At 67.1% G+C, this 54774-nt stretch carries 59 protein-coding genes and 1 tRNA gene (2 of these 60 cut by a window edge); 24 read left to right on the top strand and 36 right to left on the bottom strand.

Translation table 11 applies throughout. The features are described 5' to 3' along the window. The 5 genes from nudC to OXM58_09735 all read left to right on the top strand — a co-directional run. On the top strand, positions 1–778 hold the 3' portion of the coding sequence (nudC, locus tag OXM58_09755; GenBank protein MDE0148648.1) for an NAD(+) diphosphatase. 194 nt of this gene lie to the left of the window's left edge; the window shows 778 of its 972 coding nt (coding positions 195–972); its start codon lies beyond the left edge, outside the window; the stop codon is at positions 776–778. A 5-nt stretch (positions 779–783) separates the two neighbouring features. After that, positions 784–1440 carry a carbonic anhydrase gene (locus OXM58_09750; GenBank protein ID MDE0148647.1) on the top strand — a complete coding sequence of 219 codons (657 nt, stop codon included), beginning with the start codon at positions 784–786 and terminating at the stop codon, positions 1438–1440. Then, positions 1437–2864, top strand: a complete 1428-nt coding sequence (thrC, locus tag OXM58_09745; protein ID MDE0148646.1) for a threonine synthase — start codon at positions 1437–1439, stop codon at positions 2862–2864. The genes OXM58_09750 and thrC overlap by 4 nt, the downstream gene beginning before the upstream one ends. A 532-nt stretch (positions 2865–3396) precedes the next feature. Beyond that, positions 3397–4203, top strand: a complete 807-nt coding sequence (locus OXM58_09740; GenBank protein MDE0148645.1) for a hypothetical protein — start codon at positions 3397–3399, stop codon at positions 4201–4203. 92 nt (positions 4204–4295) lie between these two features. After that, positions 4296–5561: a pitrilysin family protein gene (locus OXM58_09735; protein ID MDE0148644.1), complete on the top strand. Its 1266-nt coding sequence runs from the start codon at positions 4296–4298 to the stop codon at positions 5559–5561. 19 nt (positions 5562–5580) lie between these two features. Here the strand turns inward: OXM58_09735 and OXM58_09730 are convergent, their stop codons facing one another. Then, positions 5581–6168, bottom strand: a complete 588-nt coding sequence (locus OXM58_09730; protein MDE0148643.1) for a YqgE/AlgH family protein — start codon at positions 6166–6168, stop codon at positions 5581–5583. A 171-nt stretch (positions 6169–6339) separates the two neighbouring features. On the opposite strand from OXM58_09730, the gene OXM58_09725 reads away from it, so the two are divergent. Next, a complete protein-coding gene (locus OXM58_09725; GenBank protein ID MDE0148642.1) occupies positions 6340–7107 on the top strand; it encodes a protein-disulfide reductase DsbD family protein in 768 nt (255 codons plus the stop codon). Here the strand turns inward: OXM58_09725 and OXM58_09720 are convergent. From OXM58_09720 to OXM58_09690, 7 genes are all read right to left on the bottom strand, one after another. Continuing rightward, positions 7087–8322, bottom strand: coding sequence for a multidrug effflux MFS transporter (locus OXM58_09720; protein ID MDE0148641.1), 1236 nt, complete (start codon positions 8320–8322; stop codon positions 7087–7089). The genes OXM58_09725 and OXM58_09720 overlap by 21 nt on opposite strands. A 153-nt stretch (positions 8323–8475) precedes the next feature. Continuing rightward, the gene (locus tag OXM58_09715) at positions 8476–9144 is read right to left on the bottom strand and encodes an aquaporin family protein (protein MDE0148640.1); all 669 of its coding nucleotides are present in this window, start codon (positions 9142–9144) and stop codon (positions 8476–8478) included. A gap of 71 nt (positions 9145–9215) precedes the next feature. Next, positions 9216–9656, bottom strand: a complete 441-nt coding sequence (locus OXM58_09710; protein ID MDE0148639.1) for a VOC family protein — start codon at positions 9654–9656, stop codon at positions 9216–9218. Between the two features lie 35 nt (positions 9657–9691). Then, complete coding sequence (locus OXM58_09705; GenBank protein ID MDE0148638.1) at positions 9692–10024, bottom strand: metalloregulator ArsR/SmtB family transcription factor; 333 nt, start codon at positions 10022–10024, stop codon at positions 9692–9694. 352 nt (positions 10025–10376) lie between these two features. After that, on the bottom strand, positions 10377–11399 hold the full coding sequence (locus OXM58_09700; GenBank protein MDE0148637.1) for a 4Fe-4S dicluster domain-containing protein: 1023 nt from the start codon (positions 11397–11399) through the stop codon (positions 10377–10379). 95 nt (positions 11400–11494) lie between these two features. Then, on the bottom strand, positions 11495–13114 hold the full coding sequence (locus OXM58_09695; GenBank protein MDE0148636.1) for an indolepyruvate oxidoreductase subunit beta family protein: 1620 nt from the start codon (positions 13112–13114) through the stop codon (positions 11495–11497). Between the two features lie 2 nt (positions 13115–13116). Then, the gene (locus tag OXM58_09690) at positions 13117–15306 is read right to left on the bottom strand and encodes an indolepyruvate ferredoxin oxidoreductase subunit alpha (GenBank protein ID MDE0148635.1); all 2190 of its coding nucleotides are present in this window, start codon (positions 15304–15306) and stop codon (positions 13117–13119) included. Between the two features lie 244 nt (positions 15307–15550). On the opposite strand from OXM58_09690, the gene OXM58_09685 reads away from it, so the two are divergent. Beyond that, on the top strand, positions 15551–15922 hold the full coding sequence (locus tag OXM58_09685) for a hypothetical protein (GenBank protein MDE0148634.1): 372 nt from the start codon (positions 15551–15553) through the stop codon (positions 15920–15922). A 209-nt stretch (positions 15923–16131) separates the two neighbouring features. On the opposite strand, the gene chrA is transcribed toward OXM58_09685, so the two are convergent. The 5 genes from chrA to OXM58_09660 all read right to left on the bottom strand — a co-directional run bounded on the left by chrA (position 16132) and on the right by OXM58_09660 (position 19869). After that, a complete protein-coding gene (gene chrA, locus OXM58_09680) occupies positions 16132–17580 on the bottom strand; it encodes a chromate efflux transporter (protein MDE0148633.1) in 1449 nt (482 codons plus the stop codon). 361 nt (positions 17581–17941) lie between these two features. Then, entirely contained in the window at positions 17942–18412 is a 471-nt protein-coding gene (locus OXM58_09675) for a hypothetical protein (protein ID MDE0148632.1), read from the bottom strand. A gap of 4 nt (positions 18413–18416) precedes the next feature. Next, positions 18417–18785, bottom strand: a complete 369-nt coding sequence (locus OXM58_09670; GenBank protein MDE0148631.1) for a DUF6152 family protein — start codon at positions 18783–18785, stop codon at positions 18417–18419. 155 nt (positions 18786–18940) lie between these two features. After that, positions 18941–19102, bottom strand: coding sequence for a hypothetical protein (locus OXM58_09665; protein ID MDE0148630.1), 162 nt, complete (start codon positions 19100–19102; stop codon positions 18941–18943). A gap of 14 nt (positions 19103–19116) precedes the next feature. Next, entirely contained in the window at positions 19117–19869 is a 753-nt protein-coding gene (locus OXM58_09660; protein ID MDE0148629.1) for a DUF2189 domain-containing protein, read from the bottom strand. A 332-nt stretch (positions 19870–20201) separates the two neighbouring features. On the opposite strand from OXM58_09660, the gene ccoN reads away from it, so the two are divergent. The 11 genes from ccoN to OXM58_09605 all read left to right on the top strand — a co-directional run bounded on the left by ccoN (position 20202) and on the right by OXM58_09605 (position 29969). Next, positions 20202–21638 carry a cytochrome-c oxidase, cbb3-type subunit I gene (gene ccoN, locus OXM58_09655; GenBank protein MDE0148628.1) on the top strand — a complete coding sequence of 479 codons (1437 nt, stop codon included), beginning with the start codon at positions 20202–20204 and terminating at the stop codon, positions 21636–21638. A 12-nt stretch (positions 21639–21650) separates the two neighbouring features. Further along, a complete protein-coding gene (gene ccoO, locus OXM58_09650; protein MDE0148627.1) occupies positions 21651–22385 on the top strand; it encodes a cytochrome-c oxidase, cbb3-type subunit II in 735 nt (244 codons plus the stop codon). Between the two features lie 10 nt (positions 22386–22395). Further along, positions 22396–22602 carry a cbb3-type cytochrome c oxidase subunit 3 gene (locus OXM58_09645; GenBank protein MDE0148626.1) on the top strand — a complete coding sequence of 69 codons (207 nt, stop codon included), beginning with the start codon at positions 22396–22398 and terminating at the stop codon, positions 22600–22602. 3 nt (positions 22603–22605) lie between these two features. Then, on the top strand, positions 22606–23484 hold the full coding sequence (gene ccoP / locus OXM58_09640; protein ID MDE0148625.1) for a cytochrome-c oxidase, cbb3-type subunit III: 879 nt from the start codon (positions 22606–22608) through the stop codon (positions 23482–23484). Positions 23485–23550: 66 nt separating this feature from the next. Further along, complete coding sequence (ccoG, locus tag OXM58_09635; GenBank protein MDE0148624.1) at positions 23551–25074, top strand: cytochrome c oxidase accessory protein CcoG; 1524 nt, start codon at positions 23551–23553, stop codon at positions 25072–25074. Then, positions 25071–25571, top strand: a complete 501-nt coding sequence (locus OXM58_09630; protein MDE0148623.1) for a FixH family protein — start codon at positions 25071–25073, stop codon at positions 25569–25571. The genes ccoG and OXM58_09630 overlap by 4 nt, the downstream gene beginning before the upstream one ends. After that, complete coding sequence (locus OXM58_09625; protein MDE0148622.1) at positions 25571–27841, top strand: heavy metal translocating P-type ATPase; 2271 nt, start codon at positions 25571–25573, stop codon at positions 27839–27841. Before OXM58_09630 ends, OXM58_09625 begins: the two co-directional genes overlap by 1 nt. Further along, positions 27838–27987: a cbb3-type cytochrome oxidase assembly protein CcoS gene (gene ccoS / locus OXM58_09620; GenBank protein MDE0148621.1), complete on the top strand. Its 150-nt coding sequence runs from the start codon at positions 27838–27840 to the stop codon at positions 27985–27987. The genes OXM58_09625 and ccoS overlap by 4 nt, the downstream gene beginning before the upstream one ends. A gap of 119 nt (positions 27988–28106) precedes the next feature. Then, complete coding sequence (gene rutC / locus OXM58_09615; GenBank protein MDE0148620.1) at positions 28107–28493, top strand: pyrimidine utilization protein C; 387 nt, start codon at positions 28107–28109, stop codon at positions 28491–28493. Positions 28494–28655: 162 nt separating this feature from the next. After that, the gene (locus OXM58_09610; protein ID MDE0148619.1) at positions 28656–29585 is read left to right on the top strand and encodes a glyoxylate/hydroxypyruvate reductase A; all 930 of its coding nucleotides are present in this window, start codon (positions 28656–28658) and stop codon (positions 29583–29585) included. Positions 29586–29684: 99 nt separating this feature from the next. Next, positions 29685–29969 carry a DUF4242 domain-containing protein gene (locus tag OXM58_09605; GenBank protein MDE0148618.1) on the top strand — a complete coding sequence of 95 codons (285 nt, stop codon included), beginning with the start codon at positions 29685–29687 and terminating at the stop codon, positions 29967–29969. Between the two features lie 127 nt (positions 29970–30096). On the opposite strand, the gene OXM58_09600 is transcribed toward OXM58_09605, so the two are convergent. Beyond that, complete coding sequence (locus OXM58_09600) at positions 30097–31515, bottom strand: carotenoid oxygenase family protein (protein ID MDE0148617.1); 1419 nt, start codon at positions 31513–31515, stop codon at positions 30097–30099. A gap of 40 nt (positions 31516–31555) precedes the next feature. Further along, on the bottom strand, positions 31556–32650 hold the full coding sequence (rmuC, locus tag OXM58_09595) for a DNA recombination protein RmuC (protein ID MDE0148616.1): 1095 nt from the start codon (positions 32648–32650) through the stop codon (positions 31556–31558). Positions 32651–32845: 195 nt separating this feature from the next. Between rmuC and def the strand changes: the two genes are divergently transcribed. Genes def through truA form a run of 3 tightly spaced genes read left to right on the top strand, consistent with a single transcriptional unit; the run spans position 32846 to position 35092 of the window. Then, on the top strand, positions 32846–33376 hold the full coding sequence (def, locus tag OXM58_09590) for a peptide deformylase (protein ID MDE0148615.1): 531 nt from the start codon (positions 32846–32848) through the stop codon (positions 33374–33376). Between the two features lie 55 nt (positions 33377–33431). Then, a complete protein-coding gene (fmt, locus tag OXM58_09585) occupies positions 33432–34355 on the top strand; it encodes a methionyl-tRNA formyltransferase (protein MDE0148614.1) in 924 nt (307 codons plus the stop codon). Continuing rightward, entirely contained in the window at positions 34352–35092 is a 741-nt protein-coding gene (gene truA / locus OXM58_09580) for a tRNA pseudouridine(38-40) synthase TruA (GenBank protein ID MDE0148613.1), read from the top strand. Before fmt ends, truA begins: the two co-directional genes overlap by 4 nt. 26 nt (positions 35093–35118) lie before the next feature. Here the strand turns inward: truA and pheS are convergent, their stop codons facing one another. Genes pheS through rpmI form a run of 3 tightly spaced genes read right to left on the bottom strand, consistent with a single transcriptional unit; the run spans position 35119 to position 36870 of the window. After that, positions 35119–36207 (bottom strand): phenylalanine--tRNA ligase subunit alpha, encoded by a 1089-nt coding sequence (gene pheS, locus OXM58_09575; protein ID MDE0148612.1) that lies wholly within the window; start codon positions 36205–36207, stop codon positions 35119–35121. Positions 36208–36264: 57 nt separating this feature from the next. Next, positions 36265–36621, bottom strand: a complete 357-nt coding sequence (rplT, locus tag OXM58_09570; GenBank protein ID MDE0148611.1) for a 50S ribosomal protein L20 — start codon at positions 36619–36621, stop codon at positions 36265–36267. 48 nt (positions 36622–36669) lie between these two features. Next, the gene (rpmI, locus tag OXM58_09565; GenBank protein ID MDE0148610.1) at positions 36670–36870 is read right to left on the bottom strand and encodes a 50S ribosomal protein L35; all 201 of its coding nucleotides are present in this window, start codon (positions 36868–36870) and stop codon (positions 36670–36672) included. 351 nt (positions 36871–37221) lie between these two features. Between rpmI and tldD the strand changes: the two genes are divergently transcribed. Then, entirely contained in the window at positions 37222–38658 is a 1437-nt protein-coding gene (gene tldD, locus OXM58_09560) for a metalloprotease TldD (GenBank protein MDE0148609.1), read from the top strand. A gap of 36 nt (positions 38659–38694) precedes the next feature. Next, entirely contained in the window at positions 38695–39459 is a 765-nt protein-coding gene (locus OXM58_09555; protein MDE0148608.1) for a TIGR02281 family clan AA aspartic protease, read from the top strand. Positions 39460–39482: 23 nt separating this feature from the next. Here the strand turns inward: OXM58_09555 and OXM58_09550 are convergent, their stop codons facing one another. The 16 genes from OXM58_09550 to OXM58_09475 form a co-directional block, all read right to left on the bottom strand. Further along, complete coding sequence (locus OXM58_09550; GenBank protein MDE0148607.1) at positions 39483–40052, bottom strand: hypothetical protein; 570 nt, start codon at positions 40050–40052, stop codon at positions 39483–39485. Positions 40053–40103: 51 nt separating this feature from the next. Then, positions 40104–40883 carry a substrate-binding domain-containing protein gene (locus OXM58_09545; GenBank protein ID MDE0148606.1) on the bottom strand — a complete coding sequence of 260 codons (780 nt, stop codon included), beginning with the start codon at positions 40881–40883 and terminating at the stop codon, positions 40104–40106. A 32-nt stretch (positions 40884–40915) separates the two neighbouring features. Then, on the bottom strand, positions 40916–41638 hold the full coding sequence (locus OXM58_09540) for an ATP-binding cassette domain-containing protein (GenBank protein MDE0148605.1): 723 nt from the start codon (positions 41636–41638) through the stop codon (positions 40916–40918). A 9-nt stretch (positions 41639–41647) separates the two neighbouring features. Continuing rightward, positions 41648–42370 (bottom strand): ABC transporter permease, encoded by a 723-nt coding sequence (locus tag OXM58_09535; GenBank protein ID MDE0148604.1) that lies wholly within the window; start codon positions 42368–42370, stop codon positions 41648–41650. Positions 42371–42439: 69 nt separating this feature from the next. After that, complete coding sequence (gene dapE / locus OXM58_09530) at positions 42440–43591, bottom strand: succinyl-diaminopimelate desuccinylase (GenBank protein ID MDE0148603.1); 1152 nt, start codon at positions 43589–43591, stop codon at positions 42440–42442. 14 nt (positions 43592–43605) lie between these two features. Next, positions 43606–44439, bottom strand: a complete 834-nt coding sequence (gene dapD, locus OXM58_09525; GenBank protein ID MDE0148602.1) for a 2,3,4,5-tetrahydropyridine-2,6-dicarboxylate N-succinyltransferase — start codon at positions 44437–44439, stop codon at positions 43606–43608. Between the two features lie 150 nt (positions 44440–44589). Continuing rightward, positions 44590–45054 carry a PTS IIA-like nitrogen regulatory protein PtsN gene (gene ptsN / locus OXM58_09520; GenBank protein MDE0148601.1) on the bottom strand — a complete coding sequence of 155 codons (465 nt, stop codon included), beginning with the start codon at positions 45052–45054 and terminating at the stop codon, positions 44590–44592. A 38-nt stretch (positions 45055–45092) separates the two neighbouring features. Then, positions 45093–45698, bottom strand: a complete 606-nt coding sequence (raiA, locus tag OXM58_09515; protein MDE0148600.1) for a ribosome-associated translation inhibitor RaiA — start codon at positions 45696–45698, stop codon at positions 45093–45095. Positions 45699–45791: 93 nt separating this feature from the next. Beyond that, complete coding sequence (gene rpoN / locus OXM58_09510) at positions 45792–47261, bottom strand: RNA polymerase factor sigma-54 (GenBank protein ID MDE0148599.1); 1470 nt, start codon at positions 47259–47261, stop codon at positions 45792–45794. A gap of 24 nt (positions 47262–47285) precedes the next feature. Further along, a complete protein-coding gene (gene lptB / locus OXM58_09505; GenBank protein MDE0148598.1) occupies positions 47286–48074 on the bottom strand; it encodes an LPS export ABC transporter ATP-binding protein in 789 nt (262 codons plus the stop codon). Positions 48075–48150: 76 nt separating this feature from the next. Beyond that, on the bottom strand, positions 48151–49113 hold the full coding sequence (locus tag OXM58_09500) for a hypothetical protein (GenBank protein MDE0148597.1): 963 nt from the start codon (positions 49111–49113) through the stop codon (positions 48151–48153). Next, positions 49110–49814 (bottom strand): LPS export ABC transporter periplasmic protein LptC, encoded by a 705-nt coding sequence (gene lptC / locus OXM58_09495; GenBank protein ID MDE0148596.1) that lies wholly within the window; start codon positions 49812–49814, stop codon positions 49110–49112. Before lptC ends, OXM58_09500 begins: the two co-directional genes overlap by 4 nt. Beyond that, positions 49811–50860, bottom strand: coding sequence for a KpsF/GutQ family sugar-phosphate isomerase (locus OXM58_09490; GenBank protein ID MDE0148595.1), 1050 nt, complete (start codon positions 50858–50860; stop codon positions 49811–49813). Before OXM58_09490 ends, lptC begins: the two co-directional genes overlap by 4 nt. 152 nt (positions 50861–51012) lie before the next feature. Next, positions 51013–51639, bottom strand: a complete 627-nt coding sequence (locus tag OXM58_09485; protein ID MDE0148594.1) for a ribonuclease D — start codon at positions 51637–51639, stop codon at positions 51013–51015. Positions 51640–51764: 125 nt separating this feature from the next. Further along, positions 51765–51851: transfer RNA gene (locus OXM58_09480), tRNA-Leu, on the bottom strand. Between the two features lie 2 nt (positions 51852–51853). Beyond that, complete coding sequence (locus tag OXM58_09475) at positions 51854–52141, bottom strand: hypothetical protein (GenBank protein ID MDE0148593.1); 288 nt, start codon at positions 52139–52141, stop codon at positions 51854–51856. A gap of 26 nt (positions 52142–52167) precedes the next feature. On the opposite strand from OXM58_09475, the gene OXM58_09470 reads away from it, so the two are divergent. After that, a complete protein-coding gene (locus tag OXM58_09470; GenBank protein MDE0148592.1) occupies positions 52168–53103 on the top strand; it encodes a complex I NDUFA9 subunit family protein in 936 nt (311 codons plus the stop codon). 35 nt (positions 53104–53138) lie between these two features. Here the strand turns inward: OXM58_09470 and OXM58_09465 are convergent, their stop codons facing one another. Together OXM58_09465 and xseA are read right to left on the bottom strand one after the other, a co-directional pair. Continuing rightward, positions 53139–53990, bottom strand: coding sequence for an undecaprenyl-diphosphate phosphatase (locus OXM58_09465; protein ID MDE0148591.1), 852 nt, complete (start codon positions 53988–53990; stop codon positions 53139–53141). Between the two features lie 270 nt (positions 53991–54260). Then, positions 54261–54774 carry the 3' end of an exodeoxyribonuclease VII large subunit gene (gene xseA / locus OXM58_09460; GenBank protein MDE0148590.1) on the bottom strand. Its footprint extends 956 nt past the window's final position, so the window shows 514 of its 1470 coding nt (coding positions 957–1470); its start codon lies off the right edge, out of view; its stop codon occupies positions 54261–54263.

Raw genomic sequence — 54774 nt, 5'->3', positions numbered from 1 at the left:
AGCCACGATGCTGCCGGCCGAGCGGTTCGGCGCGCTGCTCGAACGGGGCGACACGCCGCTGTTCCTCGGCCTGCACGGCGGACTGGCCTATTTCGCCAGCGATCTTTCGAACCTCGAACAGGCGGAGGCCGAGTTGATCTGCGGTGTCCGGGCGGACCGGGCGGAGTTTCTCGACCTGCGCTTCACCGGGCCGATGATGAACCGGGAGCACGGCAACTTGTTGGCCTATGCCCGCGGGATGCTGACCTGGCGGCGGCGCCACAGGTTCTGCGGCGTCTGCGGCGCGGCGACCGAGCCGAAGGACGGCGGCCATCTGCGCGTCTGCTCCGATGAAGACTGCGGGACCAGCCATTTCCCGCGCACCGATCCGGCGGTCATCATGCTGGTGACCTACGGCGACAAGTGCCTGCTCGGGCGCCAGAAGGTCTGGCCGCCGGGCATGCACTCCACGCTTGCCGGCTTCGTCGAGCCGGGCGAGACGCTGGAAATGGCCGTCGCGCGCGAGGTCTTCGAGGAATCCGGGGTCCGGGTGCACGACGTGCGCTATCACTCGTCGCAGCCCTGGCCGTTCCCGACCTCGCTCATGCTGGGGTTTCATGCCCGGGCGCTGTCGGACGACCTCGACGTCAACACCGAAGAACTCGAAATGGCCGCCTGGTTCCGGCGCGACTGGGTGATCGAGCAGATCGGCAAGCGCAGCGAGACGTTCAAGCTGCCGCGCCGGGATTCGATCGCCCGGCAGTTGTGCGAAGACTGGCTGGCCGGCCGGGCCGGGTGAGCGGCATGAGGAATTCCGCGCCCGGATTGCCGGATTTGCTGACGGACGGCTATGCGCGGTTCCGTGAAACCGACTTTCCGCGTCACGAGGCTACCTACCGGGCCCTGGCGGAGGGCCAGGAACCGCCGGTCATGGTGATCAGCTGCTGCGACAGCCGGGTCGATCCCGAAGCGATTTTCGACGCCGGACCGGGCGAACTTTTCGTCGTGCGCAACGTCGCCAATCTGGTGCCGCCCTGCGACCTGGACGGCGGCGACTGCGGCACCGGGGCGGCCATCGAGTTCGCCGTCGGGGGCCTCGGCGTCGGCGATATCGTCGTCATTGGCCACAGCGGGTGCGGCGGCATCCGGGCCTATATCGAGAGCAGGGGCGCCCCGCCCGGTGAGTCCGGCGCGCCTGGCTTCATCGGCAAATGGATTTCGACGGTCCGTGGCGCGGAAGCCCGCCTGCCCGCCGACGCGCCGAAGGAAGGGCAGGGCCTGCAAGAGGCGTTCGAATACGCCTCCATCCGGAATTCGCTCGATAACCTGATGACCTTCCCGATCGTCCGGCAGGCGGTCGATGCCGGCCGGCTGAAGCTGCACGGCGCCCATTTCTCGATCGCCGACGGGCGGCTTACCGTGCTCGACCCGGCGAGCGGGAATGCCGCGGTGCCGGAATGACCGCACCGGCCTTTCCCTATATCAGCACCCGCGGCGCGGCGGCGCCGGCCGCGTTCGACGATATCCTGCTGTCGGGCCTGGCGCGCGACGGCGGCCTGTATGTGCCCGAAGCCTGGCCCGCCTGGACGGCGGAGACCCTCGCCAGCTGGCAGGGCCTGTCCTATGCCGGACTGGCGGCGGAGGTCTGCGCGCCCTTCATGGCGGGCTCCGCCGCCGCGGCGGACCTGCCGGCGCTGACCGAAGCCGCCTATGCGGGCTTCGACGATACCGCCGTGGCACCGCTGGCCGATCTCGGCGACGGCCTCTTTCTCCAGGAACTGTTCCACGGCCCGACCCTCGCCTTCAAGGATTATGCCCTGCAACTGGTCGGCCGGCTGTTCGATGCCGTGCTGGCCGCGCGCGGCGAGCGCATCACGGTGGTCGGCGCGACGTCCGGCGATACCGGCCCGGCCGGCATTGCCGCCTGCGCCGGCCGCGATGCGATCGATATCTTCATGCTGCATCCGAAGGGCAGGACGTCGGAAGTGCAGCGCCGGCAGATGACGACGGTGCCGGACGGCAACGTCTTCAACATCGCCGTCGAGGGCACCTTCGACGATTGCCAGGACATGGTGAAGGCGCTGTTCGCCGACGATGCGCTGCGCGACCGGGTGAACCTCTCGGCGGTGAACTCGATCAACTGGGCCCGGGTGATGGGCCAGATTGTCTACTATGTTCACGCCGCGCTGCACGTTCAGGGGCAAGCGGGTGCGCCGGTGTGGCCCGTCTGCTTCGCGGTGCCGACCGGCAATTTCGGCAACGTGTTCGCCGGCTACGCCGCACGGCAATGCGGCCTGCCGGTCGGCCGGCTGATCGTCGGCAGCAATGCGAACGACATCCTCACCCGCTTCTTCCGCCACAACGCCATGGAGATCCGCGGCGTGACGCCGACCCTGTCGCCGAGCATGGACATCCAGGTCTCAAGCAATTTCGAGCGCCTGCTGTTCGACCTGCTGGACCGCGACGGCGCGGCCGTGGCATCGGCCATCGGCGCATTCCGCACCGGCGGCTGCCTGCCGCTCGACGACGCGCGCTGGCGCCGGGCGGCCGCCCTGTTCGACGGCGCCAGTCTGGACGACGAGGGCACGGTCCGCGAGATGCGGGCGGTCTACGAGCGGACCGGCCGGCAGGTCGACCCGCACACGGCGGTCGGCCTGGCCGCGGCGCGGCAATGCCGGGCCGACGGCGATCAGGTCGTCGTGCTGGCGACGGCCCATCCGGCGAAGTTCCCGGACGCGGTCGAGCGGGCGACCGGCCATCGCCCCGCCCTGCCGCCGCACCTCGCCGACCTACACGATCACGAAGAGCGGTGCGTCACGATGGCGAAGGATGCCGCCCGGCTGACCGACTATGTGCTCGCCAACGCCCAGGCGGCGAGAGGATGATGGTAACTGTTTCGGAACGACGGACCGGCAGACTTCTACGAACTGTACTGACGATTCACTCCATCGCCTGGATAATGAACTCTTCAAACCGACCCTAATCTAAGGTGCGTTTCAGGGGAGATACCTTCGGTATGGGTTGGATGATGGACCGATTCGCTCAATTGTGCTAAGGAAAGCGGGTCAAGGCATACGAACCTTGACCCGCCCGCCGTCAGGCTTTGACCGCAGCCCGTAGGCTACGGTCGCGGCCTCTCCTACCGGGCGGTTGCCAGATCACCACACCCTCCTTTCTTCTGCGTCCGCGGTAGACTGGGTTATGATCGTGATGCCGGGGCCGACACCGCCCCGGCATCGGCAACTTGCCGCGCCACTCTACGTTTGTCAACCGACGGTGCGCGCCGGCTCATTTGAACACCTTTACCGTTGCAGAAATGCCACAATTGTTTGCCGCTAGATGAACAATTGGTTGACAAATGGACAAAAGCGACACATAACCCCTCCAGTCCGGCACCTCAATTGGAGCATCATAGCTATGGAAACAGATGGCGCTGCGGCGACTTCGGGAAGCCAGACCGAACAGACCGCTGAAAAAAAACGCCCGCGCGAGAAGTCGGGCATCTCATTTCCATATATGGACTTGAAATCCGCACTCGAATTCGCTCAAGCGGTCTATGCACGCAATGGGTCGTCCGAATGCCGTTTTGAGGAGGTGGCAGGACAGATGAGCTTGAGCCCGACCAGCTCTGGCTTCCGTGTCCGGGTTGCGACAGCGCGGCTATTTGGTCTGACCCAGAAAGCCCGAGGGTCAAACCTCGTTTGTTTGACGGACTTGGGGTTACGCGCTGTTGATGCTTCGACCGAACGCAAGGCAAAGGCAGAAGCCTTCCTTGTCATCCCGCTGTTCAAAAAGGTCTACGAAGAATATCTTGGGATGACCCTGCCTCCACCGGATGCGCTACGGCGCCAGATGGAATCCTTTGGTGTACCATCCGGGCAAACTGACCGCGCACGTCAAGTACTGCTTCGTTCTGCCGAAACAGCCGGCTTCTTTGAAAATGGCCGCGACAAACTGATGATGCCTGGCCATTTGGGCGGGGAGCCCGACGGATCGGTGTCCACCGATTCGCATGTACAGCAAAGTCGCCAAAATCGAAGCGAGTCTGGAAATGGCGCTAGCGGGCCAAGCGACGATGATGAAATTGATCCGGTCATCACCGCGCTACTTGCACATCTGCCTCCTCGAAAAACGATGTGGCCAAAATCAGAGCAGGATGCATGGATCGAATTGCTCCGAGGAAGCCTTCGCTTCATCTACTACGATGAAGAAACCTCCGAGTAGCCAAATTTGGCGAACGAGGACGGAATGGATCGTCTAGGGAGAACCTCGAAGGCCATCGAGAATGGTCGCAAATACATCGCAATTCTGATCGTATGACAGAAACCGCGCAGGTCACGACGCTTCCCGGCGGTCTGCGGATCGCGACCGACGCCATGCCCCAGGTCGAGTCCGTGTCCTGCGGCGTCTGGATCGACGCCGGCGCGCGCCACGAGCCGGCCGAGGTCAACGGCGTGTCCCATCTGCTCGAACACATGATGTTCAAGGGCACGGCGCGCCGCAGCGCGCAGGATATCGCCGACGAGATCGAGGCGGTCGGCGGCCATATCAACGCCTGGACGTCGCGCGAGGCGACGGCGTTCTTCTGCAAGACGCTGAAGGGCGACCTGTCGCTCGCCGTCGACATCCTCGGCGACATCGTCCAGCACAGCCTGTTCGACGAGGCGGAGCTGGCGCGCGAGCGGGATGTCGTGCTGCAGGAAATCGGCCAGGCAATGGATACGCCGGACGACATCATCTTCGACCATTTCCAGCGAACCGCCTATCCGGACCAGGCGCTCGGCCGGCCCGTGCTGGGCGATCCGGCAATCGTCGGCAGCTTCCCGCGCGACCGGCTCGACGGCTATCACAAGTCCAACTACACCGCGCCCCGGGCGGTCGTGGCCGCCGCCGGCAACCTGGAGCATGAGAGCTTCGCCGCGATGGTCGAAGACCGGTTCGCGGCGTTGGCGGCCGGCAGCCGGCGCGCGCCCGAACCGGCACGCTACGACGGGGGCGACTATCGCGAAGAGCGCGATCTGGAGCAGCTTCACCTGCTGCTCGGTTTCCGCGGCGCGGCTCACGCGGACGACGATTATTTCGCCGCCATGATGCATTCGGCCATCCTCGGCGGCGGCATGTCGTCCCGCCTGTTCCAGGAGGTGCGGGAAAAGCGCGGGCTGGTCTATTCGGTCAACAGCCACAACACCGCCTATGCCGACACCGGCCTCTACGGCATCTATGCCGGCACCGGACCCGACCGGGCGGCGGAGCTGGCGCCGGTCGTGCTCGACCAGCTGGCCGACCTCGCCCGGGGCGCCGGACCGGAGGAGCTGGCCCGGGCCAGGGCGCAGGCCCGCGCCGGCCTGCTGATGTCGCGGGAAAGCACGGGCGCGCGCTGCGAGCAACTTGCGCACCACATGATGGTTTACGGGCGGCCGCTGCCGCCGGCGGAGATCCTGCAGAAAATCGATGCGGTCGACGAAGCGGCGGTCGGCGCGTTCGGCGAAAAGCTGCTCGCCGGCCCGCTGACCTGCGCGGCGCTGGGCCCGGCCGGCGACCTGGAGCCTTACGATGCGATGGCGGCGCGGCTCGTTGCTTGACGTCGGGCCGCCTGAGACGTCAGGCGTGGCCGGCGGTGCTGGACAGCATGCTGGGATCGATGCCGAGCGTGCCGATGGCGGTGCGCCAGCGGTCTTCGTCCAGGTCGGCGCCGAAGACCAGGGATACGTCGGCGTCGGCGGTCAGCCAGCCGTTCTGCTGGATTTCCTGTTCGAGCTGTCCGGCGCCCCAGCCGGAATAGCCGAGGGCGAGCAGGCAGTGATCCGGCCCGCCGCCGGCCGCGACCTCGCGCAGGATATCGACCGACGCTGTGAGGCCGATGCCGTCGCTGACCGCCATCGTGCCCGTGTGGCTGTAACCGCCGCCGTGGAGCACGAATCCGCGCGCCGTCTCGACCGGCCCGCCGATATGGACCGGGATGTCGCGCTGGATCGTGCAGTCGTCGACGCCGACCTGCTCCAGCAGTTCCTTGAAGACGATGCTGTCCGAGCGCTTGTTGACGACGAGGCCCATGGCGCCGTCGCCGGAATGGGCGCACATGTAGATGACGGTGTGGGCGAAGCGCGGGTCCGCCATGCCGGGCATGGCGATCAGCAGCCGTCCGGTAAGCCAGGGATTGGCGCTTGCGGTCGAACCCGGAATCGTCATCCTCCGTCGCGGAACGCCGGCCTTATCCGCAGCCGGTCGCTTCCGAAGATAGGCCGACCGGCGCGCTGCGCAAGCGAAACCGCCCGCAAATCGGGAATTGTGACCGGATATGTAAAGGGGGGATGGCCCCGCGCCCTGCTGCTGGCGGCGGGTCTGGCCGCAGCCGCAGCGATGCCTGCCGCCGCGGCGCCGGCGGCCGAGTCGCCTTGGGCAGACGGGCTGGAGGGTCGGCTACGGCTCGTCGGCGGCGGCGGTGCGGGCGACAGCCGCTGGCTGGGCCTGACCATGGATCTCAAACCGGGCTGGAAGATCTTCTGGCGCTCGCCGGGCGCGCCGGGGCTGCCGCCGGTCCTGGACTGGCAGGGTTCCCGGAACCTGAAATCGGCGCGGATCGTCTGGCCGACGCCGGAGATTTTCACCAGCTTCGGCTTCCGGGCCCGGGGCTTCGGCGGCCGCTTCACCCTGCCGATCCGCGCGACGGTTCGGGATGCGGACGCCGCCCTGGAAGCGCGCGTCGCGGTGCTGTACCAGCTCTGCAAGGATGTCTGCATCCCGGTCGAGGCAATGCTCGCGCTCGCCGTTCCGCCCAAGGCCGCGCCGCACCCGGCCATCGTTGCGGCGCGTGCCCGGGTGCCGAAACAGGCCGGCGACGGCTTTGCGGTCTGGCGGGCCGAGCGGCGCGGGCGCGCCTTGAGCGTGCAAATCCGCCATCGCAGTCGAACTTTCGCCAAGCCGGTCATCCTCGTCGAAGCGCCAAGGGGCGTTCGGCTGGGCAGGACCGGCCCGGTGACGGCGGGCGCCGGTGGCCGGGTCGGCGTCTCGATCCCGATCCTGGGCAAGCGCCCGGTTCCAAAAGACTTCAGCGTCCGGGTGACGTTGATCGACGGCGCCGGCGCCTGGGAAAAAACCGTCCCGGTTTCAGCCGCTGTCGGCCGGTGACACGGCCGCTGGCTCCGCCACAGCCGGCCGGCTGCGAAGCAGCGGCAGCAGCAGCAGGACCAGGCAGGCGCACGCCGCCATGATGGCGACGAGCGGCCAGACGCTGTCTCCGGTGACGGTGCCCGAAAGCTGCGCTGCGGCGGCGCTCACCGTCATCTGGACGAACGCGACCAGGCCGGACGCCGCGCCGAAGGCGCCGGGGCTGGAATTGATCGCGCCGGCGACGCCGTTGGGGATGATAAGCCCCTGGAAGAAAGAGATGGCGTAGGCCGGCACGAACAACAGGGCCGGCGTGAGGGCGAACACGCCGAACAGCAGGGCCGCGACGGCCAGGACCAACGCGCCCAGAATCGCACCCAGCATGACCGAGCGGTCGAGGCCCAGCGTGTTCAGAAGCCGTGTCGCGGTGAAGCTCCCCACGGCAAACATGCCGGGAATGCCCAGGAACCACAAACCGTATTCACTCGGCGGGCGTTTCAGCAGCCCGTTCATCAGGTAGGGCGCGCCGGCGACGAAGGCGAAGAAGATCGCCATGCTGAAGGCCGAGATCAGCGTATAGCCCCAGAACCGCCGCGACCGCGCGACCTGGCGCAGGCCGCCCAGCGCCGACCGGACGATCGATCCGTCGCGGGAACGGGCGCGCGCTGCGGAGGGAAAGGTCTCGTGCAGCAACCCGACGACAAGGGCGCCGACCAGCAGGGCGAGCACGGCGGTTGCGGCAAAATTCGCCCGCCAGCCGAAGCCTTCGGTGAGAAACCCGCCGACCACCGGCGCGATCATCGGCGCGATCACCATCGCCATCGTCAGGTAGTTTATCGCCTTCGGCGCTTCGGCGGCGCCGTAGACATCGCGGACGATGGCGCGGCTCAGGACCATGCCGGCAGCGCCGCCGGCGGCCTGCGCGACCCGCCCCACGATCAGCAGGGTGACCGACGGCGCGAAAGTGGAAAGCAGGCTGCCGGCAAGGAACAGGCCCATGCCGCCGACCAGCACCGGCTTGCGGCCGAAACGGTCGGACAACGGACCGTAGAACAGGGTCGAAACGGCGATCGCCACCATCGACAGGCTGAGCGTGAGCTGGACGAAGGACTGGCTCGACCCGAAGTAGCGCTGGATTTCCGGTAGCGCCGGCAGGAAGACCTGCATCGAAAAGGAGCCCGCTGCCGCCATCAGCATCAGGACCAGGAAAAAGGCCGCTTTGGCTCTGACGGTCATGAATCGTTCATCGGCGGAACAGGCAGCGGCCGGGAGGGGCGGGGGAACGGGCGGCGCAAAAAAGAGCGCCGCGGAGCCGGCGCCGGGCGCAGCTATAGCGCCATCCGGCAATCGGCGATACGGGAAGCGCGCCGCAGCGGCGCTCCCCTTCGTTCAGCCGCTGCGTTCCTTGAGGAGCCAGCCGAAGACGAGCGTTGCCGCGACCGCGCCCGCAAGCTGGGCCAGGATAAAGCCCGGCGCGTGGGCCGGCAGGATGCCGGAGAAACTGTCGGTCAGGCTGCGGGCGATCGTGACCGCCGGATTGGCGAAGGAGGTCGATGAGGTGAACCAGTAGCCGGCCGAGATGAACAGGCCGACGGCGTAGGCCGTCGCCTCCGGGCGGAAGCGGACCGTGCCCAGGATGGTCGCCACGAGCCCGAATGTGGCGACGAACTCGCCGGTCCACTGGCCGATGCCGGTCCGGCTGTTGACCGAGGCGGCGAAGGCCGGCTCGCCGAACATCAGATGGGCGACCAGCACGCCGGCCAGCCCGGCGGCGATCTGGACAACGATGTAGACCGCCGCGTCGCGCGTGCCGATTTCGCGCCGGATCAGGAAGGCGAGCGTGACCGCCGGGTTGAAATGGGCGCCCGAGACCGGGCCGAAGATCAGGATCAGCACCATCAGGATCGCGCCCGTCGCCACCGTATTGCCCAGCAGGGCGAGCGCCACGTTGCCGCCGGCCAGCGTCTCCGCCATGATTCCCGAGCCGACGACCGTTGCGAGCAGAAAGGCGGTGCCGAGGGCTTCGGCGGCGAGTTTCCGGGCGAGGGAGAAGGTCATCGGCCGTGCGTTTGGGGGCGTTTCGGGCGCGGGGCCGCCGGCCGGGGTGCGCCGCGCCGCGGAAAGGCCGCCTACAGCGCCGCCCGGTCGTGCAGGGCGCCGATTTCCGCGTCCCGGGCGTCGTCGCGGCCGATCGTGTCGGAATGGGCGAGCCGGTGGAAGGTTTCCCAGACCACGCCGTCGGGATCAGACGCCCAGGTCTTGTTGCCTTTGGCGTAGCAGCAGAGGTTTTCCTTCTCCTCGAAGACGGACTGCTCGGCGTCGGTCAGCGCGCGGGTGATCGCCTTCAGGCTGTCGTCGTCCTCGACCTGGATGCCGAGATGGGAGACGCCGCCGCCTTCGCCGTCGCAGCATTTCTGCGTCGAGACGGCAAAATTGACCGCCGGCTCGTCGAGCATCCACTGGGCGTAGTCGTTCTTCAGCTTGTCCGGCGCGGCGCCGAACAGGGTCCGGTAGAACTGCACCGTCTTGTCCAGGTCCGCGACGTTCAGATGCACATGCAGGCGTTTCATTGCCGTTTCTCCTCTCGTTTTCCGTTCGGGGCCGGTCAGGCCGCGTCTTCGAGTGCCGCGCGAACCGCGGCCCGGACGATCTTGTGGCCCTTGCAGCAGTCTTCCATCAGGAACCGCATCAGCGCCCCGACGCCGTCGAAATCCGCCCGGTAGACGATCAGCCGCGAGCGCCGCTCCGACGTCACCAGGCCGGCCCGCTGCAAGAGACCCAGATGGGTCGAGAGCGTCGACGGCGCCGCGCCCAGCGCCCGGGCGATCTCGCCCGCCGGCAGCCCCGCCGGCCCGGCGCGCACCAGCAGCCGGAAGGCAGCGAGGCGGGTTTCCTGCGACAGGGCGGCGAAAGCTTCGGTGGCTGAATTGATTTCCATATTTCGATAATTATCGAATTAAAGGAGAAGGTCAAGGAGAATTTGGCAAGTGCGGCTTTGCAGGGCCGTGCTTTCGGTTCCGCCCCCGTCCCCGTCACTCCGGACGGCGCGAAGCGGCGATCCGGGGGCCAGGGCCACAGGACGGGCATCGCAGGAATTGCTCTGGACGCCGGATCAGGTCCGGCGCGGCTCCGGATGCCGGGCGTGGATTTGCCCCAGCGAGACCCTGCCCCGCCAGTATCGCTTGATCGGTTCAGCGTGATCGTCGCGGCACGATCGTCCATGGAGTACAGCGGTTCGCCGGTGCCCGAATCGAGGGCTCGTGCGGGCATGTCCGACAACCCGATGACCGTCACGTCTGCGAGCGGACTTCGGATCTCAAGGTCGGGAGCGGTTCGCTTCGCCCGCCGCCGTTCAGAATGCCGTCCTCGTCTTCGAGGAACCATTGCGGTGTCCGCCAGCCGGCCCTGCGGCGCTTGCCCATGAACTGCTTGTAGAGGCTGCGCTTCTCCGGATCGCCGTTTTCCTTGTGCACATAGGGGCAGACGTCGACGCAAAGGTGGCAGTACTCGTCGCGCAGGCGGCTGGCCTCGTAGCATTTCGGAATGTCGATCAGCCAGCGCTTGTAGCCGTCGGTCACCACATAGTCGTCCGAGCCCGCAATCGCCGCCGGCGGGCAGTTGTTCTCGCACAGCCGGCAATTCATGCAGTAGTCCTGGACGCCGAACAGGTCGGGTTCGTCCGGCACAAGCGGCAGGTCGGTGAGCACGAATCCGGGACGGAAGCTGGCGCCGAACCGGCGGTGGAGCATCGAACCGTTCTTGCCCATTTCGCCGAGGCCGCCGGCCACCATGGCCGGGATCGCCTGCAGCTCCATGGTGCCGTTGTGGTCGGCTAGGGCCGGGTAGCCGAGGCTGCGGATGAATTTGCCGAGTTCGGTCGAAACCTCCGCGCAGCGCACATAGACGTCGATGGTCTCCATCTCGACCGCGAGCGCGCCGCCGAGAACGGCCTGGTATTTCTCCTCAAGCAGCAGCGAGATGACGTATTTGTGCGGAAAGCTGTAGCCCTCGTTGATCATGACAGGCGTCAGTTCGCAGATTCCGACGTCGTCGGCGCCCAGCTCCCGTGCCTTGTCCTTGATCAGCCGGGTCATTTCGGCCGGATCCGCGACGGCGGTCCGCTCCGGATTGACCGGCCCGTCGCGCTCGGGCGCCAGTTCCGCCCATCGCTCGAAGGCCGTGCGCCAGGCTTGCGCCGGCATGTTGCGCCGGCCGTCGGCAAACAGCGGCACCTCCTCCATACCGCGCTCCTGCGCCATTTCGAGGACGATCGGGTCTGCCATCGGGCTGCGGAACTTCGAGATGCCGTCCACGGTTGGCTCCTCCCGGTTTCCGTCGTTACTCAGGAGTCGGGCGTGGCAGGTTCGCGGTGCATGACCCCGCCGATGCTTCTGCCGAACGCGGTGGGCTACTCCGCCGCCACCGCCGGGCCGGCGCGGGCTTCGGTCATCGCGGCGATAGCCTCGCTCAGGCTCTCGCCTTCCGGGTCGGCGAGGGCGGCGGCGCGGGCCTGGGCGATGTCGCCGGCGCGGTCGACACCTTCCGCCAGCGCCGGCTCGACGATCTCCGCGACGATCCGGCGATAGTTGCCGACGCCGCGTTTGTGGGTCTCGGAATAGCCCTTGATCAGCCGGGCGCATTCGATGGTCTCAAGCGCCATCGGCTTGCTGACGGCGGCCGCCTTGCGCACCAGGTCGAGCCAGCCCTCGATCAGGTCCTGTTCCTCGGCATAGCGGTAGCCGCGCCGGCGGAAGCGGCGCATGGCGGCCAGCGTCCGCACCCGGGCGAAGCCCCAGACGGTGTCGGTGCGGATATGCAGGCCGAAATGCCATTTGCGCGCCCTGGCCGGGTTGCGGTCGGCCCAGTCGACGACCCGGCGGCCCAGACCCTTCGGCAGCACGGAGGCGAACTCGTACGGCCCCGGCTTGAAATGCTCGGTCGTGCGGACGAGCTGGTCGTCCTGCGCCTGCACGTCGCGGCGCATCCGCTCGAAGCGCGACCTGCGGGTCTTGAACTGGGCGACCCGCATGATGTCCTCGAAGGTCATGCGCAGGCCGAGATGGCGCGCCGCCTCGTTGGTGATCTTGAAATCGCCGTCGCCGCGGCCCTCGTCGAGCGCTTTGACCGTATCGAGCCGTTCGAGATAGAGCCGGGCGTAGGCCGCGTCCTGATAATCGAGGCAGCGTCCGCAGGCCTCCAGCACGACGGCGTGGGTCTCCGACGGATAATCCCGTTCGATTCGCCCCTTCAGGTCGCCAACGGAATCGCCCGGCCGGGGCGCCGGCGCCTTCGGCGGCGCCGGTTTGGTCTGCAATTCGACGACATCGCCCGTGGCGTAGGCGAAACCGACATCGAAACCGGCCAGGTTGGACTCGACCGCCTTGCCCGAATCGCGGATGCCGTCCTTGAAGGCCTCGGGTTCGATGGGCAAGACGCCGGAGCCGGCCATGGCGCCGAGCAGGACCGAATTGATGATGGTGCCGGCGTCCTGGGCGGCGCGTTCGATATCGAACAGGATATGCCGCTTCGACATCTGCCTGGCGGCGTCGAGAATCTTGTCGCCGTCGTAGCGGCCGTCGCCCATCGCCATCTTCTCGGCCAGCGTGTAGACCCGGTGGGTCGAGCCGATCAGCGTCGTCTTCTCCGGGCTGATGAAGCCCTTCTCCATCGCCCGGCCGACCTCCATCAGCTCGGTCGCGATCATCATGTCGATGTCGCCCGGGCCCGGATACAGGTCGAGCACCGGCTCGATGTCGCCGGTCTCGGCATAGGGCTTGGGCACGATCTCGACATAGTAGGTCGTCGCACCCGTGCGCTGGGCCACGCCGGGGATCGATGTCGCCTGCACCGGCAGGCCGGCCTTGCGCGCCGCATCGACCAGCCAGGCGGTCAGCACGCCGCCGCCTTCGCCGCCCATCGCCGCGATGACGACGGTGACCGGCCGCTCCTCCGCCGGCTTGCGGCGGGACGCCTTCGGCTTGGCGGCCGCCTTGGGCGCCGCCTTGCCGGATTTCTTCGCGCTGGCCACGGTCAGGCCGCCTTTGCTGCGTCTTCCTGCTCCATCGCGCCTTCCTGGCGCGGCGCGAGGCGCAGTTCCTCCGGGCTGTAGACCATGCCGATGACGCGCTGGCGCACGCCGGCGAGCCAGCGCTCGAACGCGCCGGCGTTGTAGACGATCTCGGCCTTGTAGAAGGACGGGCACAGGATCGCCGCGTGGGCGACCTCGCCGCACAGCCCGCAGCCGACGCAGCCCGTGTTGACATGGGCGATCGGGTCGGTGCGCAGCGGGTCCGGGTTCGCCTTGATGGTGAGCGACGGGCAGCCCGACAGGCGGATGCAGCTGTGGTCGCCGGTGCAGACATCGTCGTCGATGCCGAAACGCGGCCGCACGGCGCGCTTGCCCTCGCGGATCAGCTTCGTTCGCTCGGCCTTCACCCGGCGCTGCTTGGCAAGCATGCACTCGCTTTCCGCGATGATGACCTTGAGGCCCTCGTGCGTCGTGGTCATCGCCTCCTTCAGGGTCTTGACCATCTTCGAGACGTTGTAGGTCCGCACCTTGCGCTGCCACTTGACGCCGAGCGCGCGCACCGTCTCCTCGATCGACATGTGCGACTGTTCGAAATTGCCCTCCTTCGGCGTCGACGGCACCCATTGCCAGCCCGTGGCCGAGGTGTAGCCGTTCTTCATCACGATCAGGATCGAATCGTTCCGGTTGAAGACGGAGCTGGCGACGCCGGTGCTCAGGCCGTTATGCCAGAAGCCGCCGTCGCCCATGATCGAGATGACGCGCTTGTCGAAATTCGGCGCGACCCCGGTCGAGCTGGCGAGGCCGAGGCCGTAGCCGAGCACGGTCTGGCCGATGCTGAAGGGCGGCAGGGCCGAGAAGGTGTGGCAGCCGATATCACAGCTGATATGCGTCTTGCCGAGATCCTTCTCCATCAGCTTGATGGCGCTGAACACCGGCCGTTCCGGGCAGCCGGTGCAGAAGGTCGGCGGCCGCGGCGGAACCGGGCTGCCGAGATATTTCGTGGCTTTGGTCTTGAGGCCGACGATGTACTTGATACGCGCGCCGGCGCTCCCCTTGTTGGTGTCCGGCAGGCCGATCTCGTCGATCCATTTGGAAACGCCGTTCTGCACGACGTCCGAGGTGTACTGGCCGGCCATCGGCAGCGGGCCCTTGCCGTGCACCTTCGTCTGGACGTCGGCCTTGCGCAGGATGACGTTGACGTCGTCCTCGATATAGGACGGGTGGCCTTCCTCCACGACCAGGACATGCTTCTTGCCGGCGCAGAAGCCGGAGATCTCTTCCGGCACCAGCGGGTAGGTGACGTTCATGCAATAGATCGGCACCCGGGAATTGCCGTAGATGTCGGCGAGGCCGAGATGGTTCAGGGATCGCTGCACCGTGTTGTACAGGCCGCCCTGGCAGATGATGCCGAGGTCGTCGAGCTCGCCGTCGAACGTCTCGTTCAGCTTTTCCCGGCGGATAAAGTCGATCGCGGCCGGCACGCGCTCTTCCCACTTGTGCTTTTCCTGGGCGTAGGTGCCCGGAGGCAGCGCGATCTTCATCAGGTCGAAATTCGGCTTCTCCAGCTTGCGGTTGCCGGTGAATTGCCCGTGTTGGTTGTCCTTGGCCTCGAAGCGGCCCTGGACGTGGCAGGCCAGGATGCGCAGCTGGACCATGACCGGCTGGTTGGAGGCTTCGGACAACTCGAAGGCCTTCTCGGTCAGGTTGACGATCGAGGTCAGGTTGGGCCGCGGATCGAACAGCCACAGGGTCGATTTCAGCGCATAGGCGTGGCTGCGCTCCTGGATGATCGAGGCGCCCTCGCCGTAATCCTCGCCCAGGATGACCACGGCGCCGCCGGTCACGCCGACCGAGCCGAGGTTGGAGAGCGCGTCCGAGGCGACGTTCGTCCCGACCGTCGATTTCCAGGTCACCAGGCCGCGGATCGGATACTGGATCGACGCGCCGAGCATGGCGGCTGCGCCCGCCTCGTTGGCGCAGATCTCCAGATGGACGCCGTATTCGTCCATGATGTCCTTGGCGTCGTTCAGCACGTCGACCAGATGGGAGACCGGCGAGCCCTGGTAGCCGCCGACATAGGAGACGCCGGATTGCAGCGCCGCCTTGGTGACCGCAAGGATGCCTTCGCCTTCGAAAATCTCGCCGTCGCCCTTCTTCAGCGACTGCACCTCTTTCGCAAATGACCGTTCCATGACCGTATCTTCGAATGATTCGGGGAGTGTTCGGAAAGATGTCCGGGTTGGAATGTCAGCGCTGGCGTCGTTCCGCCGGACATATTAGGGTCTTTCTCCCGCCAAGGCTAGCCGCGCGCATGTACACGCGCGCGGACGCGGCATGCACCCACACCATGCGCTACCGATATCGACGCCTCCTGCGGACGCCGAAATCTCCGTGCCCGGCGCGGGCGCGTCCGAAGCCCAATCCCGGAATTCTGCCATGCTTCGAAACCTCGCTGTCCTTCCGGCCTGTTTCCTGGCGCTGACGGCCTTCTCCGACGGTGCGAAGAAGGAACTCGCCGCCGCCTGCGCCGACAGCCTGGTCAAGCGGCAGGAGCGCGGCCAGGAAACGCCGAAGGTGCTGGTCGCCAACCGCACGCCGCTCTGCACCTGTGTCGCCGACGCTGTCGCCGAAGAGGGCGAAATCCCGGACGGCGACAAGCCGAAGGTCACGAAGATATTCGCGCTGGTCGCCGCCGGCGACAAGGAAAGCGCGCGGAACCTGCGCCTCGCACTCGACAAGACGGTCCACACGGCGATGCGCCGGATCACCCGCGACTGCGCCCGCGAATTCGAAAAGCCGGGGGAGTAGGCCGGCCGACGTTCTTCTGGCTTCATCCCGACCAATCACCCTTCAACCGTCATCCCGACCGAGCAAAGCGAGCGGAGGGATCTCGACTCGGTCTCACCCACAAGGACCCGAGTCCGGCGACGAGATTCCTCCGCTCCGCCCCGGATTGAATCCGGGGCTCCGGTCGGAATGACAGCGAGGGTGTAGGAACAGTTGGCAACCGCCCCTGTCTACACCGCCCCCACAGCTCCCAGCGCCAACCCTACCACCGCCGCAGCCGTCAGCAGCGGTACGGCGCCGATGCGGAAGCCGAAGGCGGCGATCAGCGCCGCGGCCGAAAGGGCAAGCGCCCAGGGGTTCAGCGATTCCGGCTGCGGGACGGCGACCAATAGGCCCCACGCCTCGAACCGGACGACCGTGCCGAAGATCGCGTGGAGCGCGAACCAGAGGGCGAGGTTCAGGATGACGCCGACCACGGCGGCGGTGATCGCGGCGAGAGCGGCGGTCAGAGCCCGGTTCTCGCGCAGCCGCTCGACGAAGGGCGCGCCGAGGAATATCCACAGGAAGCAGGGTGCGAAGGTCACCCAGGTCGTGAGCGCGCCGCCCAGAACGCCGGCGGGCAGGGCGGCCAGCAGACCGGGCTCGCGGAAGGCGGCCATGAAGCCGACGAACTGGGTCACCATGATGAGCGGCCCCGGCGTCGTCTCCGCCATACCCAGCCCGTCCAGCATCTCGCCGGGTTGCAGCCAGCCATAGGTTTCGACGCCGGCCTGGGCGACCCAGGCGAGCACGGCATAGGCGCCGCCGAAGGTGACGACAGCCATCTTGCTGAAGAAGACGGCGATTTCGGCGAAGACATGGCCGCCACCGAGCATCGCCCACAGGACGGCGACCGGGCCGAGCCACAGGACCAGCAGCAGGGCGGCGGTCAGGAACAGCCGCCGCCGGTTCGGCCGGCCGCCGGCCGGCGGCGCGTCGCCCAGGATCGTCGCGGAGTCGGCCTCCGCTTCGGCCTCATCGCCGTGCCCGCCGCCGGCGAACATCTCCGAACCGGACTGCGCGCCGATGAAGCCAAGGACCGCAGCGGCCAGCACGATCAGCGGGAAGGGTGCGGCGAAGAAGAAGATCGCGATGAAGGAGATTGCGGCGATCGCCTGCATTGCCCGGTTGCGCAGGGCCCGGCTGCCGATGCGCACGACGGCCTGGACGACGATGGCGAGCACCGCGGCCTTGAGCCCGAAGAACAGCGCCGCCACGGCGCCGACGTTGCCGTAGAGCGCGTAGACAATGCTGAGCGCCATGATGGCGACAGCGCCGGGCAGGACGAACAGCAGCCCGGCGATGAAGCCGCCGCGGATGCCGTGCATGAGCCAGCCGGTGTAGGTGGCGAGCTGCTGGGCCTCCGGGCCGGGCAGCAGCATGCAGATATTGAGCGCGTGCAGGAAGCGCGCCTCGCCGAGCCAGCGCTTTTCCTGGACCAGGATGCGGTGCATCACGGCGATCTGTCCGGCCGGCCCGCCGAAGCTCAGCAGCGCGACCTTCGCCCAGACGGCGAATGCCTCGCGAAGTGACGGCCAGGGCCGACCGTCGGCGCCCCTTTTCGCTTCGGGCCGCTTATCGGGGCGCTCTCCGGGATGATTTCCCGTTCGACCGGGCGGTTCGGCTGGCGGTGCGGTCATACGGGTATTTCAGGGGCGGGTTCGACTCGGACCGGCGGGCAAATAGCCGCCGTCAATTCGGTCAGGCGATCTCCGACAATCGGGGAAGGGCGGCGCGGCCGCGTTCGCGCATGGCGGCTTCGCGCGGCCGGTCGCGCTGCACCTCGGCGGTCGCCTGATAGGAAGGCCGCGCCGTGACGCGCGCCCACCCCCGGTCGGCCGCGGGGCGCCCGGCGAGCCAGAGGCCGCCAAGCTGGTGCAGGCGCTCGGCGAAGGGCTTTATGGCCGCGTCGGCCAGCGACCAACGGGGGCCGGCGAGTCATTCGCTCTGCTGGACGACGGTATCGATCAATTCGACCATGCCGGCCCGACGGTATCGGCGTCAATCGCCGGCGAAGGCGATCAAGCGCCCACAGACGAGTGCGCCCAGCCAGCATACCGTCGAGAGGATGGCGTGACCGGCCAGGCGCGCGCGAGGAGCGTCCTTGAGCAGAAACCCGTGGGTCCGGCACAGGGCGAGCGTGGAGAGAACCCCGACAGCGATGAAGACCAGCTTGAGCTGCAGGAATTCGATACCGCTGTATTCCCGCGCCCGGACCGCGAACAGCAGCGGTCCCGTGAGCAGGGCAAGGATCAGCCCGCTCGCCGCGACGGGTGCGAGCACCCGCACCACCGCTTCGCGGGAGATGCTCCGCCACACGCCGAGAAGCCGCAGGTTGAGCGGGACGACCGACCCGATCAGCAGGGCGATTGCGAAGATGTGCGCGCCGTTGACGGCGGCATAGAGCCAGCGGGAAGCCCGCAGGGTTTGCGCCAGGGCCGACCCTTCGATCGCTGCGAACAGGGATTCCAAGGTCTCAGTTGCGCCCGGGGTATAGAACGAATTCCCGTCTGCCCAGGAACAGCCGCTCCACCTTGACCCGTTTTTCCGACACATCGGCGGCCGGCTCGCCGATCACCCGGATCTCGACCCCTTCGGCCAGGTCGCCGTCCCTGAGGCCGGCGCGACGGTTGCGCCAAGGTTGGCCGACCTCGACCGTCCACTCCTCGCCCTCAACGTCGACCTTCAGGACGCCGTGGGGATTGCCCAGGCGGACGGTCTTGATAATGCCGGTCAGATCGATGTTGCCGCCGGTCGTCCACGACCAGCCGTGATGGGCCAGAGCCCCGGCGACCGGAGTCGTGAGTCCCAGGGCCAGGACCGCGATGAACAGGAGCCTCGTCATCAGGCACCTCCGAGTCTCGAGCGTTTCCGGGAAAGTTGCGCCGCACGGCCGGACATTCAAGCCGGCACGTCCCGGATTGCCTACAGGTCCGTGGCGATCATTACAGAAGGGAACCGCCGATCTGCACCAGCCATGACGGCGGATCGGGCAGGCCGTCAGCCCGTCATCCGGCGAACCACGCCGAAGGCGAACAGGACGCCGAAGGCAGTGAAGACCGCCCCGGCAAAGCCGAACATGTCATCGGTCGCGCGCGCAAGCATGAACAGCCCGGCGAGCGCGACCAGTATCCCGACGAACATCATGACGACATTGGACATGGGCGGCGTTCCTGTCAGGAGGCCTGCGGGGGCACCAGATCCCGGTAGGCGTGCCAGGTTGCATGGGCGACGAGCGGCAACGTCACGGCGAGGCCGATAAATCCGACAAGGAAGCCCGCTCCGGTGAACAGGACGATCAGGATCGCCCACAGCAGCATGGCGGATTTGTTGCGTTCCACCGTACGCAAGCTGGTCAGGACGGCTTCGAATACCGTCACGTCGCGGTCGATCAGCATGGGCGCGGACACGGCGGAAACGGCAAAAACGATCGTCGCCAGGGCCGCGCCGACAAGGCAGCCGACGACCAGGAAGCCCAGATTCCGGCCGGTCAGGATAACCGTTTCGATGAAGCCGAGGAGGTTCGGCGGTTCCGAGCCGAACGCCAGCGGCGGTTCGCTGCCGAAGAACACGGCGAACAGCAGCGTCGCAATGCGGATCCAGAACAGGAAGAAGAGTCCCAGCACGAAGCCGAGCAGCGCCACCTGGCCGGCATTGCGGCGCCACGCGCCCAGCGCGGTTCCGATACCGACGCGCCGGTCCTGCTCCAGTTCCCGGCTGACGTGATAGAGGCCGACGGCGAGCAGCGGGGCGACCAGCATAAAACCGGCCACCAGCGGCAGCACCAGATTGTACATCCGGTAGCGATGCAGGATCAGCAGAATGACGAGGCCGGCGACGGCGAACAGGGCGCCCCAGACCAGGCTCGTGCCGCGCGACCGGCGGAGATCCTCCCACCCGGCAGCAAGCCAGGTCCACGGCGCGCCCAAAGGGACGGTTCGGGTTTGCGTCGTCCTTTTGTCCGCCGATGCCTCTGCCACCGCCACGTTTCAGCCCCGCCGCACAGGTAACCGGTCAACCGGAAAAATCTACGTCCGCAAAGGGCGGATCAAATTGATATAAGTCAATGCCTATGCGAACATCAACCGAGTCCAATGCATCCGTTGCCGGGGGGCGCCTCGATGCAGTCCGGTGACGCCCGAAGCCATCAGATCGGGGGCGACCGACCGGCATGGTAGCTGCAACTGCCGAAGCGGGACCGGACGGCGTTGACGCCCTCGCCGGCGGAACGGCGCGCACCGCGCAATACCCCGCCTACAACATGACCGTGGTCCGCCAGTTCACGCTGGCGACGGCCTTCTGGGGCATTGTGGCGTTCCTCGTCGGCGTCATCATCGCCCTGCAGCTTGCCTTCCCCGTTCTCAATCTCGACCTGCCGTGGACGAGCTTCGGCCGGCTGCGGCCGCTCCACACTTCGGCGGCGATCTTCGCCTTCGGCGGCAATGCGCTGTTCGCGACCTCGCTCTACGTCGTCCAGCGCACCTGCCGGGCGCCGCTCTGGGGCGGTCCGGCGCTCGCCAGCTTCCTGTTCTGGGGCTACCAGATATTCATCGTGCTGGCCGGCACCGGCTATGTCATGGGCGTGACCCAGAGCAAGGAGTATGCCGAGCCCGAATGGTATGTCGATATCTGGCTGACCATCGTCTGGGTGATCTATCTGCTGGTCTACGGCGGCACGATCATGCGCCGGAAAGAGCCGCACATCTACGTCGCCAACTGGTTCTTCCTCGCCTTCATCATCACCGTGGCGATGCTGCACATCGTCAATAACCTGGCGGTGCCCGTGTCCTGGGTCGGCGCGAAGAGCTACATCCTGTGGTCCGGCGTGCAGGACGCGCTGACCCAGTGGTGGTACGGCCACAACGCGGTCGGCTTCTTCCTGACCGCCGGCTTCCTGGGGATCATGTATTACTTCGTCCCGAAGCGGGCGGAGCGGCCGGTCTACTCCTACCGGCTGTCGGTCATCCACTTCTGGTCGCTGATCTTCCTCTACATCTGGGCCGGCCCGCACCATCTGCACTACACCGCCCTGCCCGACTGGGCGCAGAGCCTCGGCATGATGTTCTCGGTCATGCTGTGGATGCCGAGCTGGGGCGGCATGATCAACGGCCTGATGACGCTCTCCGGCGCTTGGGACAAGCTGCGGACCGATCCGGTCCTGCGCTTCCTGGTCGCCTCGGTCGGCTTCTACGGCATGAGCACCTTCGAAGGGCCGGTCATGTCGATCAAGCCGGTCAACGCGCTCAGCCACTATACCGACTGGACCGTCGGCCACGTCCATTCCGGCGCGCTCGGCTGGGTCGCCTTCATCAGCTTCGGCGCGCTTTATTTCCTGGTGCCGAAACTGTGGGGGCGGCGCGAGCTCTTCAGCCTGAAGCTGGTCAGCTACCATTTCTGGATCGCGACGCTGGGCATCGTGCTCTACATCACCTCGATGTGGATCTCCGGGATCATGCAGGGGCTGATGTGGCGGGCCTATAACGATCTCGGCTTCCTGCAATACCGCTTCGTCGAGACAGTGGAGGCGATGCACCCCTACTATGTGATCCGGGCGTTCGGCGGCATCCTGTTCCTGATCGGCGCGCTGCTGATGATCTACAATCTTTACCGCACGATTCGCGGCAACTACGCCGACGACCAGGTATCCGCCTACGAGGGCTCTCAGCCGTCCGGCGCCGGCGCGGCGGCGACCGCGTAGGGGGCGCAGGAGATGGCGAAATTCTCCCACGCGATCCTGGAAAAGAACGTCATCCTGCTGGCGATCGCGACGCTGATCACCGTGTCGATCGGCGGGCTGGTGGAGATCGTCCCCCTCTACACGATCAAGTCGACGATCGAGCCGGTTCAGGGCGTCCGTCCGTATTCGCCGCTCGAACTCGCCGGGCGGAACATCTACATCCGCGAGGGCTGCTACAACTGCCACAGCCAGATGATCCGCGCCTTCCGCGACGAGGTGGAGCGCTACGGCCCTTACAGCCTCGCCGCCGAGAGCATGTACGACCATCCCTTCCAGTGGGGCTCCAAGCGGACCGGTCCGGACCTCGCCCGGGTCGGCGGCAAATTTTCCAACGCCTGGCATGTCCAGCATCTGGTCGATCCGCGCAGCGTCGAGCCGGGCAGCGTCATGCCGCCTTACAGTTTCCTGCTGCGGCGCCGGCTGGGCAGCGATGATATCGCCCGCCATCTGAAGGCCAACAAGGCGGTCGGCGTACCCTATACCGAAGCGATGATTGCCGCGGCCTACGCCGACATGGTCGGCCAGGCCGATCCCGAAGGCGACCACGACCATGACGGGCTGCTGGAGCGGTATCCGAAGGCGATGGTCGCCGATTTCGACGGCAGGCCGGAAGAGCTGACCGAAATGGACGCGCTGGTGGCCTATCTCCAGATTCTGGGCCGGATGGTGGATTTCAAGAAATACACCGTCAAGGACCTGCAGCAGTAGGAGGCGCGCGGTGGAGGATTTCTACGCCTTTGTCCGTTCCGCCTGGGTCGTCTGGATGATGGCGCTGTTCCTCGGGATTGTCGCCTGGGTCCTGTGGCCGTCCAACCGCGAGCGGTTCCGCCGCGCCGCCCGGATCCCGCTGGGAGAAGACGACCGGACGGCCGAGACCGCCCCGCCGCCGCCTGAAACCGGATCGTCGGAGAAACCGGGGGCCTAGGCGATGCCGAGCAAGATCGAGAAAGACCTCTACACCGGCCAGGCCACAACCGGCCATGAATGGGACGGCATCCAGGAGTTGAACACCCCGCTACCGCGCTGGTGGCTCTGGCTGCTCTATGCCACCATCGCCTGGGCGGTCGTCTATTTCATTCTCTATCCGGCGATTCCCGGCCTCTCGGGCTACACGAAGGGCGTGCTCGGTTACTCCTCGCGCGTCGAGGTGGAGCAGAAGATCGCCGCGGCGAGAGCCGCCCAGGGCAAATTCCGGCAGGGCATACGCGACTCCTCCCTCGCCGATATCCGCACGAACGATCAATTGCTGCGCTTTGCGCTGGCCGGCGGCAAGGCGGCCTTCGCCGACAATTGTGCGCCCTGTCACGGCGTCGGCGGGACAGGCAATCCCGGCGGCTATCCCTCGCTCGCCGACGACGACTGGCTGTGGGGCGGCAAGCTCGAGGAAATTCACGAGACGATTCGCTATGGCGTGCGCAACGAGGAAGACGACACCCGCATCTCGGAAATGCCGGTTTTCGGCGGCGAAGAGGATGCAACGCTCTCGCCAGAACAGATCGCGGATGTCGCCGAGTTCGTCCTGTCCCTGAGCAAGCGCTCGACCGACAGCGCGGCGTCGGCACGGGGTGCGCCGCTTTACAAAGAACACTGCGCCACCTGCCACGGCGCGACAGGGCGGGGCGACCGGGAGCAGGGCGCGCCCCGTCTGAGCGACGCCATCTGGCTGCGGGACGGCTCGAAGGCGGGAATCGTTACGCAGATCGCCAAGCCGAACATGGGCGCGATGCCTGCGTGGCACACCAGGCTGGACGCCGAGACCATCAAAATGCTGGCTGTCTACGTCCACGCCCTGGGTGGCGGCGAGTAGACGCGCCCGCCGGCACCGGCCATCGGGAACGGAACCCGGTGCAAAGGCGGCTGAGGGAGAGCCATCGTGTCCCCGGACGGTAGCGCTACGGTTCACGACTACGGCGACGCTGCCGACATCCGCTCGGTCCGCGAGCAGAAGGCCGCCGCGCGCGCCGGGGCCGGGGCGCCGTCGCGCCCCCTCAACCTCTACGCCCGCCGGGCGCAGGTCTATCCCCGCAAGGTCAGCGGCCGGTTCCGCAGCCTCAAATGGGCGGCGCTGCTCGGCCTGCTCGGCCTGTACTACGTATTGCCCTGGGTGCGCTGGGACCGCGGCCCCGGCGCGCCGGACCAGGCCGTGCTGGTCGATCTCAACCACGAGCGCGGCTATTTTTTCTTCATCGAGATCTGGCCCCAGGAGGTCTACTACCTCACCGGCCTCTTGGTGCTCGCCGCGGTTGGCCTGTTCCTCGCGACCAGCCTCGCCGGCCGCGTGTGGTGCGGCTATGCCTGCCCGCAGACCGTGTGGACTGACCTGTTCATGTGGGTCGAGCGGCGGGTCGAGGGTGACCGCGGCGCCCGCATCCGGCTCGACAAACAGCCTTGGTCGGCCGGAAAGATTGGCCGCAAAATGGCCAAGCACGGCGCCTGGCTCATCATCGCCTTCCTGACCGGCGGTGCCTGGATCATGTATTTCGTCGATGCGCCGACGGTGGTCCGCGATTTCTTCGCCGGGGCGGCATCGGAATCGGTCTACTTCTTCGTCGGCCTGTTCACGGCCACGACGTATCTGCTGGCCGGCATGGCGCGCGAACAGGTCTGCACCTTCATGTGCCCGTGGCCGCGCTTCCAGGCGGCGATGCTCGATGAGGATTCCCTCGTCGTCACCTACAACCGTCATCGCGGCGAGCCGCGCGGCCCGCACCGAAAGGGCCAGGCATGGGGCGACACCGGCCACTGTATCGACTGCAAGCAGTGCGTCGCGGTCTGCCCGACCGGCATCGACATCCGCGACGGCCTCCAGCTCGAATGCATCGGCTGCGGCCTGTGCGTTGATTCCTGCAACGAGATCATGGCGAAAGTCGGTCTGCCGCCCAACCTGATCGCCTTCGATACCGAGCGGCGCATGGCGCAGCGCGCGGCGAAAGAGCCGCTGACTTACCGGCTGATCCGGCCGCGTACCGTACTGTATTTCCTCATGCTGCTCGGCGTCGCCGGCCTGATGGTCGTCTCCCTCGCAACGCGCGACGACCAGGGCGTCAGCGTGCTGCACGACCGGACCCTGTTCGTGCAACTGTCGAGCGGGGCGATCCAGAACAGCTACGATCTCAAGGTGCTGAACAAGGCGCGGGCGACACGACACTTCGAAATTGCCGTGGCGGGCCTGCCGGGCGCGCGGATGGTCCTTGTTGGCCGTTCGACCCGGCCGGCGACCCGCGTGACCGTCACCGCGCCGCCGGACGGTCTGGGCGAATACCGGCTCCATGTCCGCGCGCCGGCACGGAGCGTGACCGCGCCGGAAACGAAGATCCGTTTCGTCGTCACCAGCGAGGACGGCGGCACGACAGTGCGCGAATCCACCTTCCGGGGTCCGAAGGCGGCGAACCGATGACGGACCGGCCGAAGCTGGGCGACGCGCGCGCAAGGCGCAGCCTCTGGATTCCCTGGACATTCGTCTGGGGCTTCGTCGTTGTCCTGGCGGCGAACGCCATCATGGTCTTTTTCGCCTTCGACAGTTTCACCGGCGTTTCGACCGACGACGCCTACCGGCGCGGTCTCGGCTTCAACGAGCAGCTGGCGGCGAAGCGGAAGGCGGCCGCGCTGGGCTGGCATGTCGCCGCCCGGCTGGACGGGGCCGCGGCCGAGAGGAGCCTGGTCCTGGCGCTGCACGACAAGGCCGGGGCACCGCTGTCGTCGGCGACCGTGCGCGCGGAATTCCGCCGGCCCATCGAAAGGGGGCTCGACTTCACGGTAGCGATGAAGCCGCACGGCGACGGCCGCTACGTCGCGCCGGTCCGCGCGCCGCGTGCCGGCCAGTGGCAGGTCCTGTTCCATATTGCGCTGGGCGGCGACCGGATAACGGCCGAGCGCCGCTTCGTCCTGGACTGATGGCCGCCTCGTCCGATACGGCCGCAGCCGCCGTGCCGCGGGCGCCGGGAGGGCGCGACGATCCTGCATCGTTACCCGCGATCCGCGAGGTCAGCCTGCATGTGGACGGCATGCATTGCGGCGCCTGCATCGCGAAGGTCGAAGGGGCCCTCGCTGCGTTGCCCGGAGTCGATTGGGCCCGGGCGAACCTGACCCAGGGGCGGGTGCGCGTCCGCTGGCGCGACGCGGAGGCCGGCGCATTGGGACCGGACTCGGCCAAAGGCCAGGGTTCCGGCGAACGCTTCGTCGCCGCTCTGCGCGCTGCCGGCTATGACGCCTCGATCCTCGTGCCAGAAAGCCTGCCGGTCCGGACCGCCGCGGAAGAACGGGAGATGGTCCGCTGCATGGCAGTCGCCGGTTTCGCCGCGGCCAATGTCATGCTGCTGTCGCTGTCGATCTGGACGGGCCACGCCGAAGGCATGGCGGCCGAGACCCGCAGTCTGTTCCACTGGTTCTCGGCGCTGATCGCCCTGCCGGCGCTGGCTTGGGCCGGGCGGCCCTTCTTCCGCTCGGCGCTGAAGGCCCTGCGCGCCGGCCGGACCAACATGGACGTGCCGATTGCGCTCGCGGTGACGCTGGCGGCCGGAGTCAGCCTGTGGGAAACGATCCGCGGCGGGCCGCATGCCTATTTCGATTCTGCCATCGCCCTGTTGTTCTTCCTGCTGATCGGGCGCTTTCTCGACCGGCGCGCCCGGCGTCAGGCGCAGTCCGCCGCGGCCCGGCTGATCGCGCTGCAGGATGGCCGCGTAACGGTGATCGGTGCGGACGGGCTGACCAGTCAAATACCCGCTGCGGAACTTGCGGCGGGCATGAGGCTTGCGGTAGCGGCGGGCGAGCGGCTGGCCGCCGACGGCATCGTCCGCCGCGGCCGGTCGGAGATCGACGCCAGCCTGATGACCGGCGAATCTGCAGCCATTCCCGTTGAGCCCGGTGCGGCGGTCCATGCCGGCGCCGTCAATCTCACCGGGCCGATCGAGGTCGAGGTCACCGCGGCCGGCGACGGGACGGTGCTGGCCGATATCGTCCGGCTCACCGAAGCCGCCGAACAACGCAAGTCGGACTATGTCGCGCTGGCAGACCGGGTGTCCCGCCTCTACGCACCGGTGGTCCACACGCTGGCGCTGCTGGCATTTCTCGGCTGGATTCTGCTTGGCGGAATGGCCTGGCAGCCCGCCCTGCTGATCGCCATCGCCGTGCTGATCGTCACCTGCCCCTGCGCGCTCGGCCTGGCCGTGCCGGTCGTCCAGGTCGTGGCGACGGGCCGGCTGCTGCGCCGGGGCGTGCTCGTCAAGTCCGGCGACGCGCTGGAGCGCCTTGCCGCCGCGGATACCGTCGTCTTCGACAAGACGGGGACCCTCACCCTCGGCGCGCCGGCGCTGGTCGATAGTGAGGCGGTTTCCGGGGAGGCGCTGGAACTGGCAGCCTCGCTCGCCGCGAACAGCCGCCATCCGCTGTCGCGCGCGCTCTGCGCCGCCGCGCCCGCTATCGCTCCGGCGGCGGGAGTCGCCGAAACGCCGGGCTGCGGCCTGAGCCTGGCGACCGGGCAAGGCGATATCCGGCTCGGCCGGGCGGACTGGTGCGGCATTGCCGAAGACCCCGCCGGCGGCACTTCCGCGCCCGGTAGCGAGATCTGGCTCTCCCGGCCCGGAGCGGCGCCGGTCCGTTTCCGCTTTGAGGACGCCCTGCGCCCGGACGCGGCCCGGACGGTCGCGATCCTGCGCAATGCCGGCCTCCGCCCGGTGCTGCTGTCCGGCGATCGGCCGGACGCGGTGGCCGCCGTCGCCGCCGCCGTTGGCATCAAGGACTGGCGCGGCGGATGCATGCCACAGGACAAGCTGGCGGCGCTGGCGTCCCTGCGTGAAGCCGGCGCCCGAGTCCTGATGGTCGGCGACGGACTGAACGACGCGCCGGCGCTTGCCGCCGCCCATGCCTCGATCTCACCGTCGGGCGCGGCGGACATCGCCCAGGTCGCCGCAGACATCGTATTCCAGAGCCGGTCGCTGCAGCCGGTGGCGGAGGCGCTGACCGTCGCGCGCCGGGCGCAGGCGCTGGTCCGTCAGAACATCGGACTTGCCGTCGGCTACAACCTGTTCGCCGTTCCGCTCGCCGTCGCCGGGCTGGTCACGCCGTTGGTCGCGGCGCTGTGCATGTCGGGCTCGTCCATCGTCGTTGTACTGAACGCAATCCGGCTGGCCGGCCGGTCGCGCCGGGCGGCAGAGGCGTCCCGATGAGCGTGCTGGTCTACCTGATCCCGATCGCGCTGCTGCTCGGCGGGATTGGCCTGATCGGCTTCCTTTGGGCGACGCGCTCGGGCCAGTTCGACGACCCCGAAGGCGCGGCCGAACGCATTCTGCTCGACGACGACGAACCGGAGTAGGCGGCAGCCCGGTACCCGCGCCGTGCCGTTGGTGTCGCGGAAGCTGTCTGCGGGCCGGCCGCCCTGTATAATCGCCGCGCGGCCCCGTTGCGAGCCAACCACCAGAAGGAGAGAAACGCATGCCATACGAGATAATCGTTCCGGAGGGCTCCGCGCCCCCGCTTGCACCCTATTCGCCCGGCGCGCGCGCCGGCGATGCCGTGTATGTTTCGGGTATTGTCGCCCTCGACGCCGGGGGCAACCTGGTCGGCGCGGGCGACGTGAAGGCGCAGACGCGGCACGTCCTGGAGGCGATCAAGGCGGTCCTGGAAGCGGCCGGAGGGTCCTTGGCGGACATTACCTTCAACCAGATTTTCCTGAGCGACCTCGGCGACTATGCCGGAATGAACGAGGTGTACCGGGAGTATTTCCCCGCCGATCCGCCGGCCCGCTACTGCATTCGCGCCGATCTGGTGAAACCGGAGTTCCTGGTCGAGATCGCGTCCACCGCCCACATCGGGGACTGAGCGGCAGGCGAAACAGGACAGGGGCCCGGATGAGCCCCTCCCGCGCCGCGCCGGGATCGGAGTGGCGCCGGTTTCGCTGTCCTGAACCCTTCGCCGATTATCTTTTGACACGCTCGCACATACGGTCGATCAAATCAGTCATTCCGGCCGGAGCGAAAGACCATGGCGCTGCTGATAATCGACCTCAAGATGGGAACGCCCGAGGACTGGCGAGCGGCCGTCAATGCCGAATTGCCGGACCTGGACGTGCGCTTCTGGCCCGATGTCGGCGACCCGGCCGATATCGAGTATCTGGCCTTCACCCGCCCCGCCCCGGACGAATGGCCGGAATTCCCGAACCTTAAGGCGATGCTGACTCGTCAGGCGGGGGTCGACGGCTTCATCGGGCATCCCGGGCTGCCGGACGTTCCTCTCTCCAAACTGGAGCCGGAAGACGGCGATCCGATGATGACCGAATACGTCGTCATGCATGTGCTGCGGCTGCATCGCAACATGCCGACCTACCGGGAGCGCCAGGCCCGCAGGGAATGGCGGGAGATCCGGCAGAAACGGCCCGAGGACCGCACCGTCGGCTTCCTCGGCTACGGGGTCATGGCGCGGAAACCGGCCCGTATCCTGCGCGACATGGGCTTCGATGTCGCCGCCTGGACGCGGACGCCCAAGCCCGGTGCGGAGATCCCCGTCTACGCCGGCGCCGGCCGGTTCGACGCGATCCTCGAGCGCTCGGACATCGTCGTCTGCCTGCTGCCCCTGACCGGGAAGACCCGCGGCATCCTGAATGCGGCGGCGTTTGCAAAAATGCCCGAGGGCGGCATGGTCATCAATATCGGCCGCGGCGAGCATGTGGTGACCGGCGACCTGATCGCGGCACTGGATTCGGGCCATCTCTGCCACGCCGCCCTCGATGCGCATTCCCCCGAGCCGCTGCCGCCGGACAGCCCGCTCTGGGATCACCCCGGGGTGACCGTCATGCCCCATGTCGCGCGACGCCCAAACATCGCGCAACTGGCGCCACAGATCGTCGCCAACATCAGGCGCTGCGAGGCCGGCCGGCCGCTGCTTCAGGAAGTCGACCGCACCGCCGGTTATTAGCGGCCCGGCCGTTCCTCGCGTTTTGAAACTGCGCGATCAGCTGCGAGTGAGCCGCAGACCGGATTGTGGTAATTTCAGACGGAAACACAGGAGGACGTCATGGCGCTCAACAAATTCATCATCGAACGCGACATCCCCGAGGTCGGAACCCTCGAACGCCAGCAGCTCGCCGAGGCCGCCGCAAAGTCGAACGAGGTCCTGGCCCAGCTCGGTCCGGACATCCAGTGGGTGGAAAACTACGTTGCGGCGGACAAGACATTCTGCGTCTACTTGGCGAAGAACGAGGATCTCATTCACAAGCACGCGGAAATCAGCGGCTTCCCGGCGACCAGGGTGACGGCCATCGGCAAGATGATCGATCCGACAACCGAAAAGTCGGGCTGACCGCATCCTCGACCTTCGTCCGGCGATCCGCCCGGCGCGGCAATCGGGTCGGCACGCTGCGCCGCCTGCGCGGCGGCGCTTCCTGTGAATGAGGCGGTCGTTGCCGGCCTGTCCGGCCCGGCCGCCCTTATGCCGCGATTCCGACCCGCTCGCCGCTCGCCCAGGTGGCGTGGAAGCCGAGTGGCACGCGCTGCGGTAACTTCACCCGCGCGAGCGGTCCGGCGTCGAGCGCCCGCGCGTCGAAGACCTGCGCTTCGGAGCGGCCGTCCGCCCGGTCGGCTGTGACGGTGACGACATAGCCGTCATCCTCTTCGGCGGCGCCGGGCCGGGGCGCGAAGACGGCTTCGGAACCGTACACGCCCGGCGCGAAGCGGTGCTCGACGCAGCCGCCGGTTTCCAGGTCGTATTTCAGCAGCCCGTCGAACAGGAGCATGCCGGAGCCTTCCAGGGAAACATGGTAGGAGTGGCGGCCCTTGCGGCCGACCCAGTCCTGGTTCACCGCCGGAAACTCGCCGAGCCGGTCGTCGAGCTGGCGCTCGGCGATCCCGCCGGTCTTCAGGTTCATGCGCCATTCAACCGGAACGGCGTGCAGCGCCAGCAGCGCCACCATGGGCGCGTAGGCGCCGTATTGCGCGTCCGGCGCAAGGTCGTTCGGGATCATCCTGCAGGCGTGCATGACGACCTCGTCGCCATCCTCCCAGCAATTGACCACATGATAGATGTAACAGGGATCGGTCTCGAACCACCGGATTTCGTCGCCGCGTCCGGTGCGCGGCAGAACGCCGAACCGGGTCGGCAGGTCGCGCGGCTGGTGGATGGTCCACAGGCCCTGCAGCATCCCCCGCTCTGTGAAGATCACCGGGAGGTCGTGCAGGATCGCGTAATTCTCCGTGATGCCCATGTCGTGCGGCAGGCGCGGGCCGGGCAGTTCGATCTGCGTGAAATGCTTCAGTTCGTTGTCGGCGCCGACGACGCCGAACGACATCCACGGCTCGTACAGCGCATAGTCGAAGAACAGGAGCTCGCCGGTCCGGCCGTCGGTCTTGGCGTGAGCGGAGACCCGGCGCGGCAGCCGGCCGGAGAAGGTCTCCTCCCCGATCGTCTCGAGTGTCAGCGGATCGACCCGGACCGGCGCGCCGCAGATATACCAGAGCGCCATCAGCGCGCCGTTGTGGACGACGAGGTCGGTGTTCGCCGTATCCTTGTATGCCGTTCCGTCGCGCCCGCGGCTCGCAGGTTCCAGGATTCCCCCGGCTGCGCATTCCCCGGCAAGCCCGGCGAGATGGTCCTTGGTCCGGACATAGCGGTTGCGGTAGGTCGCCCTGCCGTCCTCGAACCAGACGGCATGGATCATAGCGTCGCCGTCGAACCAGTGATGCATGCCGGTGGGCGGCCGCGCAGGATTGGGGCCGTTGCGGCAGTAGCCGCCGAACAGGTCGCGCGGAATTTCGCCCACGACCTCCAGATCCGCCGCCACGATTTCCCTTTCGACCGGCGCATAGAGACCTTGGAGATAAGGATTGAGGTCGTTGATCGTCATGTCCATGGCGTATCCTCGGCCCGGGGCCCGTTGCCGGCGCGGCGCTTCAGCCGGCGGGCGGGGCGGAGAGCCGGCCCGGCGCCTGGCTGTCGGCCGCGCCATCCTCCTGCTCGAGGTCCAGTTCGGAGATCTTCTCGCCGCGGTTGGCGATCTTGCCCGTCGAAATCTGGATTTGGTCGATATCCCGCTTCGCCTGGTCGAAATGCGTCGCCAGTTTGCCGACCCGGTCGTCGAGCCGGCCGACGTCGGCAATCATGGTCTCGACCTCTTTCTGGATCAGGTGGGCCTGCTCGCGCATCCGCACGTCGCGGAACACGGCGCGCACCGTGTTGAGCGTCGCCCACAATGTCGTCGGCGAGACGATGAAGACCTTTTGCCGGAAGCTCTGCTCGACGGCGTTGGCATGGTTGGCGTGCAGTTCGGCATAGACGCTCTCCGACGGCAGGAACATCAGCGCCGCGTCGCCGGTCTCGCCGGGCACGATGTATCGTTCCCGGATATCGCGGACGTGGTTGCCGATGTCCCGGCTGAAATCGCGTCCCGCTTGGTCGCGCTCTTGTTTAGTCTCGGCCTTCTGCAACTTCTGCCAGCTCTCCAGCGGAAACTTGGCGTCGATGGCGATCGGGCCGGGCGGGTCCGGCAAATTAAGCAGGCAATCGGGCCGCCGGCCGTTGTCGAGTGTCGCCTGGAAGGCGTAGGTGCTCGGCGGAAGGATGCTCTCGACCAGGTCGCGCAGTTGCATTTCGCCGAACGCGCCGCGTGCCTGTTTGTCGGTCAGAATGTCTTGCAAGCTAACCATCTGCTCCGACAGGTCGGTGATCTTCTTCTGCGCCTGGTCCATCACCGCCAGGCGCTCGCGGATCTGTTGCAGGGATTCGCCGGTCTTTTCCGTACTGGTTTCGAGGCTGGCGCCGACCCGCCGGGTAACCCCTTCCAACCGCTCGGAGATTGCCCGTTCCTGTTCCTGCAAGCGCGTGTGGAAGGAGTCCCGGATGTTGTCCTGCTGCTCCGCCATGCGGCCGAGCTGCGCAGCGATCTCTGCTTGGCCGCGGCTGGCGCGCAGCGCGACGAACAGGACGATCAGCGCAAGAAGAACCGCTGCGCCCAGAACGATCAGGGTGAGGGGATCCGCTCCGGTCATGGCGCGAACTTCCTATCACAAGCCCGTGCGCCGGCCATGCTTATTTCTTGTGGATTGCGGCGCATTTCCGGGCGATTCGCGCCGGCGGGCCCCGGCCGGCCAGGCCCGCCGTTTCGTTGACCTTTCGGCCCGCCGGCCCTATCTGCGACCCGATGAAAAACGCTTGAAACCGGTCTTTTCCGGGGTGACTCCGCGATGGCGCTGCTGCCGATCCTGACCGCGCCCGACCCGCGTCTGAAGAAGAAATCCAGGCCCGTCGAGAAGGTCGACGCCGGCGTGCGCAGGCTGATGGACGACATGCTCGAGACCATGTACGCCGCGCCGGGCATCGGCCTGGCTGCGCCACAGGTCGGCGTTCTCAAGCGCGTGATCGTGGTCGACGTTTCGGAGAAGGATGGCCCGCCCGCGCCGCATGTGCTCGCCAACCCGGAAATCCTCTGGGTCTCGGACCACGACAATACTCACGAGGAGGGATGCCTGAGCGTCCCGGAACACTATGCCGACGTCGTCAGGCCGGCTGAGGTCCGGGTCCGCTATCTCGACCGCGACGGCGCAAGCCGCGAGCTGCACGCCGACGGCCTGCTCGCGACCTGTGTCCAGCACGAAATCGATCATCTGGACGGCATCCTGTTCATCGATCACATCAGCGCGCTAAAGCGCAACATGATCCTGCGCAAGCTGCTGAAAGAGAAGAAGCTCGCCGCGAAAGAGGCGGCGCCCGCATAATCCTGACCGGCCGGCCGCCGGCCCGGCCGCGTCGGACCGATCCCCGGAAACCGCCATGCGGCTGATCTTCATGGGCACGCCGGAATTCGCCCTCGTGGCCGTGAAGGCGCTGGCCGCGGCAGGGCACGACCTGGCTGGCGTCTATACCCGGCCGCCGCGCCGGGCCGGGCGGGGCAAGGCGCTGCGGCCTTCGCCGGTCCAGGTCTGGGCCGAGAGCCGGGGCCTGCCGGTGCGCACTCCGGCCTCGTTTGCCGAACAGGAGGCGGTGGCGGAATTTACAGCCCTGAAGGCGGACGCGGCGATCGTCGCCGCCTACGGACTGATCCTGCCCCAGGCGGTTCTCGATACGCCGGTGCACGGCTGTCTCAACATCCATGCCTCGCTGCTGCCGCGCTGGCGCGGCGCGGCGCCGATCCAGCGCGCGATCCAGGCCGGCGACGCCGAGACGGGAATCACGATCATGCAAATGGACGCGGGCCTCGATACCGGGCCGATCCTGATGCAACGGCGCGTTCCGATTTCCGATGGCACGACCGCCGGCGGGTTGCACGACGAACTGGCGGCGCTGGGAGCGGAAGCGATGGCGGAGGTGCTGGCCTGGCTCGACGGTACAGCGGCAGGCGATCTCGCACCGCGGCTTCAGCCCGGGTCGGGCGCCACCTACGCCCGCAAGATCGCCAAGTCCGAAGCGCGGATCGACTGGTCGCAACCGGCGGCGCATATCGAGCGGACCGTGCGTGCTTTCGATCCCGCGCCCGGCGCCTTCTTCGACGCGGGCGGCCAGCGCATCCGGGTTCTGTGCGCCGAACTTTCCGAGGGGGCCGGCGCGCCCGGAACGGTGCTGGACGGCAACCTGACGGTCGCCTGCGGCGAGGGCGCCCTGCGGCCGCTCCGGGTGCAGCGCCAGGGCAAGGACCCGATGGCTGCCGCAGACTTGCAACGGGGCTTTGCCATTCCGGCCGGGACGATCCTGTCGTGAGCCGCCGTTTCAAGCTGACGCTGGAATACGATGGCGGGCCGTTCGTCGGCTGGCAGCGGCAGGAGAACGGCCTCTCGGTCCAGCAATGTCTCGAAGAGGCGGTCGAGAAGTTCTGCGGCGAGCAGGCCGTCGCCTACGCCGCCGGGCGGACCGATTCGGGCGTCCACGCGCTGGCCCAGGTCGCGCATGTCGACATCGCGCGCGAGGCCGAGCCCTTCCGGATCAAGGAGGCGCTGAACTACCACCTGAAGCCCCGGCCCATTGCGGTGACCGACGCCGAGACGGTGGATGAAGGCTTCCACGCCCGCTTCTCCGCCGTCGAGCGGCGCTACCGCTACCGCATCGTCAACCGGCGTGCGCCGCTCACCCTCGACGCCGGCAAGGCGTGGCAGGTCGGCCGGCCGCTTGACGCCGGTGCGATGCACGAGGCGGCGCTGCCGCTGATTGGCCATCACGATTTCACCAGCTTCCGCGCCGCGGAATGCCAGGCAAAATCGCCGGTCAAGACGCTCACGGATATCCGGGTATCGCGCTACGGCGGGGAGATCGAGGTTGCACTCCGCGCGCCGTCCTTCCTGCACCATCAGGTGCGCAATATCGTGGGTACGCTCATCCTTGTCGGCGAAGGCAAGAAGCCCGTCACCTGGCTGGCCACGGTCCTGCGCGCCGCGGACCGCAGGAAGGCCGGCGCCACCGCCCCCGCCTGCGGGCTGTATCTGGAAAAGGTGCTGTACTGAGAGCGCCTGCCGGCCGGAGGGCGGCGTTACAGCGATAGCCCGCCGGTCAGCGTCGGAACGTCGAGCGGCAGGAAGCCGTAATGCGCCATCCAGCGCACGTCGTTCTCGAAGAAGCTGCGGCCGTCCGGGATGCCGTATTTCAGCATCGCGACCCGTTCGCAGCCCATGCCGAAGGCGAATCCCTGGTGCACTTCCGGGTCGACGCCGCAATTCTTCAGCACGTTCGGATGGACCATGCCGCAGCCGAGAATTTCCAGCCAGTCGTCGTGGCCGTCGCCGAAATGGCCGAAGCGGAGCTGGCCGTCCTTCTTGTTGCAGGCGATGTCCACTTCGGCCGACGGTTCGGTGAAGGGGAAGAAGGACGGGCGGAAATTCAGCTTGACGTCGTCGATCTCGAAATAGGCCTTGCAGAAATCGATCAGGCAGCCCTTCAGGTGGCCCATATGGGTCGCTTCGTCGATCACCAGCCCTTCGAACTGGTGGAACATCGGCGTGTGGGTCTGGTCCCAGTCGCTCCGGTAGGTCCGGCCCGGCACCAGGATCCGGATCGGCGGCTTCTGCTCCAGCATGGTCCGCACCTGGACCGGCGAGGTGTGGGTGCGCAGCACCATTTTGGTGCCGTCGTCCTTGGGCGGCAGATAGAAGGTATCCTGCATCTCCCGCGCCGGATGGCCTTCCGGGAAATTCAGCGCAGTGAAGTTGTGCCAGTCGGTCTCGATGTCCGGACCCTCGACGACCGAGAAGCCCATGTCGCCGAATATCGCACTGACTTCCTCGATCGTCTGGCTGATCGGATGGATGCGGCCCATCGGTGTCGAGCGCGCGGGCAGCGAGACGTCGATCCGCTCTTCGGCAAGACGCGCGTCGAGCGCGGCGTCGTCCAGCGCCGCCTTGCGCGCCTCGATGGCGCCGGCAATCTCGTCTTTCAGGCTGTTGAGCGCGCGGCCCGCTTCCCTGCGGGCTTCCGGGTCCATACCGCCCAGCGATTTCATCCGGCCGGTGATGCGGCCTTTCTTGCCCAGCGCGTCGACCCGCGTGGCGTCCAGCGCCTTCAGGTCGGCCGCCGCTTCCACCGCAGCCAGCAATTCGTTGCGCAGGGTATCGAGCTCGCTCATCGGACCGGTCCGGAGAGGATCAGCGGGCAGGAAGCGCGGATGCCGCCGCCCTGCCGGCTATTCCAGCGCGTTCCGCGCCGCGTCGACAACCGCCTTGAAGGCCTCGGTGTCCCGGACGGCCATGTCAGCCAGCACCTTGCGGTCCAGTTCGATGCCGGCGCGGTTCAGACCGTGAATGAACTGGCTGTAGGTCAGGCCGTGTTCGCGGACGCCGGCGTTGATGCGCTGGATCCACAGGCTGCGGAAGCTGCGCTTGCGCACCTTGCGGTCGCGATAGGCGTACAGCAGGTTCTTTTCGACCCGCTGGTTGGCCGCGCGGAACGTGTTTTTCTGCCGCCCCCGCGCGCCCTTGGCCTGCTTGATGATCTTCTTGTGGCGGGCGTGCCTGGTAACGCCCCGTGTGACTCGCGCCATGAAACGATACTCCTGACTCTCGAGGAATTAAGGACCGGTGCCGCGCCGTTACCTGGCGTAGGGCATCATCGGCCGGATGATCTTCTCGTTCGACTTGTCGAGAATGGTCGATCCCCGGTTGGTCCGCTTCATCTTGGTGCTTCGTTTGGTCAGGTTGTGGCTGCGGAACGCGAAGTTGCGTTTGATCTTGCCGCTGCCGGTCAGCTTGAAGCGTTTCTTGACGGAGCTCTTCGTCTTGAGCTTGGGCATTTCGGTCCTCTCGTGAGCGCGCGCGGCCGAGCCGGATATCTTCGCCGCGCAGGATCGTTCGGTTTGGCGGCCCGAGGCATGCCCTTTCCGAGCCCGGCCGCCACAGCAAAACGCCGCAAACCCGGAGGCCGCAGCGCTGCCCTCTGCAATGCGATGCAGAGCGCGCTATATAGCCAGCCCCCTGCGGGCCGGCAAGCGGCGGAACCGCGGGATTTGTCGCGGCGGATGCCGGCTTCACCCGGAAAAAGCCGGCGCGCCGCGGTCGCCCGGGGTAAATTTCCGGCGCGGCCCCTTTACCCTGTGCCTCCCGATCGCCATTCTTGCAGTGGACCTTGTTCGACGGGAAATTCCATGAGCGACATCGCAACGGCAGACAGCCTGTTTTTCGACCGCACCGGCATGGACCGTGCGCGGGTGGACCGCCTCGTCGGCGACGCGTTGCACGGCGCCGACGACGGCGAACTGTTCCTGGAATACACCCAGTCGGAAAGCCTGGTATTCGACGACGGCCGGCTGAAGAGCGCGACCTTCGACGAGAGCCAGGGTTTCGGCCTGCGCGCGCTCGCCGGCGAGGCGACCGGCTATGCCCACGCCTCCGAACTCTCCGAAGACGCCATCGCGCGGGCATCGACAACGGTGCGGGCGGTTCTCGCCGGCCACAGCGGCGCGCAGGCCGATGGCCCGCGGGGCACGAACCGGGCGCTCTACGCACCGGTCAACCCGCTCCGGGAGATGCCGTTCGAGCGCAAGGTGAAGCTGCTCGAGGAGATCGACGAATACGCCCGCTCCAAAGACGGGCGAATCCGCCAGGTTTCGGCCTCGCTGCTCGGCGAATGGCAGGCCGTGCTGATCGTACGCGGCGACGGCCGTCGCGCGGCGGATATCCGGCCGCTGGTGCGCCTCAACGTTTCGGTCGTCGTGGAGCAGGACGGCCGCATGGAAGCCGGCTACGACGGGGCGGGCGGGCGCGCGGCCTACGACGGCTGGTTCGAGCCGGCGAACTGGCGGGGCCAGGTCGACGAGGCGCTGCGCCAGGCACTGGTCAATTTGGAATCGGTGCCGGCGCCGGCGGGCGAGATGCCGGTCGTTCTCGGACCGGGCTGGACCGGGGTGCTGCTGCACGAGGCAGTGGGCCACGGCCTGGAAGGCGATTTCAACCGCAAGCGGACCTCGACTTTTTCCGGCCGGATCGGCGAGCAGGTCGCAGCCAGCGGCGTGACGGTGGTCGACGACGGCACGATGGCCGACCGGCGCGGCTCGCTTACCATCGACGACGAGGGTACGCCGACCGGCCGCACCGTGCTGATCGAAGACGGCATTCTCAAGGGCTATATGCAGGACCGGCTGAACGCCCGGCTCATGGGCGTTGCGCCGACGGGCAACGGCCGGCGCGAAAGCTATGCCCATCACCCGATGCCACGAATGACCAACACCTTCATGCTGGCCGGCGGAGAGGCGCCGGAAGACATCCTGAAATCGGTCGACAAGGGGCTCTACTGCGTCCACTTCGGCGGCGGGCAGGTCGATATCACCAGCGGCAAGTTCACCTTCAGCTGCACCGAAGCCTACAAGATCGAGGGCGGCAAGGTCGGCGCCCCGGTCAAGGGCGCGACGCTGATCGGCAACGGGCCGGAGGTGATGAACCGGGTTTCGATGATCGGCCACGATCTCGAGCTCGACCACGGGATCGGAACCTGCGGCAAGAACGGGCAGGGCGTTCCGGTCGGGGTCGGCCAGCCGACCGTCCGGGTCGACGCGATCACGGTCGGCGGCACCGAAGCGGTGTAACGGGCGGGCGAAGCGCACCGCGACAGGCGAACCGGTATGGAGGATCCCTGGGGCTTCGGCGGCAACGACGATCGCCGGCGCGGCCGCGGCTCGGCAAGCGGCGACACGGTCCGCGACCTTCTGCCGGCTTTCCTCATCGTCGCTGCGATCCTCGGCGGCCTGGCCGCTGCCGGATGGCTGCTCGGCGAAGCCTTCGGCGTGTTCGATTCGGCCGAAGACGGCCTCTACGCCGGCCTTCTGATCGCGCTTCTGATCTTCCTGGGCGGCGGCCTGATGATGCGGGGGCGCCACAGGATCGGCGGTATCCTGAAATCCATTCTGGCCTGGAGCGCCATTGGCCTCGTCGCGGTCGCCGGTTATGCCTACCGCCACGAGCTTACGATGGTCTGGCAGCGGGTTGCCGGGGAACTTTCGCCCGGTACGGCGGTCTACGGCGAGCGCAGCCTGACCGTGCGCGCCTCCGGCAGCGGCGCCTTCTTCCTGGACGTGTTCCTGAACGGCCGGCCGGCGCGGATGCTGGTCGACACCGGCGCCACCGGCGTGGCCCTCTCGCCGGCCGACGCCGTCGCGGCCGGACTCGATGTTGGCCGCCTTCGCTATACCGTACCGGTACAAACCGCCGACGGCGCCGCTCTGGCGGCTCACGCTGTCCTGGACTCGATCCAGGTCGGCGGGCTGACTTTCCGCAACCAGCGGGCACTGGTTCTGCGGCAGGGGCAGATATCGTTGCTGGGCGTGACAGTTCTCCGGCGGTTCCGGTCGTTCGAGATCAGCGGCGACAGGCTGACCCTGCGATGGTAGCCGGTTGAGCGGGACCTGCAGAATTAGCCGCCCCCGGTCATGACGTATTGCTTGGCGGCGCCGAGCAGCAGGGCGACCACGAAAGCGAGCCCCTCGATCATGACGGCCTGAGGCCACGGCACGCCGAGCGTGGCGCGGACGATCAGGGTTTCCGCCGTCAGCACTGCGAGCCAGGTCAGGAACAGCAGGCTGCCGCCCGGCCCCGCAGGATCGACCGCAAAAGCCAGCAGGATTATGAGCAACTGGCCGCCCAGAAGCAGGACCTGCGACCAGTTGTGGACGGTGATGTAGGTCGTGTACCTGTCCGGAACGCCGGCGCCGCGGCAGACATAGAAGGCCATCAGCGGCCAGAGCGTCCAGATCAGCGGGTAGTTGATCGCCTCAATCAGCCAGAAACGGCCGACGCTCACGCCTTTGGGCACAGGAAGGTTCAGCAGGTAGAGGAAATACAGTGGCAGCAGGAATAGAGCGGCGTAGAACGAGCGCCAGCAGCCCTCCAGCGTGAGGTTGAAGGCCGTCAGCCCGTCGGTGTCGAGCCTCATCACGCGGATCGATCCGCGTACCGACCGTCTGCCCTCTTCCCAAATGTCCATGCAGCGGGTGTAGGTGCTTCGGTTGCACCTGTCGATGATGCAGAACCGCGCCTATCCGCCGGATTTTGGCGATACCGGGTGGAAGAGCACCTCGTCCCCGATTCGGAAATTGCCGATGGCGCGCTGCCCGGCCGTAGAGACCAGCCAGGCTACGAAGCGCCCGGCCGCCTTCGCCCTGACGTGCGGATGCTTCTTCGGACTGACCGCAATCACGCCGTATGGATTACGCAGGCGCCGGTCGCCCTCCACCAGAAGCCGCAGCGGCCCGCGGTTTCCGAACGACAGCCAGGTGCCGCGGTCGACCAGGGTATAGGCCGGCATCGCCGCTGCGGTGTTCAGGGTCCGGCCCATGCCGGCGCCGATTTCCCGGTACCAGCCGGCGCGCTCGGACGCGGCGATCCCGGACGCGCGCCACATGCTGCGCTCGCGCCGGTGGGTGCCGCTGTCGTCGCCCCGGGACAGGAACACCGCGCGGGCGCCGTGGATTTTTCTGAATGCCGCGACCGCGTCGGTCGCGCCGCGGACTCCCGCCGGGTCGGACGCCGGCCCGACGATGACGAAATCGTTGTACATCAAGGAATGGCGGCGCAGGCCGTAGCCTGCCCGCACGAACGCCTCTTCGGAAGGCCGGTGGTGTACCAGGAGAACGTCGGCGTCGCCGCGCCGGGCCAGCCGGATCGCCTGACCGGTGCCCACGGCGATCACGCGGACCCTGATGCCGGTCGCCGCGGTAAATCTGGGCAGGAGATAATCGAAGAAGCCGGAGGCCTCGGTCGAGGTCGTCGAAGCGACCCGAATAGTTTCGGCCAGCGCGGGGGCGGAGGCCGTCATAGCCGCGGCGAGAAAGACCGCGCCGATCGCCCTTACCAATGCAATTCCCCTTTGAGGAATGCCGCCAGTTCCGGCGTCTTCGGATCCGCGAACAGCTGTGTCGCCGGGCCGGCTTCCAGCGCGCGGCCGCGGTGCAGGAAAACCAGATCGTCGGCCAGCCGCCGGGCCATGGCGAGGTCGTGGGTCGACAGGATTGCCGTCCGGCCCTCGCGGCGCAGGTCGACGATGATCTGCTCGATGCTCCAGCTCGCCGCCGGGTCCAGGCTCGCCGTCGGTTCGTCGAGGAACAGGACTTCCGGATCGCGCGCCCAGGCCCGGGCGAAGGAGAGGCGCTGCTGCTCGCCGCCCGACAGGCTGCGCGCCGGCCGCACCGCCATGTCGCCCAGGCCGACATGGTCCAGCGCCGTATGCGCCCGGTGGACCGCCACGGCCCGCGCGACGCCCTGCAGGCGGACCGCGTGCACGATGTTGGCCAGCACAGATCGGTTCAGCAGAACCGGCTTCTGAAACACCATAGCCTGGCGCGCATGCGCCGCCGCGCCGGACAGGCCGGACCAGCGAACCGCGCCGCTGTCCGGCGCGATCAGGCCGTGGGCGACCTTGAGCAGCATGCTCTTGCCGGCGCCGTTCGGTCCCAGGACGACGGTCGTCCGGCGCCGCGCGACCAGCATGTTGATGCGGTCGAGGATTTGCTGCCCTTCGTGGCGAAGCGAAATAGTCTCCAGCGCCAGCGGCAGGATGCTCGGGGCTTCCATCGGGCGGTCCTACCGGCTCGCGGCGACCAGCGCCGCTTCCGGCGTGCTGCGTTCGCGCACCATCCACGCCGCAGCGTTCAGCACGATCGCCAGCGTCACAAGCACGATGCCGAGGCCCAGCGCCAGGGCCAGGTTGCCCCGCCCGGTTTCGAGGGCGATCGCCGTCGTCATGGTGCGCGTGTGGTGGGCGATGTTGCCGCCGACGATGATGACCGCGCCGACCTCTGCCGCCGCCCGGCCGAAGCCGGCGAGGATCGCCGTCAGAACGGCGGTCCGCCCGTCCCACAACAGGGTCGGGATGGCGCGCCGCCGGCTGCTGCCCAGCGACGTCAGCTGCTCGCGATACTCGTGCCACAGGGTTTCGATGATCTGGCGGGTGAGCGCGGTGACGATGGGCGTGACGAGGATGGCCTGGGCGATCACCATGGCGCCGGGCGTGAAGAGGATGTTCAGGCTGCCCAGAGGCCCGCTGCGCGACAGGATGAGATAGACCATCAGGCCGACGACGACCGGCGGCAGGCCCATCAGCGCATTGACCAGAACGATGACCGCCCGGCGTCCGCGGAACCGGTAGACGGCCAGCGCGCCGCCCAGCGGCAGGCCGATCAGGCAGGACAGGACGACCGCCGCCAGGTTCACCTCCAGCGACAGGACGATGATCTCCCACAGGTCGGCGTCGAAGCCGAACAACAGCCGGAATGCCGCGGCAAAACCTTCGGTCAGATCGGACATGGCGGAGAATGTTGCGCGTTTTCCCGGCCGCGGACAGTGGCCAATCCGCCCGCGTTCCGGAGCACCCGGCTACGCCGGGAAAATCCTGTCCAGCACGCGCCGGTAGATCCGCGCCAGCGCTTCCAGGTCGGCAACGGGCACCTGCTCGTCGACCTTGTGCATGGTCTTGCCGATCGCGCCGAATTCGGCGACGGAGCAGTAGCGATGGATGAAACGGGCATCCGAGGTGCCGCCGGTCGTGCTCAGCTCCGGGCGCCGGCCGAGTTCGGCGGCGGTCGCGTCGGCGATGGCGTCGGACAACGGCCCCGGCGGGCACAGGAAAGATTCGCCGGAGACGCGGATGGACAGGTCATAGGCGCCGCCGTTGCCGAGGGCGGAGTCGAACCGCTCGCGTACCCAGGTTTCGAGGCTTTCGCCGGACCACAGATCGTTGAACCGCGCGTTGAAGGTTGCACTCGCCCGCGCCGGGATGACGTTGGCGGCGGGATTGCCGACGTCGACGGTCGAGACCTGCAGGGTGGTCGCCTGGAAATGCTCGGTGCCGTCGTCGATCTTCGTATCGGTGATCGCGCCGAGCATTCTCACCAGCCGGTGCACGGGATTGTCGGCAAGATGCGGATAGGCCGTGTGTCCCTGGATTCCGTGGACCGTTACCTGGCCGGTCAGGCTGCCGCGCCGGCCGATCTTGATCATGTCGCCCAGGGCTTCCGGATTGGTCGGCTCGCCGACGAGGCACATGTCGAGCCGCTCGCCTTTTTCGTCGAGCCATTCCAGCACCTTCCGGGTGCCGTTGACCGCGTCGCCTTCCTCGTCGCCCGTGATGAGCAGGCTGATCGAACCGCCGAATTCGCCGCCGCGGCCGTCCAGGAATCCCGAGATGGCGGAGACGAAGGCGGCGATCGCCCCCTTCATGTCGGACGCGCCGCGGCCGTGCAGGATGCCGTCAGCGACGACACCGGCAAAGGGATCGTGGGTCCAGTCGGCCGGATCGCCCTCCGGCACGACGTCCGTATGGCCGGCAAAGCAGAAATTGGGGCTGCCGGTTCCCAGCCGTGCGTACAGGTTGTCGACCCGCTGCGCGCCGTCGCCGAAGGGCAGGCGCCGGCAGGCAAAGCCGAGGCTTTCCACAGCGGCCTGCAGCACATCGAGCGCGCCTTCGTCTCTCGGCGTGACGGACGGCCGGCGGATCAGATCCTGCGCCAGGGAAATCGTTTCTATCATGGTTTCCTGCCGGCCTAGTCGCGCAGGAGTTCGTTCACCGAAGTCTTCGAGCGGGTCTGCGCATCCACCTGCTTGACGATGACCGCGCAATAGAGGCTCGGCCCGCCCTTCGGGTCGGGCAGGGAGCCGGGCACCACGACGGAATAGGCCGGCACCTCGCCGCGATGGATTTCGCCGGTCGCCCGGTTCACGATCTTCGTCGACGCCCCGATGTAGACTCCCATGGACAGGACAGCGCCTTCGCGCACGATGACGCCCTCGGCCACTTCGGACCGGGCGCCGATGAAGCAGCCGTCCTCGATGATCACCGGGTCGGCCTGCAGCGGCTCGAGCACGCCGCCGATGCCGGCGCCGCCGGAGATATGGCAGTTCCTGCCGATCTGGGCGCAGGAACCGACGGTGGCCCAGGTATCGACCATCGTGCCTTCGTCGACATAGGCGCCCAGATTGACGAAGCACGGCATCAGAACGACGCCGCGGGCGATGAAGGCCGAACGGCGGACGATGCAGTTCGGCACCGCGCGCAATCCGGCTTCGCGAAACCGGTTGTCGCCCCAGCCTTCGAACTTTGAGGGCACCTTGTCCCACCAGTTCGTATCGCGGCCCGGCCCGCCGCCGATCGGCTGCATGTCGTTCAGCCGGAAGGACAGCAGGACCGCTTTCTTGGCCCATTGGTTGACGGTCCAGGCGCCGTCGGACGCCTTCTCCGCAACCCGGAGCCTTCCTTCGTCCAGAGCGTCCAGTGCCGCGTCGACGGCGTCGCGAACGGCGCCGGCCGTGGCTGGTCCGACCGTGTCGCGATCTTCCCATGCGGCGTCGATAATGGAGGCGAGGTCGGCAAGGCTCATGGATATGTCCGGGTCGAATAGGAATTGTCCGCGGAAAGTAGCGGGGCGCCGGAGTCTGTCAACGCGGCGCGAAACCGTATCTGCAATGTCGGCAGAGCGAGGCGGAGGCCCTGCCACCGCATCGTCCGTACTGTTTGATGTTTGAAGGGGTTACGCTGCCTTGCTCGATGTCGAATCGGTCAGCAGACTATAAAGGGCGTCCTTGCTTGCAGAACCCCGCAGCTTTTCGCACATGGCCCGGTCGCGCAGCAGGCGGGATACCCGGGCGAGCGCCTTGAGATGGTCGGCGCCGGCGTCTTCCGGCGCCAGCAGCAGGAACAGCAGATCGACGGGCTGGTCGTCCACCGCATCGAAATCGATCGGCTCCTCGAGGCGCGCGAAGACGCCCTTGACGCTGTCGAGTTCGCTCAGCTTGCCGTGGGGAATGGCGATGCCGCTGCCGACGCCTGTCGTGCCCAGCCTTTCCCGCTCGAGCAACACGTCGAAGATGCGCCGGTCGTCCAGGCCCGTCGCCCGAGCACCACGGCGCGACAGTTCCTGAAGCGCCTGTTTCTTGCAGGTGGCCTTCATGGCCGGCACGACGCTCTCGCGCGTCAACAGATCGATAATTTCCATCAGCTTCTCTACCCTGAAAGCGGGTGCAGTCCGAAACGTCAGTGGGTTTCGGCAGCGCCTTCTGGATCGACCCAGCCGATATGGCCATCGGCACGGCGGTAGATCATGTTGAGGCCCCCATGGGCCACATTCCGGAACATCATGGCGGGCAGATCCGCCAGATCCATGCGCATGACGGCTTCTCCGACCGTCAACGAAGCAATGTCCGTCGTCATGTCTGCAACCACAACCGGCTCGTCCCGGCCGTTCACTGCGGCGCCTGCATCGGCCTGTTCGATCTCAGGCTCTTCCTCCCGGGTGAGGATGTATTGTTGAGCCGTCAACGTTTCAAGGTCCCTCGGCGGCGCCGGGTGGTGGTCGCGGATGCGCCGCTTGTTGCGCCGCAGTCGCTTTGCGATGTGCTCCGCGGCCTTGTTGAACGCCAGATGGGGATCCTCCGCCCGGCCTTCGCCAAGGACGTGAAGCCCGCGGCTGACATGGACCTTGATGTCGACGGAAAATTCGTGACCGTGCTTGTCGAACGTAACGGTCGCGTCGAGGGCCCGTTCGAAGAATTTGCCGACGGTATCGCCCAAGGTGGATTCGGCGTGCCGCCGCAAAGCTTGACCGACATCGAAGTGCCGGCCGGTGACCTTGACGTTCATACCGGTATTCCGGCTGTTGAAACGCGCCCTGTCAAGACGGTGTCGGCTAAATTTTTCGGCATCACTGTACGCCGCTGCCCGCTGCGCGCCCGATCATGCCGGTCGTTCGGTTCGCCGGCGCCGGCGACGCTCGACCGAGGAAGGAATCCGCAGCATTTCCCTGTATTTGGCGACAGTGCGACGCGCGAGGTCGTAACCCTCGGCGCGCAACAGCCGCGTGACAGCGGCGTCCGAAAGAGGGGCCGATTCCCGGTCGATCAGGTCGCGCAGCCTTTGTCGAACCGCGCTTGCGGCATAGGCGGGTCCGCCGTTCAGCGCGCTGACCCGCGAGGAAAAGAGGAATTTCAGCGCGAAGACGCCCTGGGGCGTCGCGGCGAACTTTTCGTTCACCGCCCGGCTTACGGTGCTTTCGTGGAGGTCGGTTGCGCCGGCGATGTCCTTGCGGGTCATCGGCCTGAGCCGCACGGTCCCGTGCTCCAGGAATTCCTGCTGGCGTCGGAAAATCTCGACGCCCAGGCGCAGGATGGTCGCCCGGCGTCTTTCGATCGCCTGGAGGAGCCAGTCCGCTTCGTCGGTCCTTTCCCTGAGATATGCTTTTTCGTCTTGAGTCCGCGCCTGCGCGCGCAGCCTTTCCAGGCCGGCGCGGTCGAGGGCGAGGCGGGGCGCTGTATCCGGATTGACTGCGACAACCCACGGGCCGAGCCGGCAGGCATGGTCCCCGTCGCCGCGGAGCGCATCGGTCGCCGGGCGGACGATCAGGTCCGGCACGATCGCCGGCGCGGTGACGCCCGCCAGGGCCAGGCCCGGCCGTGGATCGAGCGCGCGGAGACGGTCGAGAAAGCGCGGCAGGTCGCCGGGTTCGATGCCTGCGGCGGCGGCAAGGGCCTCCGGGCCGCGTTCGGTCAGCAGCGGCAGCTTGTCCAGCAGCGCGTCCATCGACGGATCGAGCGTGTCGGCGTCCAAGAGTTGCAGGCGCAGGCATTCGCCCAGGTTCCGGGCAAAGAGGCCGGGCGGAGCCAGAGCCTGCAACCGTCCCAGGATGTCGGAGACCAGCGCCTCCGGCACACCGCGAAGGGCGGCGACGTCGCCGGGGTCGCCCGCCAGGTATCCCGCCTCGTCGAGCAGGCCGCTCAGATCGATTGCGACGGTGCGCTCAACCGCATCGGCGAACGAAAACGCAATATCTTCGAAGAGGACATCCTGAAGCGTTCGTTCCGACACCGCATCCGGCCGGTCGGGGCCGTGCGCATCTATCTGCGTACCATGGCGGTCAGCGCCGGGCGACGCGCCCGCCGCAGCGCCGAACAGCCGGGTGGCTTCCGGCGTCGGCCGATACCCGGCCGCCGGATTGCGCGCCGGCGCCTGTATCCGGCCGGTCGCCGCGTCATCGGCCGGTTCGTCCAGAGACAGCAGCGGATTGGTCTCGAGCGCTTCACGGACGACGGCGTCAAGCTCGAAACTGGACAACTGCAGCAGTTTGATCGACTGCTGCAGTGCCGGCGTCAGGGTTTGCGTCAGTTTCCGCCGCTGGCGGAGTTCGAGGGAAAGGCCGGGCGCGGCCATCAGTCCGCCATTCGAATCGCTTTCCTAAAGGCGGAACGTATCGCCCAGATATACCCGGCGCACATCCTCGTGCCGGACGATATCGCCGGGCGCCCCGTCCATCAGCACGACACCGTCATGCATGATGTAGGCGCGGTCGACGATATCGAGCGTTTCGCGGACGTTGTGGTCGGTAATCAACACGCCGAGTCCACGGTCCTTGAGATGCGAGACGAGATCCCGGACATCGCCGACCGCGATCGGATCGATGCCGGCGAGCGGTTCGTCGAGCAGGATGAATCCGGGCTTCGACGCCAGGGCACGGGCAATCTCCACCCGCCGCCGCTCGCCGCCCGACAGCGCAATCGCCGGCGTGTGGCGCAGATGGGTCACGGAGAATTCCGCGAGCAGATCGTCCAGCACGGTCTCCCGGGCTTCCCGGTCCGCTTCGACCACTTCCAGCGCGGCGCGGATATTGTTTTCGACGGTCATGCCGCGGAAAATCGACGGCTCCTGCGGCAGATAGCCGATCCCGAGGCGCGCACGCCGGTACATGGGCAGGTCGGTGATGTCCTGACCGTCGAGCAGGATCGTCCCGGCGTCGGGCCGGATCAGGCCGGTGATGATGTAGAAACTGGTCGTCTTGCCGGCGCCGTTGGGCCCGAGCAGGCCGACGGCCTCGCCGCGCTGCACGGCGAGTGAGACGCCGCGCAGCACGGGTCGCTTCTTGAAGCGCTTGCCCAGGCCGTCGGCAACCAGCCCGTCGTTGGTGGCCACGAGGCGGGGCCCGGCGGTCCCGTCCCCGGAAAATGCGTGGTCGTCCCGATCGGCCAATCCGGCCTCCTTTCTCCGGTTCCGCCCGTCGAAGCGCGGCGCCGGTCCTAGCAGGTAACGCTTCGGCAAACGGACATTACTGCGCGCCGGTCTGATTTTCCCGCGCGCGCGGCGCGGCATCGATCCGCTGTGTCAGCACGGCGCCGGTCTTTCCACCTGCAACCGTCTTGGAATTTCGCGGCGCGCTTCCGCGGTCGCTCTTTTTCCTGACGTCGGAAGCATCCGGTTTGCACGCCTTTGCGCTGTCGCCCGGAACCAGCAGGACCCTGACCCGGCCGACCATGCGACTCACGCCGGTTTTGAGATTGACGACCGCCTTTTCGCCATTCAGCTGATTCTCGCAACGGGTCAGCTTTACGTTTCCGGTCAGGGTTGCGAGCCGTGATTCGCTGTCGTAGTCGCCGCGGTCGGCGCGGATGACTTCGGTCCTGGTGGTTATGACGACGCTGCCCTGCGCTTCGACACGGCGCAGGGCGACTCTGCCGCCGGCGCTGTCTTTCAGAAAGGCGACGAAGCGGCTGGCGCGGATGACCCGCTCGCCATCCACGACTTTCGCGTTTCCGATCACGAAGGCGCGTTGATCCTTGCTGCGATACTCGATCCGGTCGGTGGCGGTGATGGTCTGCGAACCGTTTGCCAGCTTCAGATTGCGTCCGCGCAAGACGAAAACGCCGGTATCGATCATGTAAATTGCCGATTCGCCGGTCGCCGTCTCTTTCGCGGTCTTGATGTCGACGTTGCCTGTCGCCGTGACCTTCCAGAACTGCGTCCTGTTTTCCGCGCGCTTTCTGTAGTGCGCCTTCAATTCGTCGGCGCGGATGTTGGTCTTGCCTTGCCGCGCCGTCGCATTGCCCCGGGCGATATACACCTGCTCCTTGCGGCGCCATTCGACGCCCCCATCGGCTTCGATCGACAAGGGCTGATCCGAGCGGGCAAGCAACCCTTCGTTCTGTGCATGGAGCGGCTGCGGCGCCGACAGCCATGCAAGCGGAAGGGCCGCGCCGGCAAGCAGAAGAGACAGTCCGGCCGCCCGGCTCATCGGGTGGATTCCAGAAGAGCGGCAGGCTCGGCGGCGGGTTCGGCAGGACTTCCATCCGGACCTGCCCGGTCCAGGTGCAAAGTCGCCTTGGTCCTGCCCGTGAAAATCACGGTCATCCCCCTGTCGACGATCCGGAATCCCTGTGCCGCAACCGTCGTCTCCGGTCCGGAGGCGTAGACGTTGCGTCCGCCCCAGGCCGAGTTCGATTTCATGTCGAACGTCGCCTCTGCGGTCCGGAAGCGATAATCGCTGCCATGATAGACATTCACATCCCCCGACAGCGTCAACCGGTTCCTCGCGCGGTCGAACCGGCCGTTGTCCGCCTTGATCCGTACCTGAACGCCGCCGGTGAGCTCAAGATTCGCCTCCGGATCGTCGAGCGCCACCGCCGTCGCCTTGTGGTCGACCTGTCGGGCTCTCGTCGCCGTCAGGCGGTAGGGACGATTCCGGTCGTCGGTCGCAACAAAAACCGGCGCTTCCATCGTGAAGTTTCGCAGGCCGGACGGAGTCAGGGCATCGCGGGCCACGTCGCTCGCCTGCTTGCCGGTACTGACAAAGGTCGGCCAGAATAGCGCCGCCACAATGATCGTGAAAGCGAGGCTCGGCAACGCGAATTTCATCAGGTTCACGAAGCGCGTATAGCCGTCCCGCTGCCGGGCCCGGGCTTCGCGATACCGCCGGGACCGGCCCGCATCCGTCATGCCACGCCGTCCCGCAGGCAGTCGTGAAGATGGACGAACCCGACCGGCTCACCGTCGCGGACGGCGAACAGGCCTGTAATTTCGCGTGCATTCATGAGGCCAAGGGCTTCCGCCGCCAGCGCTTCCGGACGGATCGTAACCGGATCCGGGGTCATCACGCCAGACGCTTCCCGCGATACCAGGCCGGCATCCATGTGCCGCCGCAGGTCGCCGTCCGTAATGATGCCGACGAGATCGCCTGCCGAGCCGACCACTCCGGCGCAGCCGAGCCGGCGTGCGGTCATGACAATCAGAACTTCGGCCATCCGGTCGTCCGGACGGACCAGAGGCATCGCGTCGCCGGTGTGCATGATGTCGGCGACCCGGGTCAGGCGCCGGCCGAGCTTGCCGCCCGGATGAAGGACCTGGAAGTCATCGGCGGAGAAGCCGCGGCGCTCCAGAAGCGCCACCGCCAGCGCATCGCCCAGGGCCAGCGCCATCGCCATCGACGTGGTCGGCGCCAGGCCGAGCGGGCAGGCCTCGGCCGACCTGGGCATCGTCAGCGCGACGGTCGACGCTTCGGCAAGGGCGCTGTCCGGATCGCCGGTAATCCCGATCAGGTCGATTCCGAACCGGCTGCAATAGCCGATGATGTCGTTCAGTTCCGTCGTCTCGCCGGAGTTCGACAGCGCCAGCACCACGTCATCGGGGCGGATCATGCCCATGTCGCCGTGGCTGGCTTCGCCCGGATGCACGAAATAGGCCGGCGTTCCGACCGACGCCATGGTCGCGGCGATCTTGCGGCCGATATGGCCGCTCTTGCCCATGCCGGTTACGACCAGCCGCCCCGCCGTGCCGCGGATAATCTCGACGGCCCGGCAGAATGCGTCGCCCATGTCGCTGTCCAGGGCCGTCTTCAGCGCGGCGATGCCCTCGCATTCAAGGGTGAAGACGCGAAGCGCAGAGGCAACGACCTCGCTGCGGCCATCGACGACCGGCGCCGTCACCTCGGCAAAATCGCGCTCTTCCGGGCTTTCGGGCGCGGCATTGGGTGATGGCTGTCTCATTTCCTCTCCGCAACCGGAACGAAGGGCCGGTTGTGCCGACGCCGGCAGCGGCACATGCCTCCGGGCGGTTTGCCCGGCAGCCGCTGTTCCGAAATCCGGCATCGATCCTAACAGAATTGATCCACTTGGGCCAATTCGGCGGCGAAACGGGTTCACGAATAGGCAAATATGTCCCGTTCGGCCCAGCCGGCAATATCCAGGGCCGCCCTGTAGGGAAGAAAATCGAAACATTTCCGGGCCAGTTCGGTCCGGCCTTCGCGCTCGAGCAACCGGTCGAGTTCGGTCTTGAGCCGATGCAGGTAGAGGACATCGGTCGCCGCATAGCGCCGCTGGTCCTCGTCCAGTTCCTCTGCGCCCCAGTCGGAGGTCTGCTGCTGCTTGGAGATTTCGACGTCCAGAAGATCCTTGCAGAGCTCCTTCAGGCCGTGGCGGTCGGTCATGGTGCGGACGAGTTGCGACGCGATTTTCGTGCAGTAGACCGGCGCTGTCAGGACACCGAGCCGGTGCAGGAAAACCGCGATGTCGAAGCGACCGAAATGAAAGAGTTTCAGGATCGCCGGATCGGCCAGGATCGCACCGAGATTCGGCGCTTCGGTCTGCCCGTTCGCAATCTGGACAAGGTGACAGACACCGTCTCCGGCGGACAGTTGTACGAGGCACAGCCGGTCCCGCGCCGGATTGAGGCCCATGGTCTCGGAATCGACGGCGACCGGCCCGCTAAAGCGCAGCCCGTCCGGGAGATCGCCGCGATATAGTCGGATGTCCGGTGCCGTCGCCATTGCCGCTAAATGTACTGCCCTTGACCGCGCATCGGGCCGTCCCGATCCGGAGGGCGCCGGCGGCAGGATGCCGTCTCCGCAACCGGCCTCGCGCAGTCCTTGCCGAAACGCGGCGCTGACGGGAATGGTGCCCAGGAGAAGACTCGAACTTCCACGGCCATGCGGCCACAGGTACCTGAAACCTGCGCGTCTACCAATTCCGCCACCTGGGCACTCAACCGCCGCCTCCCGGCCGGCACGGTCGCCGACGCAAAATCCGGCCGCGCGCCGTTCGCTCAAGACGAAGCGCCAGTGGGTAACCGCCGGGCTTCGCCCTGTCAATCGCACAGCCGGGACGCGGCGGCGCAGCGATGTCGCGGATTGCATCCGGTGGATCGTTCATCGTCCGCCATTGCCGCTCCTGCACGCCGAACCGGCCGCGTGCCGAACCGGTCATGTCGGCTTCGTCACATTGTTTTTCAACGGTCGGAAGGCTAGGGAATGGCGTTTCCAAGGTCGCCATGTCTCTCGCCAGCCAACGGACAGCAGATGGAACGGGTAACGGTCTTCGGCGGCTCGGGTTTCGTCGGGCGGTATGTCGTGAAACGCCTCGCGGAGCGCGGAACGATCGTGCGGGCCGCGGTGCGCAACCCGGAACGTGCATTGTTTCTGAAACCGATGGGCGCAGTCGGGCAGGTTGCGCCGGTGCCGGGCGATGTTCGCAGCGAACGGTCGGTTCGGGCCGCGGTTCGCGATGCGGACGCCGTCATCAATGCGGTCGGCTTTTGGGACGGATCGCGCAACGGGTTCGATTCGGTCCACCATGAGGGCGCGGGCCGGGTCGCCAGACTGAGCCGGGAGGCCGGAGCCCGGCGGCTCGTCCATCTGTCGGGCATCGGCGCGACGGAGGCATCGAAATCCAGATACGTCGTTGCCCGCGCCCGGGGCGAACACGCCGTTCGCGACGCTTTCGGCAATGCGACCATACTCCAGCCCTCCGTCATCTTCGGCCAGGAAGACCGGTTCTTCAACCTGATCGGCCGCATCCTGAAAAACGCGCCCGTCTTTCCGGTCATTGCCGGGGCGACGAAAATGCAGCCTGTCTATGTCGGCGACGTTGCAGAGGCGGCCGTTGCCGCCCTGGACCTGCCGGAAGGCGGTGTCTTTCAACTCGGGGGGCCGCGGGTCTATCGCCATATCGAATTGATCGACCTTGCAATGACCATATGCGCGCGGCGGCGTCGGCGGGTCGCGCTTCCGATGGGTCCGCTGTCCCTTTTGGCGGGCATTCTCGACCTGCTGCCGGTGCCGACGCCCCTTACGAGGGATACTCTGGCGCTGCTCCGCGAGGACAATATTGTCGGGGAAGATGCGCGGGGATTTCCGGACTTGGGGATAACGCCGGCCGCCGCCGAAGCGATCGCGCCGACCTATCTGGATCAGTATCGTCCCCACGGGCGGTTCCGGCAGGCGAAGACGGCCTGAAACAGCCTGTTGCCGCCTTCCCGGTGCAGTTTCCCCTATTGAAGCCTGAGGGCCATGCCTTCGACGTAGATCAGATACAAGAGCAGCCCGCCCAACAGTATTCGGTAGACCGCAAATGGCGTGAACGTCGCGCGCCGCAGCCAGGCCATCATGCCTGCGATGGCGAGCAGCGCGGCGGCCAGCGCCAGCAGGGCGGCGAGCAATGCGTCGGTCTGCAAGGCGACGTTGCCCGACTTGTAAATGTCGTAACCGAAGAGCGCCGAGGCGCCGAGAATCGCCGGGATTGCGAGGAGCATCGAAATGGTCGCGGCGTCGGACCGCTCGAAACCGAGCGCCCGGGCGGCGGTCATGGCAATTCCGGCCCGGCTCGTCCCCGGTATCAGCGCGAGCACCTGGGCCAGGCCGATAACGATCGCCTGCCCGAATGTCGTATGTTCCATCTTGCTGATGGTCAGGCCGGTCCGGTCGGCGAACCAGAGCAGCAGGCCAAATCCCAGGCTGGCCCAGGCGACGACTTCGACGCTGCGCCAGGCGCTGCCGAACAGGGTGTTGACCAGCATGCCGGCGACGACCAGCGGAACTGTCGCAACGACAAGATACAGGAATAGCCGCCCCTCATCGGTAACCCGTCCGGCCAGCAGCCGGATTCCGCCGCCCGCCACACGCCCGACATCGCGCCAGAAATAGAGCATGACGGCCCCGAGAGAGCCGAGGTGAACCGCGACGTCCAAAGTCAGCCTTTCGTTGGCCGTGCCGGCGCGCGTAGCGACCCCGCTCTGCTCGAAGACCTCCCAGGTCAGCACCAGGTGGCCGGACGAACTGATCGGCAGAAACTCGGTGATCCCCTGGACGATCGCCAGAACGATGATTGGCAACAGCGACGCCAAGCTTTCTTCTCCAATGCCTTTCCCGGGCGACGGCAGACCCCTCGACGCGGCCTATCACACAGGGTCCCGTCGAGGCCACAGGCCCATTAATACCGTATCGGTAGCATTTATTGGCAGACTTCGCTCCAGCATCCCGAATTTCAAGCCGGGGACGGCCATCGTCGAGTAAAGGTCCGACGCCGGAACAGGCAGGTCGGGGCCGGTCCGGTCGGGCGTACCGTCAACGCCGTATCGCAGCAAGGTCCGGCTCCGCCCCGGCCGATGCAGTCTCTACAACAAAGATCCCTGCTCGCCGTCGGCCGGCGGACGGGGACGGCGCGCCGGCTTCCGGGCCGCGGCGGATTTTCCGCCGCCCGTCCTTTCGCTTGAGGGCGGATCGATCAGCGCGGGGACGCTGCCGTCGCCGAAGCGGAGCGTCACGCGGCCGGCGCGCTGCGCCGCTGCACTGTCGGTGACCGGCCGTCCGCCCGCATCGCGGACCAGCGCAAAGCCGCGATCCAGGACCCGGCCGTAGGAATAGGATTCAAGCAGGTCGGCCCGGTGCTTCAGGCGTTCGTGCATTGCGTCGAGGCGCCGCTGCATCTGCGGCCGCAAACGGGCGCCGAGATCGTCCGTCCGGTCGCGCCGGCGGTTGACGAGCTGGACGAGGGCGGCAGGCCGGATGCCGGCCGCGAGCCGGTCGGCCGCAGACCGCTTTTCCCGGACCAGGCTGCGCAGGCCGAGTCCGAGACGCTCGGCCCGGTCGTCCAGTTGCTGGGCCCTGGCGTCGAGAAGCGACTGGGGG

The organism is Rhodospirillaceae bacterium, from assembly GCA_028819475.1.
Classification (GTDB): Bacteria; Pseudomonadota; Alphaproteobacteria; order Bin65; family Bin65; genus Bin65.
The sequence above is the reverse complement of the archived record's forward strand: the minus strand, read 5'-3'. Positions and strand labels throughout refer to the sequence as shown.

Excerpts from the sequence above, each read along its gene's own strand:
- OXM58_09750 (MDE0148647.1), top strand. The coding sequence starts at position 784 with ATGAGGAATTCCGCGCCCGGATTGCCGGATTTGCTGACGGACGGCTAT.
- thrC (MDE0148646.1), top strand. The coding sequence starts at position 1,437 with ATGACCGCACCGGCCTTTCCCTATATCAGCACCCGCGGCGCGGCGGCG.
- OXM58_09740 (MDE0148645.1), top strand. The coding sequence starts at position 3,397 with ATGGAAACAGATGGCGCTGCGGCGACTTCGGGAAGCCAGACCGAACAG.
- OXM58_09735 (MDE0148644.1), top strand. The coding sequence starts at position 4,296 with ATGACAGAAACCGCGCAGGTCACGACGCTTCCCGGCGGTCTGCGGATC.
- OXM58_09730 (MDE0148643.1), bottom strand. The coding sequence starts at position 6,168 with ATGACGATTCCGGGTTCGACCGCAAGCGCCAATCCCTGGCTTACCGGA.
- OXM58_09725 (MDE0148642.1), top strand. The coding sequence starts at position 6,340 with ATGCCTGCCGCCGCGGCGCCGGCGGCCGAGTCGCCTTGGGCAGACGGG.
- OXM58_09720 (MDE0148641.1), bottom strand. The coding sequence starts at position 8,322 with ATGACCGTCAGAGCCAAAGCGGCCTTTTTCCTGGTCCTGATGCTGATG.
- OXM58_09715 (MDE0148640.1), bottom strand. The coding sequence starts at position 9,144 with ATGACCTTCTCCCTCGCCCGGAAACTCGCCGCCGAAGCCCTCGGCACC.
- OXM58_09710 (MDE0148639.1), bottom strand. The coding sequence starts at position 9,656 with ATGAAACGCCTGCATGTGCATCTGAACGTCGCGGACCTGGACAAGACG.
- OXM58_09705 (MDE0148638.1), bottom strand. The coding sequence starts at position 10,024 with ATGGAAATCAATTCAGCCACCGAAGCTTTCGCCGCCCTGTCGCAGGAA.
- OXM58_09690 (MDE0148635.1), bottom strand. The coding sequence starts at position 15,306 with ATGGAACGGTCATTTGCGAAAGAGGTGCAGTCGCTGAAGAAGGGCGAC.
- OXM58_09685 (MDE0148634.1), top strand. The coding sequence starts at position 15,551 with ATGCTTCGAAACCTCGCTGTCCTTCCGGCCTGTTTCCTGGCGCTGACG.
- chrA (MDE0148633.1), bottom strand. The coding sequence starts at position 17,580 with ATGACCGCACCGCCAGCCGAACCGCCCGGTCGAACGGGAAATCATCCC.
- OXM58_09670 (MDE0148631.1), bottom strand. The coding sequence starts at position 18,785 with ATGACGAGGCTCCTGTTCATCGCGGTCCTGGCCCTGGGACTCACGACT.
- OXM58_09665 (MDE0148630.1), bottom strand. The coding sequence starts at position 19,102 with ATGTCCAATGTCGTCATGATGTTCGTCGGGATACTGGTCGCGCTCGCC.
- ccoN (MDE0148628.1), top strand. The coding sequence starts at position 20,202 with ATGACCGTGGTCCGCCAGTTCACGCTGGCGACGGCCTTCTGGGGCATT.
- ccoO (MDE0148627.1), top strand. The coding sequence starts at position 21,651 with ATGGCGAAATTCTCCCACGCGATCCTGGAAAAGAACGTCATCCTGCTG.
- ccoP (MDE0148625.1), top strand. The coding sequence starts at position 22,606 with ATGCCGAGCAAGATCGAGAAAGACCTCTACACCGGCCAGGCCACAACC.
- OXM58_09630 (MDE0148623.1), top strand. The coding sequence starts at position 25,071 with ATGACGGACCGGCCGAAGCTGGGCGACGCGCGCGCAAGGCGCAGCCTC.
- OXM58_09625 (MDE0148622.1), top strand. The coding sequence starts at position 25,571 with ATGGCCGCCTCGTCCGATACGGCCGCAGCCGCCGTGCCGCGGGCGCCG.
- ccoS (MDE0148621.1), top strand. The coding sequence starts at position 27,838 with ATGAGCGTGCTGGTCTACCTGATCCCGATCGCGCTGCTGCTCGGCGGG.
- rutC (MDE0148620.1), top strand. The coding sequence starts at position 28,107 with ATGCCATACGAGATAATCGTTCCGGAGGGCTCCGCGCCCCCGCTTGCA.
- OXM58_09610 (MDE0148619.1), top strand. The coding sequence starts at position 28,656 with ATGGCGCTGCTGATAATCGACCTCAAGATGGGAACGCCCGAGGACTGG.
- OXM58_09605 (MDE0148618.1), top strand. The coding sequence starts at position 29,685 with ATGGCGCTCAACAAATTCATCATCGAACGCGACATCCCCGAGGTCGGA.
- OXM58_09600 (MDE0148617.1), bottom strand. The coding sequence starts at position 31,515 with ATGGACATGACGATCAACGACCTCAATCCTTATCTCCAAGGTCTCTAT.
- rmuC (MDE0148616.1), bottom strand. The coding sequence starts at position 32,650 with ATGACCGGAGCGGATCCCCTCACCCTGATCGTTCTGGGCGCAGCGGTT.
- def (MDE0148615.1), top strand. The coding sequence starts at position 32,846 with ATGGCGCTGCTGCCGATCCTGACCGCGCCCGACCCGCGTCTGAAGAAG.
- fmt (MDE0148614.1), top strand. The coding sequence starts at position 33,432 with ATGCGGCTGATCTTCATGGGCACGCCGGAATTCGCCCTCGTGGCCGTG.
- pheS (MDE0148612.1), bottom strand. The coding sequence starts at position 36,207 with ATGAGCGAGCTCGATACCCTGCGCAACGAATTGCTGGCTGCGGTGGAA.
- rplT (MDE0148611.1), bottom strand. The coding sequence starts at position 36,621 with ATGGCGCGAGTCACACGGGGCGTTACCAGGCACGCCCGCCACAAGAAG.
- rpmI (MDE0148610.1), bottom strand. The coding sequence starts at position 36,870 with ATGCCCAAGCTCAAGACGAAGAGCTCCGTCAAGAAACGCTTCAAGCTG.
- tldD (MDE0148609.1), top strand. The coding sequence starts at position 37,222 with ATGAGCGACATCGCAACGGCAGACAGCCTGTTTTTCGACCGCACCGGC.
- OXM58_09555 (MDE0148608.1), top strand. The coding sequence starts at position 38,695 with ATGGAGGATCCCTGGGGCTTCGGCGGCAACGACGATCGCCGGCGCGGC.
- OXM58_09550 (MDE0148607.1), bottom strand. The coding sequence starts at position 40,052 with ATGGACATTTGGGAAGAGGGCAGACGGTCGGTACGCGGATCGATCCGC.
- OXM58_09545 (MDE0148606.1), bottom strand. The coding sequence starts at position 40,883 with ATGACGGCCTCCGCCCCCGCGCTGGCCGAAACTATTCGGGTCGCTTCG.
- OXM58_09540 (MDE0148605.1), bottom strand. The coding sequence starts at position 41,638 with ATGGAAGCCCCGAGCATCCTGCCGCTGGCGCTGGAGACTATTTCGCTT.
- OXM58_09535 (MDE0148604.1), bottom strand. The coding sequence starts at position 42,370 with ATGTCCGATCTGACCGAAGGTTTTGCCGCGGCATTCCGGCTGTTGTTC.
- dapE (MDE0148603.1), bottom strand. The coding sequence starts at position 43,591 with ATGATAGAAACGATTTCCCTGGCGCAGGATCTGATCCGCCGGCCGTCC.
- dapD (MDE0148602.1), bottom strand. The coding sequence starts at position 44,439 with ATGAGCCTTGCCGACCTCGCCTCCATTATCGACGCCGCATGGGAAGAT.
- ptsN (MDE0148601.1), bottom strand. The coding sequence starts at position 45,054 with ATGGAAATTATCGATCTGTTGACGCGCGAGAGCGTCGTGCCGGCCATG.
- raiA (MDE0148600.1), bottom strand. The coding sequence starts at position 45,698 with ATGAACGTCAAGGTCACCGGCCGGCACTTCGATGTCGGTCAAGCTTTG.
- rpoN (MDE0148599.1), bottom strand. The coding sequence starts at position 47,261 with ATGGCCGCGCCCGGCCTTTCCCTCGAACTCCGCCAGCGGCGGAAACTG.
- OXM58_09500 (MDE0148597.1), bottom strand. The coding sequence starts at position 49,113 with ATGAGCCGGGCGGCCGGACTGTCTCTTCTGCTTGCCGGCGCGGCCCTT.
- lptC (MDE0148596.1), bottom strand. The coding sequence starts at position 49,814 with ATGACGGATGCGGGCCGGTCCCGGCGGTATCGCGAAGCCCGGGCCCGG.
- OXM58_09490 (MDE0148595.1), bottom strand. The coding sequence starts at position 50,860 with ATGAGACAGCCATCACCCAATGCCGCGCCCGAAAGCCCGGAAGAGCGC.
- OXM58_09485 (MDE0148594.1), bottom strand. The coding sequence starts at position 51,639 with ATGGCGACGGCACCGGACATCCGACTATATCGCGGCGATCTCCCGGAC.
- OXM58_09475 (MDE0148593.1), bottom strand. The coding sequence starts at position 52,141 with ATGGCGACCTTGGAAACGCCATTCCCTAGCCTTCCGACCGTTGAAAAA.
- OXM58_09470 (MDE0148592.1), top strand. The coding sequence starts at position 52,168 with ATGGAACGGGTAACGGTCTTCGGCGGCTCGGGTTTCGTCGGGCGGTAT.